This window comes from Candidatus Tisiphia endosymbiont of Dioctria linearis, assembly GCF_964026545.1.
GTDB lineage: Bacteria > Pseudomonadota > Alphaproteobacteria > Rickettsiales > Rickettsiaceae > Tisiphia.
This window is the reverse complement of sequence record NZ_OZ032156.1, coordinates 749,728-807,398: the sequence shown is the minus strand read 5'-3', so window position 1 is coordinate 807,398 and position 57,671 is coordinate 749,728. Positions and strand designations below refer to the sequence as shown.

General features: G+C 33.1%; 53 protein-coding genes, 2 tRNA genes and 1 pseudogene (2 of these 56 only partly in view). 25 read left to right on the top strand and 31 right to left on the bottom strand.

Annotated features, from left to right (window positions below; all coding sequences use genetic code 11):
• A protein-coding gene (rsmA, locus tag AAGD42_RS03925) for a 16S rRNA (adenine(1518)-N(6)/adenine(1519)-N(6))-dimethyltransferase RsmA (protein WP_341753386.1) crosses the window boundary here: on the top strand, window positions 1-555 show its 3' portion. 399 nt of this gene lie to the left of the window's left edge; 555 of the gene's 954 nt are visible here — the last part of the coding sequence; the start codon falls outside the window, past its left edge; its stop codon occupies window positions 553-555.
• A 225-nt stretch (window positions 556-780) separates the two neighbouring features.
• On the opposite strand, the gene AAGD42_RS03920 is transcribed toward rsmA, so the two are convergent.
• The gene (locus AAGD42_RS03920) at window positions 781-1,380 is read right to left on the bottom strand and encodes a bifunctional (p)ppGpp synthetase/guanosine-3',5'-bis(diphosphate) 3'-pyrophosphohydrolase (RefSeq protein WP_341753319.1); all 600 of its coding nucleotides are present in this window, start codon (window positions 1,378-1,380) and stop codon (window positions 781-783) included.
• A 293-nt stretch (window positions 1,381-1,673) separates the two neighbouring features.
• On the opposite strand from AAGD42_RS03920, the gene AAGD42_RS03915 reads away from it, so the two are divergent.
• Window positions 1,674-1,961 carry a tetratricopeptide repeat protein gene (locus AAGD42_RS03915; RefSeq protein WP_341750838.1) on the top strand — a complete coding sequence of 96 codons (288 nt, stop codon included), beginning with the start codon at window positions 1,674-1,676 and terminating at the stop codon, window positions 1,959-1,961.
• Here AAGD42_RS03915 and AAGD42_RS03910 read toward each other — a convergent pair.
• The gene (locus AAGD42_RS03910) at window positions 1,940-2,407 is read right to left on the bottom strand and encodes a helix-turn-helix domain-containing protein (RefSeq protein ID WP_341753318.1); all 468 of its coding nucleotides are present in this window, start codon (window positions 2,405-2,407) and stop codon (window positions 1,940-1,942) included. The two genes, AAGD42_RS03915 and AAGD42_RS03910, sit on opposite strands and share 22 nt — an antisense overlap.
• A 236-nt stretch (window positions 2,408-2,643) precedes the next feature.
• Between AAGD42_RS03910 and dcd the strand changes: the two genes are divergently transcribed.
• Together dcd and secB are read left to right on the top strand one after the other, a co-directional pair.
• Window positions 2,644-3,210: a dCTP deaminase gene (gene dcd, locus AAGD42_RS03905; protein WP_341753317.1), complete on the top strand. Its 567-nt coding sequence runs from the start codon at window positions 2,644-2,646 to the stop codon at window positions 3,208-3,210.
• 28 nt (window positions 3,211-3,238) lie between these two features.
• Entirely contained in the window at window positions 3,239-3,688 is a 450-nt protein-coding gene (gene secB, locus AAGD42_RS03900; protein WP_341753316.1) for a protein-export chaperone SecB, read from the top strand.
• Window positions 3,689-3,816: 128 nt separating this feature from the next.
• Here secB and AAGD42_RS03895 read toward each other — a convergent pair whose 3' ends face one another.
• The 3 genes from AAGD42_RS03895 to AAGD42_RS03885 form a co-directional block, all read right to left on the bottom strand.
• On the bottom strand, window positions 3,817-4,179 hold the full coding sequence (locus tag AAGD42_RS03895; RefSeq protein ID WP_341750834.1) for a TrbC/VirB2 family protein: 363 nt from the start codon (window positions 4,177-4,179) through the stop codon (window positions 3,817-3,819).
• Between the two features lie 494 nt (window positions 4,180-4,673).
• The gene (locus AAGD42_RS03890) at window positions 4,674-5,021 is read right to left on the bottom strand and encodes a TrbC/VirB2 family protein (RefSeq protein WP_341753315.1); all 348 of its coding nucleotides are present in this window, start codon (window positions 5,019-5,021) and stop codon (window positions 4,674-4,676) included.
• Between the two features lie 170 nt (window positions 5,022-5,191).
• On the bottom strand, window positions 5,192-6,046 hold the full coding sequence (locus AAGD42_RS03885; protein WP_341753314.1) for a cytochrome c oxidase subunit 3: 855 nt from the start codon (window positions 6,044-6,046) through the stop codon (window positions 5,192-5,194).
• A gap of 428 nt (window positions 6,047-6,474) precedes the next feature.
• Between AAGD42_RS03885 and AAGD42_RS03880 the strand changes: the two genes are divergently transcribed.
• A complete protein-coding gene (locus AAGD42_RS03880; protein ID WP_341760709.1) occupies window positions 6,475-6,627 on the top strand; it encodes a hypothetical protein in 153 nt (50 codons plus the stop codon).
• 23 nt (window positions 6,628-6,650) lie between these two features.
• Here AAGD42_RS03880 and AAGD42_RS03875 read toward each other — a convergent pair whose 3' ends face one another.
• From AAGD42_RS03875 to secA, 3 genes are all read right to left on the bottom strand, one after another.
• Window positions 6,651-7,889: an ABC transporter ATP-binding protein gene (locus tag AAGD42_RS03875; RefSeq protein WP_341753385.1), complete on the bottom strand. Its 1,239-nt coding sequence runs from the start codon at window positions 7,887-7,889 to the stop codon at window positions 6,651-6,653.
• A 34-nt stretch (window positions 7,890-7,923) separates the two neighbouring features.
• Window positions 7,924-8,394 carry a hypothetical protein gene (locus tag AAGD42_RS03870; RefSeq protein ID WP_341753313.1) on the bottom strand — a complete coding sequence of 157 codons (471 nt, stop codon included), beginning with the start codon at window positions 8,392-8,394 and terminating at the stop codon, window positions 7,924-7,926.
• 218 nt (window positions 8,395-8,612) lie between these two features.
• Window positions 8,613-11,345 (bottom strand): preprotein translocase subunit SecA, encoded by a 2,733-nt coding sequence (gene secA / locus AAGD42_RS03865; RefSeq protein WP_341753312.1) that lies wholly within the window; start codon window positions 11,343-11,345, stop codon window positions 8,613-8,615.
• Window positions 11,346-11,484: 139 nt separating this feature from the next.
• Here secA and AAGD42_RS03860 point away from each other — a divergent pair, with 139 nt between their 5' ends.
• Both AAGD42_RS03860 and AAGD42_RS03855 read left to right on the top strand, forming a co-directional pair.
• Entirely contained in the window at window positions 11,485-12,330 is an 846-nt protein-coding gene (locus AAGD42_RS03860) for a peptidylprolyl isomerase (RefSeq protein WP_341753311.1), read from the top strand.
• A gap of 202 nt (window positions 12,331-12,532) precedes the next feature.
• Window positions 12,533-12,605, top strand: a tRNA-Phe gene (locus AAGD42_RS03855).
• Window positions 12,606-12,875: 270 nt separating this feature from the next.
• Here the strand turns inward: AAGD42_RS03855 and rpoH are convergent.
• Window positions 12,876-13,757, bottom strand: coding sequence for an RNA polymerase sigma factor RpoH (gene rpoH, locus AAGD42_RS03850; RefSeq protein WP_341750873.1), 882 nt, complete (start codon window positions 13,755-13,757; stop codon window positions 12,876-12,878).
• Window positions 13,758-13,911: 154 nt separating this feature from the next.
• Here rpoH and AAGD42_RS03845 point away from each other — a divergent pair, with 154 nt between their 5' ends.
• The 8 genes and pseudogenes from AAGD42_RS03845 to AAGD42_RS07135 all read left to right on the top strand — a co-directional run bounded on the left by AAGD42_RS03845 (window position 13,912) and on the right by AAGD42_RS07135 (window position 21,593).
• Window positions 13,912-14,484 (top strand): cytochrome c oxidase assembly protein, encoded by a 573-nt coding sequence (locus AAGD42_RS03845; protein ID WP_250311374.1) that lies wholly within the window; start codon window positions 13,912-13,914, stop codon window positions 14,482-14,484.
• A gap of 76 nt (window positions 14,485-14,560) precedes the next feature.
• Window positions 14,561-15,352, top strand: a complete 792-nt coding sequence (gene map / locus AAGD42_RS03840) for a type I methionyl aminopeptidase (RefSeq protein WP_341750874.1) — start codon at window positions 14,561-14,563, stop codon at window positions 15,350-15,352.
• A gap of 9 nt (window positions 15,353-15,361) precedes the next feature.
• Window positions 15,362-16,042, top strand: coding sequence for a RadC family protein (gene radC, locus AAGD42_RS03835; protein ID WP_341753310.1), 681 nt, complete (start codon window positions 15,362-15,364; stop codon window positions 16,040-16,042).
• The gene (locus tag AAGD42_RS03830) at window positions 16,039-17,058 is read left to right on the top strand and encodes an MraY family glycosyltransferase (protein WP_341753309.1); all 1,020 of its coding nucleotides are present in this window, start codon (window positions 16,039-16,041) and stop codon (window positions 17,056-17,058) included. Before radC ends, AAGD42_RS03830 begins: the two co-directional genes overlap by 4 nt.
• On the top strand, window positions 17,039-17,365 hold the full coding sequence (locus AAGD42_RS03825) for a DUF721 domain-containing protein (RefSeq protein WP_341751033.1): 327 nt from the start codon (window positions 17,039-17,041) through the stop codon (window positions 17,363-17,365). Before AAGD42_RS03830 ends, AAGD42_RS03825 begins: the two co-directional genes overlap by 20 nt.
• A 698-nt stretch (window positions 17,366-18,063) precedes the next feature.
• A complete protein-coding gene (gene pheS, locus AAGD42_RS03820; protein ID WP_341753308.1) occupies window positions 18,064-19,113 on the top strand; it encodes a phenylalanine--tRNA ligase subunit alpha in 1,050 nt (349 codons plus the stop codon).
• Window positions 19,110-20,417: pseudogene (gene pheT, locus AAGD42_RS07140) on the top strand (phenylalanine--tRNA ligase subunit beta); the annotation flags it as partial. The gene pheS and the pseudogene pheT, both read left to right, overlap by 4 nt.
• Before the next feature lie 63 nt (window positions 20,418-20,480).
• Window positions 20,481-21,593: a hypothetical protein gene (locus tag AAGD42_RS07135; protein WP_410520962.1), complete on the top strand. Its 1,113-nt coding sequence runs from the start codon at window positions 20,481-20,483 to the stop codon at window positions 21,591-21,593.
• Between the two features lie 10 nt (window positions 21,594-21,603).
• Here AAGD42_RS07135 and AAGD42_RS03810 read toward each other — a convergent pair whose 3' ends face one another.
• From AAGD42_RS03810 to mutM, 5 genes are all read right to left on the bottom strand, one after another.
• A complete protein-coding gene (locus AAGD42_RS03810; protein WP_341753384.1) occupies window positions 21,604-22,533 on the bottom strand; it encodes a site-specific tyrosine recombinase XerD in 930 nt (309 codons plus the stop codon).
• Window positions 22,534-22,554: 21 nt separating this feature from the next.
• Window positions 22,555-22,629 (bottom strand) — tRNA-Cys (locus AAGD42_RS03805).
• Window positions 22,630-22,838: 209 nt separating this feature from the next.
• On the bottom strand, window positions 22,839-23,228 hold the full coding sequence (acpS, locus tag AAGD42_RS03800; RefSeq protein ID WP_341750879.1) for a holo-ACP synthase: 390 nt from the start codon (window positions 23,226-23,228) through the stop codon (window positions 22,839-22,841).
• On the bottom strand, window positions 23,225-23,617 hold the full coding sequence (rpoZ, locus tag AAGD42_RS03795) for a DNA-directed RNA polymerase subunit omega (RefSeq protein ID WP_341760708.1): 393 nt from the start codon (window positions 23,615-23,617) through the stop codon (window positions 23,225-23,227). The genes acpS and rpoZ overlap by 4 nt, the downstream gene beginning before the upstream one ends.
• 83 nt (window positions 23,618-23,700) lie before the next feature.
• The gene (gene mutM / locus AAGD42_RS03790; protein ID WP_341753305.1) at window positions 23,701-24,519 is read right to left on the bottom strand and encodes a bifunctional DNA-formamidopyrimidine glycosylase/DNA-(apurinic or apyrimidinic site) lyase; all 819 of its coding nucleotides are present in this window, start codon (window positions 24,517-24,519) and stop codon (window positions 23,701-23,703) included.
• A 190-nt stretch (window positions 24,520-24,709) separates the two neighbouring features.
• Between mutM and ubiE the strand changes: the two genes are divergently transcribed.
• The 7 genes from ubiE (at window position 24,710) to AAGD42_RS03755 (ending at window position 36,615) form a co-directional block, all read left to right on the top strand.
• The gene (ubiE, locus tag AAGD42_RS03785; RefSeq protein WP_341753304.1) at window positions 24,710-25,474 is read left to right on the top strand and encodes a bifunctional demethylmenaquinone methyltransferase/2-methoxy-6-polyprenyl-1,4-benzoquinol methylase UbiE; all 765 of its coding nucleotides are present in this window, start codon (window positions 24,710-24,712) and stop codon (window positions 25,472-25,474) included.
• Window positions 25,471-26,859, top strand: a complete 1,389-nt coding sequence (ubiB, locus tag AAGD42_RS03780) for a 2-polyprenylphenol 6-hydroxylase (RefSeq protein WP_341753303.1) — start codon at window positions 25,471-25,473, stop codon at window positions 26,857-26,859. The genes ubiE and ubiB overlap by 4 nt, the downstream gene beginning before the upstream one ends.
• Entirely contained in the window at window positions 26,856-27,647 is a 792-nt protein-coding gene (gene xth / locus AAGD42_RS03775; protein ID WP_341753302.1) for an exodeoxyribonuclease III, read from the top strand. Before ubiB ends, xth begins: the two co-directional genes overlap by 4 nt.
• 289 nt (window positions 27,648-27,936) lie before the next feature.
• Window positions 27,937-33,624 (top strand): autotransporter domain-containing protein, encoded by a 5,688-nt coding sequence (locus tag AAGD42_RS03770; RefSeq protein WP_341753301.1) that lies wholly within the window; start codon window positions 27,937-27,939, stop codon window positions 33,622-33,624.
• Between the two features lie 173 nt (window positions 33,625-33,797).
• Complete coding sequence (locus tag AAGD42_RS03765; protein ID WP_341753300.1) at window positions 33,798-33,920, top strand: palindromic element RPE2 domain-containing protein; 123 nt, start codon at window positions 33,798-33,800, stop codon at window positions 33,918-33,920.
• Window positions 33,921-34,021: 101 nt separating this feature from the next.
• Window positions 34,022-34,318 (top strand): hypothetical protein, encoded by a 297-nt coding sequence (locus AAGD42_RS03760; protein ID WP_341760707.1) that lies wholly within the window; start codon window positions 34,022-34,024, stop codon window positions 34,316-34,318.
• Window positions 34,231-36,615, top strand: a complete 2,385-nt coding sequence (locus tag AAGD42_RS03755) for an N-6 DNA methylase (protein ID WP_341753299.1) — start codon at window positions 34,231-34,233, stop codon at window positions 36,613-36,615. Before AAGD42_RS03760 ends, AAGD42_RS03755 begins: the two co-directional genes overlap by 88 nt.
• Window positions 36,616-37,137: 522 nt before the next feature.
• Here the strand turns inward: AAGD42_RS03755 and ileS are convergent.
• A complete protein-coding gene (ileS, locus tag AAGD42_RS03750; RefSeq protein ID WP_410520951.1) occupies window positions 37,138-40,458 on the bottom strand; it encodes an isoleucine--tRNA ligase in 3,321 nt (1,106 codons plus the stop codon).
• A 25-nt stretch (window positions 40,459-40,483) separates the two neighbouring features.
• Window positions 40,484-41,113, bottom strand: a complete 630-nt coding sequence (locus tag AAGD42_RS03745; RefSeq protein ID WP_341753382.1) for a COQ9 family protein — start codon at window positions 41,111-41,113, stop codon at window positions 40,484-40,486.
• A gap of 213 nt (window positions 41,114-41,326) precedes the next feature.
• On the opposite strand from AAGD42_RS03745, the gene rpsU reads away from it, so the two are divergent.
• The 3 genes from rpsU (at window position 41,327) to tyrS (ending at window position 45,836) form a co-directional block, all read left to right on the top strand.
• Window positions 41,327-41,527 carry a 30S ribosomal protein S21 gene (gene rpsU, locus AAGD42_RS03740; protein WP_094649364.1) on the top strand — a complete coding sequence of 67 codons (201 nt, stop codon included), beginning with the start codon at window positions 41,327-41,329 and terminating at the stop codon, window positions 41,525-41,527.
• Between the two features lie 118 nt (window positions 41,528-41,645).
• On the top strand, window positions 41,646-44,312 hold the full coding sequence (ppdK, locus tag AAGD42_RS03735; RefSeq protein WP_341753298.1) for a pyruvate, phosphate dikinase: 2,667 nt from the start codon (window positions 41,646-41,648) through the stop codon (window positions 44,310-44,312).
• A gap of 243 nt (window positions 44,313-44,555) precedes the next feature.
• Window positions 44,556-45,836 (top strand): tyrosine--tRNA ligase, encoded by a 1,281-nt coding sequence (gene tyrS / locus AAGD42_RS03730; RefSeq protein ID WP_341753381.1) that lies wholly within the window; start codon window positions 44,556-44,558, stop codon window positions 45,834-45,836.
• Window positions 45,837-46,044: 208 nt separating this feature from the next.
• On the opposite strand, the gene AAGD42_RS03725 is transcribed toward tyrS, so the two are convergent.
• The 15 genes from AAGD42_RS03725 to AAGD42_RS03655 form a co-directional block, all read right to left on the bottom strand.
• Window positions 46,045-46,308, bottom strand: a complete 264-nt coding sequence (locus AAGD42_RS03725) for a hypothetical protein (protein WP_341753297.1) — start codon at window positions 46,306-46,308, stop codon at window positions 46,045-46,047.
• Complete coding sequence (locus AAGD42_RS03720; RefSeq protein WP_410520950.1) at window positions 46,305-46,793, bottom strand: adenylyltransferase/cytidyltransferase family protein; 489 nt, start codon at window positions 46,791-46,793, stop codon at window positions 46,305-46,307. Before AAGD42_RS03720 ends, AAGD42_RS03725 begins: the two co-directional genes overlap by 4 nt.
• A complete protein-coding gene (gene cyaY / locus AAGD42_RS03715) occupies window positions 46,786-47,130 on the bottom strand; it encodes an iron donor protein CyaY (protein ID WP_341750410.1) in 345 nt (114 codons plus the stop codon). Before cyaY ends, AAGD42_RS03720 begins: the two co-directional genes overlap by 8 nt.
• 17 nt (window positions 47,131-47,147) lie before the next feature.
• Window positions 47,148-48,128 carry an endolytic transglycosylase MltG gene (gene mltG, locus AAGD42_RS03710; protein ID WP_341753296.1) on the bottom strand — a complete coding sequence of 327 codons (981 nt, stop codon included), beginning with the start codon at window positions 48,126-48,128 and terminating at the stop codon, window positions 47,148-47,150.
• Between the two features lie 155 nt (window positions 48,129-48,283).
• Complete coding sequence (locus AAGD42_RS03705; protein ID WP_341750412.1) at window positions 48,284-48,622, bottom strand: DUF2672 domain-containing protein; 339 nt, start codon at window positions 48,620-48,622, stop codon at window positions 48,284-48,286.
• Between the two features lie 3 nt (window positions 48,623-48,625).
• Complete coding sequence (ettA, locus tag AAGD42_RS03700; protein WP_341753295.1) at window positions 48,626-50,293, bottom strand: energy-dependent translational throttle protein EttA; 1,668 nt, start codon at window positions 50,291-50,293, stop codon at window positions 48,626-48,628.
• Window positions 50,294-50,411: 118 nt separating this feature from the next.
• A complete protein-coding gene (locus AAGD42_RS03695) occupies window positions 50,412-50,879 on the bottom strand; it encodes a PD-(D/E)XK nuclease superfamily protein (RefSeq protein WP_341753294.1) in 468 nt (155 codons plus the stop codon).
• Complete coding sequence (locus AAGD42_RS03690) at window positions 50,872-51,723, bottom strand: DNA adenine methylase (protein ID WP_341753293.1); 852 nt, start codon at window positions 51,721-51,723, stop codon at window positions 50,872-50,874. The genes AAGD42_RS03695 and AAGD42_RS03690 overlap by 8 nt, the downstream gene beginning before the upstream one ends.
• Window positions 51,724-51,793: 70 nt before the next feature.
• On the bottom strand, window positions 51,794-52,444 hold the full coding sequence (gene fsa, locus AAGD42_RS03685) for a fructose-6-phosphate aldolase (protein WP_341753292.1): 651 nt from the start codon (window positions 52,442-52,444) through the stop codon (window positions 51,794-51,796).
• A complete protein-coding gene (locus AAGD42_RS03680) occupies window positions 52,445-53,317 on the bottom strand; it encodes a ParB/RepB/Spo0J family partition protein (protein ID WP_250311630.1) in 873 nt (290 codons plus the stop codon).
• Entirely contained in the window at window positions 53,314-54,078 is a 765-nt protein-coding gene (locus AAGD42_RS03675) for a ParA family protein (RefSeq protein WP_250311631.1), read from the bottom strand. Before AAGD42_RS03675 ends, AAGD42_RS03680 begins: the two co-directional genes overlap by 4 nt.
• Window positions 54,053-54,652 carry a 16S rRNA (guanine(527)-N(7))-methyltransferase RsmG gene (rsmG, locus tag AAGD42_RS03670; protein ID WP_341753291.1) on the bottom strand — a complete coding sequence of 200 codons (600 nt, stop codon included), beginning with the start codon at window positions 54,650-54,652 and terminating at the stop codon, window positions 54,053-54,055. The genes AAGD42_RS03675 and rsmG overlap by 26 nt, the downstream gene beginning before the upstream one ends.
• Complete coding sequence (gene mnmG / locus AAGD42_RS03665; RefSeq protein ID WP_341753380.1) at window positions 54,652-56,502, bottom strand: tRNA uridine-5-carboxymethylaminomethyl(34) synthesis enzyme MnmG; 1,851 nt, start codon at window positions 56,500-56,502, stop codon at window positions 54,652-54,654. Before mnmG ends, rsmG begins: the two co-directional genes overlap by 1 nt.
• A gap of 7 nt (window positions 56,503-56,509) precedes the next feature.
• Window positions 56,510-56,932, bottom strand: a complete 423-nt coding sequence (ndk, locus tag AAGD42_RS03660; RefSeq protein ID WP_341750419.1) for a nucleoside-diphosphate kinase — start codon at window positions 56,930-56,932, stop codon at window positions 56,510-56,512.
• 89 nt (window positions 56,933-57,021) lie between these two features.
• Window positions 57,022-57,671 carry the 3' portion of an MFS transporter gene (locus tag AAGD42_RS03655; protein WP_410520961.1) on the bottom strand. It continues 634 nt past the right edge of the window, so 650 of the gene's 1,284 nt are visible here — the last part of the coding sequence; the start codon falls outside the window, past its right edge; its stop codon occupies window positions 57,022-57,024.

The following is a 57,671-nucleotide window of genomic DNA, read 5'->3' as shown; positions in this document are numbered from 1 at the left end:
AGGCGAGCGACGAGTGACAACGTCCCCAACTTCTCATCAATTGACTATAACAAAATAACTATTATTTCAAATTTACCTTACCAAATAGGTACAGAGTTAGTCATCAAATGGTTAAAAAAATTACCATTAATAAATAGTATGACTTTAATGCTGCAAAAGGAGGTTGTAGACCGAATATGTGGTAAAGTTGGAACAAAATCCTACGGAAGATTATCAGTAATATGTCAGTTACTTTGTTCTGTTGAAAAATGCTTTGATGTTAATCCGCAAGCTTTCTATCCGGCACCAAAAGTCCACTCGGCTATAGTTAAACTCGTACCTTATAACAATAATGCATTAACAGCTGAACTAATTGAAAAAGTCGAGTTAATAACTAGACTAGCCTTTGGCAAGCGACGTAAAATGATTAAATCATCTTTGAAAACACTAACTTCGTGTATAGAAGATTTGCTAGCAGAATTAAAAATTGATAATTCTTCGCGATCTGAAAATTTATCACCACAAGATTATTTATCTTTAGCAAAATTATATTCAAATGAATTACTATATAGCTAGCTTGTTATGTGTTTTGCCATTTTTATCTACACCGTAAATTTGAAAAATTCTTTTTGCAATATCTATACCAATTGTAGTAATTTCCATCCTGAATTTCCCATTTTTTGTCTTAGGTTTATTCCTATTTCTAGAAGATTAGTATATGCTTCTCTTTCTGTAAGTTGGCTATATCCATTACGTTACTTAAGTTTTATGTCTCAATTCTTTAAATTATTTGAGCATATATCATGCCAAATTATTTTGGAAATTATGACAAAGATTTTCAATTGCTTGCTCATAAGCAATAAGCTCCGGTATAGTCCAATTAAACCGGACAAAAATATCATATGCATTATTTATCTCAGTATTAATATCGGCAATTCTTACATTAGAGAATAACTTCCTTATTAACTTTGTTTCCTGCGTTCTTTTATATTCATTATGGTTTGCTGTATCAAATTCTGCTATATTATGCATCTCTCTGGTTCGTATTTGTATTTCTATGTTACGTTTACAGATATCAACTACAGCTATTACATGCAAAGAACGGTAACCATTATTCTTAGGATTATCAATATAATTTTTAGACTTTTCTACATTAACAGAATAGATACTATAAATAATATCCAATACTTTATAACAATCTTCTTGTTTGTCAACTATAACCCTAAAAGCAACTAGGTCAGTTAATTCTTTCAAAGCAATAGTCTTTCGTAATACCTTCTTTAAAGTAGAATAAGGGTCTTTTAATCTGTAATATACTTCAGCTACTATGTCATTTTCATACAGTTTAGTACTAATAGCACTTATGATATTACGTAAATCTTTAGTATTTGTATCTTGCATAATTGATACTCTAGAAAGTCATGTAGTGAATTTGTTGAAAAAAATTAGAAAGGAAACCCTTAATAATAACATACTAATGTTATCATATAATAATTGGTTTATCAATTATTATTAAAAGATCGTCAATATGAAATTGGTCGTTTACTTAAAACTTATGATGTAAGTAGACGATGAATTTACTGATACGGCTACAATGCTTATAACTCTAAAACGTAAATCGTAACTGTATGGTGCCACCATATTGCTATTACAAAATTTATTATATCTATCATTATAACTAATATTTACATATAATGTTAAGTGCTATTACTAGAAATGGTTCGGTCTATTTTGAGATGGGAAATTACCAAGAAGCAGTTAAAAATTATGACAAAGCAATACAACTAGGTAAAGATGATTCTAAAGTAATTATCCCAGAAGGTAATAAAAGATATCTTGCTAAAATATCACATGAAATTAAGGGAGTATTAACCATCAAAACCATATCCCATGCTAATGAGTTATTGAATATTGTTTTTATTAACATAAAATTAGTTGACTATTTAAGTTATATTTATTCTTATCCCGTATCCGCGTCTTGAGATTCTACTATTGACCTAATAAGCTCAACTATTTTTTGTCTAATCTGCTGATTTTGAATTTTGGTAAATACTTTAATAAGATAGGATAATTCTTTTTCTGTATTGTATTTTAAAGGTACTAAATATTCTACCTTATCCTCTGCAATAATGTCATTCAAAAACCTATTATCATCTTGTGTATCAAATAGGTAATCATCTGATGTATCAGTATCTTCATCTGTATCAAGAAAATACTTGATAGATACATTTAATAATTTTGCAAAAAAATACAATATACTACCAGCTATCGGGGTAGTAGCATCTTCATATCTTTGTATCTGCTTTACACTAAGATTAATAGCTTCACTCAATTCTTGTTGGCTTATACCCAACATTATACGACGCTTTTTTAAACGCATACCTATAATTAAGTTTATTTTTTCCTTTGGTTTATTAGATTCATCCATTATGATAATAATTTAATATTTATCTATCTATTTCAACTAATAATAATATAAAGCTATAGCTTAATCAAGTAATTTTTCATCGATATTAATAAATTTATTATTTGCAGAAACTTAGGCTCTGTGAACAAAAATCATTTAATTTAATAAAAATATTCTAAAAACACTTAGTGCTTTTAACTTTTTACTATATTATCTATATTGCTCGGGAATTTAACCATAATTATGTGTAATTATATATGACCATTATGTCTGATAATTGGATAAGAAAAATGTCTGTAGAACATAATATGATTGCACCTTTTACTGATACGCAGATTAAATTAAATAACTCAGAGAAAATTATTTCTTATGGTTTATCTTCGTATGGTTATGATGCAAGAGTCTCAAAGGAATTCAAAATATTTACTAATATCAATTCGGCAATAGTTGATCCCAAAAATTTCACTGAATGCAGCTTGGTAGATAGAGAGGTTGATGTTTGTATTATTCCACCAAACAGTTTTGCCTTAGCAAGAACAATTGAATATTTTAAGATTCCAAGAGATGTATTAGTTATTTGCGTTGGTAAATCAACCTATGCCAGATGCGGTATAATTGTTAACGTAACACCATTAGAACCTGAATGGGAAGGACATGTAACATTAGAATTTTCTAATACCACTCCATTGCCGGCAAAAATTTATGCTAATGAGGGAGCGTGTCAATTTTTATTTTTAAAAGGCGATCAAATTTGTAATACATCTTATGCTGATCGTCATGGAAAATATATGAAACAGCAAGGTGTTACCTTGCCAAGAACTTAAAAATTTTAATATAAAAGGACTATTTGTTATGAAAGACTCTAATCAACAAGATATGCCACATATCGCTATTAACGCCCAATACATAAAGGATTTATCTTTTGAAAATCCAGACGCTCCGAAATCTTTAGTGTCTTTGGAACGTAATCCACAAATTGATTTATTCCTAGACCTTAATATTTCTAATTTACCTGAAGAAAACTTTTATGAGGTAGAATTAAGTATAGAAGCTAAAGCAATGAGCAAAAAGCATAAGCTATTTATAGTAGACCTAAAATATGCAGGGGTTTTTAACCTGATTAATATAGCGGAAGATCAACACCAGATGATATTAGCGATCCATTGTCCAGCAATGATCTTCCCATTTGCCAGAAAGATTATTTCTGATGTCACTCAGGATGGCGGATTCCAACCATTGATGATTGATCCAATTGATTTTGGTGCTTTATATCACAAGAAAATGCGAGAAAGTGAAAATTAACTATAGCTATGTCAATACTATAAGTTTCCCTGTATTGCTTTAGGTCAGCAAAAGCGGCTCCCCGCTAATAAGATTGTTGGAGAGCCGCTAGAGCTAAAACGATATTGTGGATAACACTTTTTATCTATTTAGGTTTTAGCAATCTCTGAGATACCACATGTTGCATCAGTTGACCCAGCTACCATATTTATAATGTCAGGAGCTTTAAACAATATTATAACCCCAGTCACAATAACCAGTGCAACTTCCCATTTTAATTGTCCTCTGAGAGTTTGAATTCCTAGTACAACTATACCAATAACTGCTATACCACGAGCCGTATTTCCACGAAATATTTTAATCATATTACACAACACTGTACCTACCGGATCATCAGAAGCAGCAAAAGCATCTGATGCTGCAATAATTACAGCAACACTGCAAAGAACAAACAGCAAACGCCAGACGAAGTTCCTATCAAATTGTTCTAAATATGGTCTATAAATATTCATATTTTACCTCGTTAATGAATTGTTTAAACATGCAGCTGATTCTATACTGTAGCCTTTTAAAATTCAAGGATTTAATATAAAGCAGAATATCTAATTAAAGAATTACTGAGGAATAAGGGCTTATGTGCTGTTTTAGCCATATATGGAGAGTAGTTTGTATAATTCTAAACGAGACTTATAGCTAGTTGATGAGAAGTTGGAAACGTCGCCACCATAGCTACAATTTTTTATTTATTTCCTTATGATGACTAAAAAAGCTGACTGCTAAGCATCATGGCTCAGAGCCACTTTAGTGGGAGACGAAGCAATCTAAAAAAACGATTAAAATGGATTACTTCGGAGGCTTACGCCTCCTCGCAATGACGTTTGGGGTGCATATACGTCATTGCGAGACCATGTAATGGTCGAAGCAATCGATTTTTAATTACTTTCTGGATTACTTCGTTGGCTCATGCCTCCGCAATGACGCTTTTATGCTGTACCACTTACTACCATTATACACATGTTTCTGAAGCAGCGGCTGTACCAGCTACCATATTTATAATTTCAGGAGCTTTAAACAATATTATAACCCCAGTCACAATAACCAATGCAACTTCCCATTTTAATTGTCCTCTAAGAGTTTGAATTCCTAGTACAACTATACCAATAACTGCTATACCACGAGCCGTATTTCCACGAAATATTTTAATCATATTACACAATACATTACCTACCGGATCATCAGAAGCAGCAAAAACATCTGGTGCTGCAATAATCAGAGCAACGCTGCAAAGAACAAACAGCAAACGCCAGACAAAGTTACTATCAAATTGTTCCCAATATGGTCTATAAACATTCATATTTTACCTCATTAACGAATCATTAGACATGCCGTTGATTCTATATGCTAGCTTTTTACAATTCAAGGATTAATATACGGATGGTGCTAATCTAGTTAAAGAATGGCTGAGAAATTAAGTCTTGCGTGTTGTTTTAGTAGCAATTTCTACAAATTAGTTAATTTAAAAATTCATTTTCCAAGAACATATATAAAAGTGAATAAAAATAACCATACTACATCGACAAAATGCCAGTACCAAGCGGCAAATTCAAAACCTAAATGACCATTGCCTTTAACAAAATCACCTCTTCGTGCTCTATAATAACAAACAGTTAAGAATATAGTGCCAATTATTACATGCGCACCATGAAAACCGGTTGCTAAATAAAAATTAGAAGAATAGATACCGTCTTTAAATTTAAAAGTTGCATGATGATATTCGTAAGCTTGCATTAAACTAAAAAACACCCCCAATATTATGGTCAAACCAAGAGCAGTCACACAATCTTTCTGATTATTTTCCTCAACAGCATAATGTGCCCATGTTACTGTTGTACCAGATAATAAAAGAATCAATGTATTAATAAAAGGGATGTCAAACGGGTCAAATGTTTGGATAGATGCAGGAGACCATATACCAGGCTTTACTACCCATACACCATCTAGCAATCCTACAGGAAAAAGACTTGCGTTAAAAAAGGATCCAAAAAATGCCGCAAAAAACATTATCTCTGACAAGATAAATAATGCCATACCTATCCTTAAGCCAATCCTTACTGGCTCAGTATGATGTTTTCCAATTAGCCCTTCTTTGATTACATCACTCCACCAGGAATATACACAAAAAATCACCGAAAGAATACCAGCCCCAAAAACATATGCACCAAATCGATATTGATGCATAAACATTATGCTACCACTAGCTAAAAGCAATAAGGCAAATGCAGTCAGAATTGGCCAAGGGCTGGGATCGACAAGATGGAATGGATGCTGTTTTCCTCCTAAAGAAACAACATTGTTATTTTTAATAGACCCATGTAACATAATAAACTCATAAGCAATTTATTGCTTGATTATTCTATGCTATCTTCTGTAAATATCAAGATATAGTCTTCAAAATAATCTTATTTTTATTTTACTTGTTATAACTAACCCGATTAGCATTTATCTATAGTAAATTAACATCTATTATTCTGGCGTCATTGCGAGCAAACATACGTGAACGTGGCAATCCATGAAGCTTGTTTATGGATTGCCGCGTCGCCCAAAGCACCTCCTCGCAATAATGGTTTCTAAACTCTACATAACTATACAACAACCAGCATTATCAAACTGAGCTAAATAAGCTGTATCTTTCCACCTTCTACCATCATCAAAATCATCTGCCATATATTATGTTTTCACCATATTTAAGTTTTAGTCGAAGTATCTATAATTATGATTAAATATAACTTAAATAGTCAACTAATTTTATGTTAATAAAAACAATATTCAATAACTCATTAGCACGGGATAGGGTTTTGATGTTTAATACCCCCTTAATTTCATGTGATATTTTAGCAAGATATCTTTTATTACCTTCTTGGATGATTACTTTAGAATCATCTTTACCTAGGCACTGTTAACAATACCATATTATAGCCCTAACCTAAATTTCTTGTAACTTCCATAATTTTTTGTATAGACTATGTTTATTACGAATTAATGTAGTATGCGTGCCTTCTTCAATAATTACCCCTTTATCTAGCACAATTATCCTATCCATATGTTTTAAAGTGGATAAGCGGTGGGCAATTGCAAGCACAGTCTTTCTTTTATCTTGAATTAGAAAGTTAAGGCTATCTTGGATAAAACGCTCGGTTTGACTATCAAGTGCAGAAGTTGCCTCATCTAAGATCAAAATAGGTGCATCTTTTAGAATAGCTCTTGCTATTGCTATCCTTTGCCGCTGTCCACCAGATAATTTGATACCTCGCTCTCCAACATAAGTATTATACTCTTCTGGCAATGTTGTAATAAATTCATGGATATGTGCCTTTTTGCTTGCCTCAATTACTTCCGCCTCAGTTGCTTCTTGGTTCCCATATCTGATATTTTCCATCAGCGTTCGATGAAATAACAAAGTGTCTTGAGGGATTACCGCGATATTTTGTCGTAATGAATCCTGAGTAACATTGTCAATATTTTGTCCGTCTATTAAAATTTGACCATTTGCAACTTTAAAATAACGTAACAAGAGATTAATAAGTGTTGATTTGCCGCTACCAGAATGACCAACTATTCCTACCTTTTCACCAGGACTAATAGAAAAAGTCATATCTTTAAAGATCAGCTCTTTGTTATAACCAAAATTTATATTTTTAAATTCAATAATAGCTTTATCAACTATTAGCGGACTTGCACTAAATTTATCCAAATCCTGCTGGTTGATAGTAACTAGTGACAAAGCACTTTTCAGATCACCCATTGATCTGGTAAAATTCTGCAATGAAACTGTTGCATCCCAGATATCGTCTGCAACAATCAAGGCAATACCAAAGACAAAAGCAAAATCTCCAACAGAAATTAAGCCATGTATTCTTAAATGCAGCATATAGAATGGAATAAAAACAAACAAAACAAAATAGAAACACATAGCTACTATTTGAGTCTTAAAGTTATATTTGTATGCTTTTACCTGTTTGGGAATAAAATCATTTAATATATTATTATCTAGTGCCTTTAATTCTCTTGTCCTAGAAGCAAAAGAAAAAAGTGAAATAATATTAGTAATTTTATCGGCAACTTGTCCAATTATAAAATGCTTGCTTTCGGATTCTAAGCAATATAGTTGGTTTAATTTAGTTGAGAGTTTATACATAATTGGTATGTATAAACTACACCATATTAGTACAAATATGCCAAGATTTGTGTTAACAAGGCTAAGGGCACAAAAAATTTACAACACATTTAAAAAACTTTTGCAGCAATCCGTAATGCATTTCCGCCCAGAATTTATCATATCCATCCAAAATGCCTTTGATTTTGCTGCTGATAGCTCCTGTAAAATTTTCTTGGAAGAACGGATAAGAATGATGCTGAACATAGTCATATGATTGAAGCAATATAGAACGCCGAACATAAGGTGCCGCTTTCCATTCAGCTATGTTACTGATACGCCAAACCAAATCTAACATCACTTGTGCAGACATGAATATTACAATCGGCAGTAGAACTAACTGGTAAGTTAAATTTTCTTGCCCAGCTATTGTATCAAGAAATAATTTAATCGCATAATAATTAGCAGACGGGTAAAAACTACTTACAGTAGAAGCAAGTAGCATAGCCATATAAAACCATTTGTATGGTTTTATATGGTGCCAAAAAAATGTAATAATAGATTTATTTTGCATGAGTTATTTATTGTTTAAGAATTATAATAACTAATTTTAACCTGAACTTGATATAGCAAATTATTCCAAATTCGGTTATATCTATATATAACAGATTTTTTTGCTCCACTAATAGTTGTTTTCATTATTTTTGCAATATTGCTTATTTTTTTCCCTAACTTAGTACATTACTATTACCCATTCTTTAAAATGCTTATTCTTATCCCAATGCCAACAAATCACTCATTACTTCCATGACAATATTTATATTTCTTACCGGAACCACAAGGACATATCTCATTTCTAGCCACCTTTCCCCAACTTGATGGATCTGATGGTATTCTATCCTGTGGATTGACTTGAGTTTTAATAGGTTTAAGCTGAGTTTCAATACTAATCCCTGCATTATATTTACTAAAAGCAGGGTCTTCCCTAGTTTCTCGCATGGTCTTTTGCAGTGTTTTGTTTGCCAAAGACATTGATTCTTTTTTAATGTGGCTAGTATCCATATGAAGATGACAAACTTTCTGGATAAATAGCTCCTTCAAATTATCAAGCATTTGTTCAAATAAATTGAACGCTTCTCTTTTATACTCGTTAAGTGGATCTTTCTGAGCATAAGCCCTTAGTGATATACCTTGTCGTAAATGATCTAAATTATGTAAATGATCTTTCCATACTTGGTCTAAAGTTGTTAGTAGAATATATTTAATTGCGTCATTCATCAAGTCAACGCTATATGCTGTATTCTTTGCCTGGTATAGGTCATTTACCATTTGCACAACATTAGATGTCACCTCTATCTCGGTGACGTTAGCCTTGGTTATAGATTCTTGATTTAGTTTTACAGCAAAAATACGTTGCAACTCTCCTGTTAGAGCATTTACATCCCAGTCTTCCCTATAAGAACCGGGGGGAATGAAAGTTAATACCACTTTTTCCACTAGTTCTTTTGTCATGCTAGCTAAAAAATCATGGGCAGAGTTTGATGCAATTATATCAGTACGTTGTTCGTAAACTATCTTACGTTGATCGTTCATAACATCATCAAAACGTAATAAATTTTTACGTATCTCGTAATTATGTCCTTCAACCTTCTGCTGAGCCTTCTCAAGTGAACGGCTAATCATAGGGTGATGGATTGCTTCACCATCTTTTAAACCTAACGTTCTTAGGACTCCAGAAATACGATCTGAAGCAAAAATACGCATAAGGTCGTCTTCTAGAGACAAGAAGAATTTTGTATTACCTGGATCACCTTGTCTACCGGCTCTTCCTCGCAACTGGTTATCTATTCTACGACTCTCATGCCTTTCGGTACCTATAACAAATAATCCCCCAGCCTCTATTACCCGCTGCTTCTCTTCAGATATTTGCTCCTTTATTTTGATCATTTCTAATTGATACTGTTCCTCAGGTAGGTTTTGTAGAGAAAGTTGCTCTATTAGCATTTCCGGATTACCACCAAGCATAATATCGGTACCACGACCTGCCATATTGGTGGCAATAGTCACAGCCTTAAATCGCCCAGCTTGAGCTATAATAAATGCTTCCTGTTGATGAAATTTCGCATTTAAAACATTATGGGTTATTTTATTTATGGTAAGTAACTTAGAAATTTCTTCAGACTTCTCTATACTAACTGTTCCAACCAAAATAGGTTGACCACGATCATAACACTCTTGTATTAATTTTATAATAGCTTGATATTTATCGTGTTTATTGCCGTAAATTTCGTCATCATAATCAACCCTAGTGATTGGATTATGAGTAGGAACAGCTAGTACATCAAGATTATATATGTCCTTTAACTCTGTAGCTTCGGTCATTGCCGTACCAGTCATGCCTGATAATTTTGGATAATTCCTAAAATAGTTTTGAAAAGTAATAGAAGCCAAAGTTTGATTTTCGTTTTGAATTGGCACATGTTCTTTTGCCTCTAGTGATTGGTGTAACCCTTCAGAATAACGTCTACCTTCCATCACCCGCCCAGTAAATTCATCAATAATCATCACTTTGCCATCACGCACCAAATAATCAACATCACGATTGAAGAGAATATGTGCTCTCAATGATTGATTGACATAATGAACCAAACTTAAATTCTCAAAATCATAAAGGCTTGAACCTTGTTCAATAAGATTATTGGTCACAAGCATTGATTCTACATGAGTTATACCATCCTCAGTAAGATTAACGGTTCGTAATTTCTCATCTTTTTCGTAATCTTCATCTTTAAACTGACAAACCAATTTATCAATCTTAGTATATAAATCCGAGCGATCATCTACTGGACCCGATATAATTAGTGGAGTTCTTGCTTCATCAATTAAAATTGAGTCAACTTCATCAATAATAGCGAATTTAAAGGGACGAAGTACCTTAGAGTCTTCGCTATATTTCATGTTATCTCTGAGAAAATCAAATCCAAGCTCGTTATTAGTTGTATGAGTAATATCTGCTCTATAGGCATCATGTCTGTCTTTGTCACTGATATTAGCAATGATACACCCAACAGATAATCCTAAGAAATTATATATCTTCCCCATCCACTCAGCATCACGTTTTGCTAAATAATCATTTACCGTAACAACATGTACCCCTTCACCAGTAAGAGCATTCAAATATGCCGGTAATGTGGCAACTAAAGTTTTTCCTTCCCCTGTACGCATTTCAGTAATCATCCCACGATGCAATATCAATCCACCAATTAGCTGAACATCAAAATGCCTCATTCCATAGACTCTTCTTGCAGCTTCTCGTACGACAGCAAAAGCTTCATAGGTTAGGTCATCTAATGACTCCCCATCTTTTAATCTTTGCCTAAATTGCTCTGTTTTATTTCTCAATTCATCATCAGAAAGCTTTTGTATCGATGGTTCAAGCAAATTAATCTTTTCAATTTCTAAAAATAGTTTTTTGATATTTCTATCGTTTGCTGTGCCGAATAATTTTTTAAGTAAAGAAAACATTTATATCCTAAATTCTGTAAATAACCTTATAAAATAGGGTATTTTATAATATTTATCAAACAAATTGTAAATAGCTATTGACGTCAGGTGGTTATCATTATAAAATCTAGCCATAATAATAAATATAAATGGATAACAAATGAAAAGAATATCTATAGCTTTTTTATCTGCTAGCTTACTTGCGAGCAGTGCTTTCGCTAACGAAGATAAAGTTGTTGCTACCTATAAAGGTGGCGAAGTAAAAGAATCGCAGATTATGCAGCAATTCCAGTCTTCTTTAGATAACCAACCAAGTGCTAAAGGTAAGAAATTTTCTGATCTTAATGCAAATATACAGGAAATGTTAGTTCGTGGTTATATCGATACAAAATTGCTTGAGCAAGAAGCTAAAAATTCTAATATTGAATCTTCAAAAGAATTTCAAACTAAATTGAATATAGCGAAAAACCAAATGGTTCAGCAAGAATTGATGGAGCGTTATGTAAAATCTCATGTTGATGAGAAGATGATTAATGCTGAATATGATAAGCTAGTTGCTAGCTTAAAAGGAAAAGAAGAAGTAAAAGTAAGCCATATTTTGCTTGCAACTGAAAAAGAAGCAGTAAATATAAAAAATAGGCTTAATAAAGGAGAAAAATTTGCTAAGCTTGCTAAAGATTTGTCAAAAGATGAAGGTTCTAAAGAAAATGGCGGAGAAATAGGCTATATTACTTCTGGGCAATTAGTACCTGAATTTGAAAATAAAGCATTATCAATGAAAGTAAATGAAATCTCTTCTCCGGTTAAAACTCAGTTTGGGTGGCATATTATTACTGTACTTGATAAAAGACCTGCACAGATACCTTCTAAGGAGGAAGCTACTGTTAATATAACCAATAAACTTAGTAGAGATGCTATATTAAAGTATGTTGCTGATCTTGAGAGTAAAGCTGATATCAAAATAATATTACCACAGTCACAAGTAACAGATGAGGCTAAAAAATAGCCTAGTATTATATTCAAAGATGCGCTAAGGGTAGAGATCATGCCTTAACAAGTTTTGGTCTCTTTGCATCTTTTGCAAACACTAGACCTTTATAGTCAATTCAGGAGAATTTGGGGTTAGGAACGATGGAGCCTGTAAGTAATAGGCAAGCATTGAGCGACCCAACTTCTAATCAATTGACTATAGACCTTTAGTAAAAAGCGGCCAGATAGCTCAGTTGGTAGAGCAAAGGATTGAAGATCCTTGTGTCGCTGGTTCGATCCCGGCTCTGGCCACCGTCTCTACAATAAAATTTGTAAAAAACAATTCTCCAAATCATTTGAGTATACTCCCATAGCAATTATCTTTTATCTATATGTAACCTTAGTTCGACATTAGGATGATGAGAAAGTATTTGAAAGAAAGAAGGGAGGGATGTGATACCCAATCGTCATTACGAGGAGCCGCTTTGCGGCGACGCAGCAATCCAAAAATGACCATAAATGGATTGCTGCGTCGACCTACGGTCTCCTCGCCAATGACGATTGAAATATCTAAATAGATTTTTAAACAGGTTTTGGCACTTGTTGTAGTATAAAGTTTTTCACTTTCTCAAATGCGGCATTTTCAATCTGTCTAATCCTTTCCTTAGAAATTTTATATTCCATACTAAGAGTATCGAGGGTTTTTGGAGAATCTGTTAATTTACGCTCAGTAAGAATATGTAATTCGCGATCATTTAAGATCTTCATCGCTTGGGTTAACAAGTTATGCTTATTAGCAGAATCCTCTTGGCTAATTAATCTTAGCTCTTGACTTGGACGAGTTTCTGGTAAAAATTCAATTAATTCGCTACTACTATTATCATCACCATTTACCAAATTGTTCAGCGATAAGTCTGGACCAGATAATCTAGCATTCATTTCACTAACTTCATTGGTAGTCACTCCAAGTTCTTGAGCGATTTGAACAAAATCTTGATCTGTGACAGCCCTTGAATATAGGTTAGCAATTTTATGCTTAATTTTACCAAGACTAAAGAATAATTTTTTTTGTGCTGCCGTAGTACCCATTTTAACTAAAGACCAAGATTTTAAGACATATTCATGGATTGAAGCTTTAATCCACCACAAAGCATAAGTAGACAAACGAAAACCCAAATCAGGATTATATTTTTTTACTGCTTGCATAAGCCCTAAATTCCCTTCTGATACAAGCTCATTTAGAGGTAGTCCATAATTTCTATATCTAATGGCAATTTTTGCTACTAATTTCAAGTGGCTAGTTACTAACTTATGCGCAGCTTCTAGATCATTTTGTTCAAGATAGGCTTTGGCAAGTAAAAATTCCTCCTCTTGTGAGAGTGATGGAACTTTATTAATTTTTTGCAAATATTGATAAAATCCTGATTCTGCAGAAATTACTGGCACACTGATTTTGTTAGTCATATAATACCTTAAAATAGGTTGTTTTATTAAAACGAGTATATAATATCATAAGTTTAAGATATTTTAAATAAACTTTTCGTAAAAAGTTAAAATTTGATTTTTTACAATAGAGCTAATCCAAATAGGTATAATGGACGGAGCCCATTAAAGAGAAATGTTCACAGATCCTAATAGACGTTCCAATAGGAAATTTGCCTTAGCCTTAGTTAGCTTAGCATTTAGTATGGTTTTTTTAAGCTTTGCATCGATACCAATTTATAATTTATTTTGTAAAGTCACTGGTTATGGCGGCACCACCGTAAGACAGGAATTTAATATATATTCCCCTAAAAAGGGAACTAGAGTGATAACTATAGAATTTGACTCTAATGTTGATAGTAATTTACCTTGGCGATTTATTCCTAAACAAAGAAGGGCTACAGTTATTCCAGGACAAAATACACTAATTTTTTACGAGTCTGAAAATCTAAGCAACGATGATATAATAGGAACTTCCGTTTATAATGTTACACCCAATAAAGCCGGTAAATATTTTGTTAAAATACATTGTTTTTGTTTTGAAGAACAGTTATTAAAAGCAAGAGAGAAAATGTTAATGCCCGTAACATTTTTTATAGACTCTGATTTTGAGGAAGATAAAGAAATGAATGATGTTGAGACAATAACCCTATCTTATAGCTTCTATAAAGTCAGGGTTGTTGAAAAAGATCCAATGAAATTCAAATAATAATTTAAAAAAGTGAAAATTTAGTATATATTTCTACTTTCAACAGATAATTTTAATAAAAAAAGTTAATTATTTTATGACTATAACCATTCATACAGCCGAAGACTTTAAGAAAATGCATATTGCAGGTAAACTTGCTGCAGAAACCTTAGATTTCATTACTAATTATGTAAAACCAGGGGTAAGTACCATTTATTTAAATGATCTTTGCCATGACTTTATTGTATCCAATAATGCAATCCCTGCACCTTTAAACTATAATGGCTTCCCAAAATCAATTTGCACTTCTGTTAACCATGTAGTATGCCATGGTATCCCAAATGATAAACTCCTTAAGAATGGTGATATCATAAACATTGACGTTACCGTAATTGTTGATGGATGGTACGGTGACACTAGTAGAATGTTTTACGTTGGTGATGTCGGAATTAAAGCAAAACGCTTAGTGCAAGTTACTTATGATGCTATGATGATAGGAATTGAACTAGTGAAACCAGGAGTACATTTAGGAACTATCGGAAATGCTATACAAACTTATGTTGAGAAGCATAATTATTCAGTTGTTAGAAATTATACTGGTCACGGGATAGGGCGTATATTCCATACAAAACCGGATGTTCTACATTACGGTAAAGCTGGCACTGGCTTGGTATTAGAAGAAGGTATGTTTTTTACTATTGAACCAATGGTAAATGCTGGACATCACTCTACCCATCTAAGTAAATTAGACGATTGGACAGTTACCACAAGTGATAAATCATTATCAGCACAATTTGAGCATAGTTTGGGTGTAACCAAAGATGGTTTTGACATTTTTACTTTGTCACCAAAACACTTGACATATCCACCTTATAAAATAGATTTATAATAGAACAATATGAAAGATGATACTCCTCATTATATTGGACATAGACAACGTCTAAGGCAACGTATTGTTATGTCTGCAGAGAATCTTGCGAATTATGAATTACTTGAAATGATATTATTTTCTGTAATACCTAGAAAAGATGTAAAACCATTAGCGAAGGAATTACTAACGCGATTTGGTAGTCTGGCTGATTTAATAAATACAGATAAAGAAAAACTACTTAATATTAAAGGGACTAATGATAATTTATACATAAATTTTGTTACTATGCGTGAATTAACTAACAGGATGCTAAAACAAAAAGTAATGAATCATAATGTCATTAGCTCTTGGAGCATTCTAATAGATTATCTGAAAGCAACTATGGGCAATATGAAGACAGAACAGTTTCGTATCTTATTTCTAAATAAAAAGAATATCCTGATTGCTGATGAAGTTTTAAGCCAAGGCACCATAGATCAGGCAACAATATATCCAAGAGAAATAATTAAAAGAGCTTTATTTAATGAAGCTGGTGCAATTATACTGGTACATAATCATCCAAGTGGTGTTAGTAAACCTTCAAATACTGATATAAAACTAACACACAAAATAGTAGAAACTTGTGCTAATGTGAATATATCTGTTCATGACCACGTGATTATTGCAGCTAATGAATATTTCAGTTTTAAATCTAATATGTTGTTATGAGTGATTTTATTAATTATAGTTTTTTATTTTTGTTATCTTTTATAGCAACAAGCTTTTTTACTTGGCTATTGATTTTCAATCTTCCCTCTTTTGGAATGGTGGATATACCGGATCCACGTAGAGCACACAATAAAATTACACCAAGAGGAGGTGGGCTTGCTATAGTAATAGTGGTAATAATTGGTCTTATCACCTATGAATATTTTGTAACAGAAATGTTGATAAACTCAATTAAAATTGTACCATTATTACTGATCATTTCTACAATTTCATTTTTAGATGATCTTGTCTCTATTCCTGTATTTATAAGACTAATTATTCACATAATTTGTTCCACAATAAGCATTATATTATTTTTATCTCCAGCATTATTGTTTCATTACGAATTACCATTATATATTGATTTTGTGTTATCCATAATATACTTGATTACCTTTTTAAATATTTATAATTTTCTTGATGGAATAGATGGTATTAGTGGTGCTGAATCTATTCATTTATCCATCACCATATTGATACTTTGTTATTTAAAGTATGATACAATAATAAATATAAATTTTATTATTGTACTTAATATCATTATATTGGGATGTTCTATAGGTTTTTTGATATTTAACTGGCATCCTGCTAAAATTTTTATAGGAGACGTAGGTAGCATAAGTTTAGGATTTTTATTAGGTTTATGTTTAATACTTATTTCAGCTTCTAGTATTCATTTATTTATTGCTTCATCTATTGCTAGCTTATATTACATGACCGATGGAGGACTAACCATATTAATTAGACTACTTAATAAGGAAAAGATTTGGCAACCTCATTTAAAGCATTTTTTTCAAAAAGCAGTTAGAAATGGTAAAAGTCATAGGGAAGTAGTGTATAGAATTATAATATGCAATATATTACTTATGATATTATCAATCAGTTCTCTATATTTTCCTTTAGTATCAATTATTTTTGCTGTATTAGTAGTAATGGTTACAATCATTAATTTTGCCCATGAAACCACTCAGCCATGACATCAACATAATTATTAGACGAATTTTTGGCAAGCAGCACCCATTGCTTGCAGAAATTATGATTAATTGGAACAAGATTGTTGGAGCAAAATTTAGTAGCAAAACTACCCCTCTAAAAATATCTAAAATTAAAGAGAAAGGACAGCTAATAAATATTTTACATGTACAAGCAGAAAATTCGAGCATTGCTTTAGAAATATCATACTATCAACAGATAATCATTGAGCGTATTTCGGTTTATCTAGGTTTTAAGGCTATACATAGCATAAAAACTACAATATATGGCACTTTTAACAAAATAATTTGATATAAAGATAAAGCTATGGTAAGAATAATTGAGCAATAAAGAAGGTTCAATGTACTAAAAAGTTTCTATGTTTCTGCAAAACTTAACCCTTCTTTTTCTTTTATCTTAAATACTTTCTTTCGAGAATCTATTGAATATGTCATAATGACATCATTATATCATATTTATTGGGATTTGGCTATAAGATTAGCTATACCATGAATTGCACAACAAAATTGAATTTTCCTATATCAAGACCGATAAAATTATTATATAATAGCATACATACCTCGAGATATTTAATGTTTACGATTGTAAGCGGGCGTGCAAAAGCATCCCTATCAACTATTCAAACGTCTCGGGGATTTGGGCTAGAGTACCAGGATCCATTCGGTCTTAAAACTAATTGCTACACGGTCGCTCACACCCACACAACAATAGTCATTATTATGGCTATTGCTGAATACCCCTTAAAGTCAATATAAACCACTATTTACATTAGCTTCAATATCTATATACCATACTTTTAACTTACAATTGCTTCGTCGCTACTAAAGTATCTCCTCACTAATAAACATCTGTGAATTTTGCTTAATGCTAGTCGGGTTAGTTTAATCCGTTAAACAACAACAATAATAATTTATTTAGTCTAGACATCTGATGAAACTTAGTCTAATCTCCTTTAATTTACTTGATATTATTACTTAAATTAACTTATTATGGATAATCTAAACCAAATATTAGAATCTGCTCAAAGCAGTATAGAGGCAACTCAAACTTTATCAGGATTGCAACAAATTAGGGTAGAGTTTCTTGGCAAAAAAAGCTTACTCACTCAAGAAATGAAAAAACTGGGCGATCTTGAACCAAATGATCGCAAAAAGTTAGGTGAGATAGTTAATCTGCTTAAAGAGCAGATTAGTAATTTGCTACAAGCAAAACAAACTATTTTGGAGGAATTTGAATTAAATAAGCAATTTGCTGAAGAAAAGACAGATTTAACCATTCCAGCTAGACAGCACAAGAAGGGCAGCATTCACCCCATTACCCAAGCTACCGAAGAATTAATTCAAATATTTGCAAAATTTGGGCTAACCATTAAGGATGGTCCAAATATCGAAAATGACTGGTATAATTTTACTGCCCTCAATTTTTATGAAGACCACCCTGCCAGGCAGATGCATGACACTTTCTACCTAAAAGCAAAAGAAGGAGCCGATCCTCTGTTACTACGTACCCACACTTCAACAATACAAATTAGAACCATGCAAAATGATAAACCGCCTTTTAGGTTTATTGCTCCTGGTAGAACTTATAGATCAGATTCCGATATGACGCATACACCAATGTTCCACCAGATTGAAGGTCTAGTACTCGATGAAAATATTAATATGGGGCATTTAAAATACCTTATCACGGAATTTATCAAAGACTTTTTTGAACAAACAAATATTGAAATACGTTTTAGACCAAGTTTCTTCCCATTTACTGAACCATCTGCCGAAGTGGATATTAAGATGCCAGATAGTAATAAATGGCTTGAGGTACTTGGTTGCGGTATGGTTCATCCAAACGTTCTGAAAAATGTTAATATAGATAGTGATCATTATCAAGGATTTGCTTTTGGGCTAGGTGTTGAACGTTTTGCTATGTTAAAATACGGGATCAAAGATCTTAGACAATTTTTTGAAGGAGATATAAGATGGTTAAAACACTATAATTTCTCTGCTTTTGATATACCAACTCTAGCTGGGGGGTTAACAAGATGAAATTTACTCTATCATGGTTAAAAAAATTCTTAGATACAGATGTTTCTGTTGCAGGTATTGCCGAGTGCTTGACTATGCTCGGTCTAGAAGTAGAAGAAATCGTAGATAGAAGGGCGGAGCTGAAAGATTTTGAAGTAGCTCACATACTAACTACTAAACCCCATCCTTCGGCGGATAAACTTAAGATATGTCAAGTCCAAACTAATGAAGGAATTTTACAGATAGTTTGCGGAGCAAGTAATGCTAGGGAGAATATTAAAGTAGTATTGGCAAAAATTGGCTGTGAAATTCCAAATGGTAAATTTAAAATTAAAGAATCGGTAATTCGTGGAGAAAAAAGTTGTGGTATGCTATGTTCGGAAGAGGAATTATTACTTGGTACTAATTCAGAAGGTATCATAGAACTGACGCAAGAGGCTAAAGTAGGCGAGTCACTTATACAATATTATGGGTATAATGATCCTGTCTTTGATATTAATGTTACCCCCAATCGTGGCGATGCTCTTGGCGTCTATGGTATAGCTAGAGATCTTGCTGCTAGTGGTATTGGTACACTTAAAGAACTAGAGATAGCGGAAATTGCCGGAGAATTTAAATCTAGCTTGAGTTTACAAGTAGAAAATAAAGAGGCGTGTCCTTTATTCGGATTTCGAGAAATAAGAAATTTACAAAATAAGCTAAGCCCTGATTGGTTAAAACAGTTATTGCAAAATATTGGCGTAAAACCAGTTTCGGCTATAGTGGACGTTACTAACTACATATCATATAGCTTCGGGCAACCAATGCATGCCTATGATAGAAGTAAATTATCAGATAATATCCAAGTTGCAACTGTTAAAGAAAAAATTAAATTTGCAGCTTTAAATGGCAAAGAATATGATTTAGATGCAGGAGATTTGGTAGTTCAAGATGACGGACAAGTACTTGCTCTTGCTGGTATTATAGGAGGAGATAGTAGTAGTTGTGGGCTTGAAACGCAAAATATTCTGCTAGAAGCGGCATGTTTTTCTGCTAAATATATTACTAAAACTGGTAGGCGTCTGCAGATTGATACTGATTCGCGTTATCGTTTTGAACGTAATATTGATCAAAATTTTACCTTAAAAGCCTTAAATATTGCAAGTAAAATGATTTTAGCTATTTGTGGAGGTGAAATTTCTGATATAGTGTATAATGGGGAACTCAACCTTGAGCAAAAATCCCTGAACTTCCCTATCAATTGCCTAGCTAAAATAACCGGTCTAAACCTAAGCAAAACCGAGATTTGTGATATTCTAAAGAAGCTTGGTTTTATTGTAGATATAGTCAATTCAGGAGAATTTGGGGCTAGGAACGATGGAGCGACGCCTATAAGTAATAGGCGAGCATTGAGCGACAACGTCCCCAACTTTTCATCAATTGACTATGTAGGTGATAGTCTCAAACTTACCATACCCTCCTGGCGACATGACATCACAATTAAAGAAGATATTGTTGAAGAGATTGTTCGTATTTACGGTTATGACAAGTTACATCCGGTTAAATTACCAGAGATACAATTAGCAAGGATTGTACCTAAAGAACAACGAAGAGTTTCTGATATTAAAAGAATTTTAGCCAGTTGCGGGTATGATGAGGTAGTAACAAACTCATTCATGGATAGTGAAATAGCAAAATTATTTGCTCCAATAAAAGAGGAGCTATTTTTGCTAAATCCTATTAATGTTGATAATAATTATATGCGACCTAGCATCATTGCCAAATTACTTAAATTAGTGCAAAAGAATCTAACAAGATCCATTAAAGATATTGCTTTGATGGAATTGGGGCCAATCTTTAACTCTTGCACATCCGATGGTGAATTGATTTTTGCTTCGGCGGTAAGATGTGGGCTATATAACGAAAAAGATTGCCATTCTACAGCCCGCCCCGTAGATGTTTTTGACATTAAATCTGACTTAGAAAATGTTTTAAATTATGCAGGTTTGCCTATTGATAAGTGCCAATTTGCTCCTGTTGATTTACCTTATTACCATCCGACAAACTCAAACATTATAAAACTTGGTAAGAATGTCATAGCATATTTTGGACAAATTCATCCCTCTATATTAAAATATTTTGATATTGACTGCCAGATATTTGCCTTTGAGATAAATATTGCCAATATACCATTTACTAAAGCAAAATTTGCTAAAAGAGACGACTTTATTGTTTCCGACTTCCAACCAACCTTTAGAGACTATGCTTTTGTAGTTGATCTAGAGCAACCGGTTGGCAAGATAATTGCTTATATCAAAAATTCTAATAAAAAAATGATAAAATCAGTTGATCTATTTGATGTTTATTCAGGAGACAAACTACCTTCCGGTAAAAAATCGGTGGCAATTAAAGTGCAATTTCAAGCAGATGATCGGACGTTAAATGAAGCAGACTTAAATTTATTAAATCAGGAAGTTATTGCAACTGCTTACGAGAAATTCCAAGGTAAATTAAGAGAATAAATGTGAACGCTCAGCGTTTGATTATAGCTGACTTAAGCGGATGACGATCTAAGGCAAGTTTTAGATGCTTTGTTTGGATATGGGTGTATATTTGGGTAGTACTAATATCAGCATGCCCAAGTAGTTCTTGAATTACTCTAAGATCTGCACCACCTTCTAGCAAATGGCTAGCAAAACTGTGACGTAAAGTGTGTGGGGAGATATTATCTGGATTTAACCCAGCCTTAATAGCTGCTTGTTTTAAAAGAATTGCAAAATTCTGTCTAGTCATATGACCACTAGCGGCAGAAGAACAAAATAAGTAAATTTGACTTTTTAAATGTTTTCTGCTGACAAAGTTACTGCGAATAGTTAAATAATCTAGCAAACTAAGGGCAGCCTGTTCATTGATAATCACCATTCTTTCTTTATTGCCCTTACCAGTTATAGAAAATATTCTTTTAATATTTTGGGATATTTGATTTACTAAAATATCAGTTAGTCTAATACTGACAAGCTCAGAAACACGTAACCCACTTGCATATAATAAATGAATCATTGCTTTTAGACGTACGGAATCAGGGCTTTTATCTTGATCACAATATAAAAGTAAAGTTTTGATTTGATCGATCGATAATGTAGCAGGAAGTTTAGTTTGATATTTTGGTAGATCTACCATCAAAGTAGGATTATAATTTGTATGTTTTTCGCTAATTAAAAATTCATAATAGTTTTTTATAGTTGATATTTTTCGGTTAATTGATCTTGCTTGCAAGCCATTTTCTGCTAAATATTCGACCCAATCTCTAATATTTTCAGCTTTAATATTTAGCTCTAATAATTTATTTTGTAATAAAAATTTCTGAAAATCTAATAGATCGCATTTATAACTAACTATGGAATTATTAGCTACTCCACGTTCTGCTATCATCGCTTCTAGGAATTGTTCAATAAATTCCAGCATATTAATATATTCTTTTGATGGAGGCCAGGGCCGGAATCGAACCGGCGCATTGAGGATTTGCAGTCCACGGCATTACCACTTTGCTACCTAGCCCAAAGACGTTGAATCCTAACCAATATTAGAGGAAAAGGCAACTTATTTGTGAACCTTCATGGAAAAAAGTTTAAAGTGCAAGACGTCTATTAGCGAGGAACCGCTTTTTACAGCGACGCGGAAATCCAAAAAGTACTCAGAAATAGATTGCCACGCTCACGTACGTTCGCAATGACGCCTTGTACTTTAACTTTTTTCCGTGAACGCTCTCACGAGGTAATGACTGCAAACGCTACAGAAGTTGGGTAATCGTCTGAAATAGATAAGTGAATTTTAATTTGTCCAAAATTCTGTTCAAATTTGTTTGGATTCTCAGGATGGCAAATCCAAACAAACGGTTTTCCTAAATCATCATTTAATACAGAGATGTCTTTAAATCGTAAATTTCTGCCAATTCCAACACCAAGGGCTTTACTAACTGCTTCTTTCGCAGCAAATCTTTTTGCCAAAAAACAACCATATCGGTCTTTACTTAGAGAGGTTAGCTTTTGCACTTCTTCTTTAGAAAGAATTCTGTCTATAAAGCGTTGACCATATAGGTTTAATATCCTCTCTATTCTTGGAATTTGTACTATATCTGTACCAATGCCAATAATCATTTTTGTTCGTTATCACTGATATTATCATCAAATACTTGATCATCTAAATCAGAATAGTCCTCGGTAACACTTATATCTGAGCCACTTGGTAAATAATCAAAGTCTTCTGCAGCATCATCAAGAGAAGAATCAGTGTTTTCTTCATCGATAGGATCGATTCTATTTTTTGTTCGAAGGCGTTTTAGCAAGTGGGCTTTTAGGGTAGCAACTGTTACATGACCAGCCGCTATTTCACGTAATGCCAGCACAGTTGCCTTATCACCCTTAACGTTACTAATGGTCATTTTGCTACCAGAATTTATATCATTTGCTCTTTGAGCCGACAGAGCTACCAGCTCAAACCTATCGTGAATTTTTCCAATACAATCTTCAATCGTTATTCTAGCCATAACATTCTCTTTTTATTTTACAGAATTCAACTAAGTATACTTAGTAACTAAGTATATTTCAAGGATAGAATTTTTACTTCCTATTATTCTTGGCAAGTAGCACAATAGAAACTAGCCCTACCGGATTGTTTTATTTTCCTTATTATTCCTTGGCAGTTTAAACATTTTTTATTTTCTCGTGCATAGACCTGTAATTCTTGTTGGAAATAACCAGGTTTACTATCGCCACTAACAAAATCCTTGAGAGTAGTTCCGCCTGCTGATATGGCTTTTGTTAAGACATGTTTGACGGCTAACAACAAATTACTTATTTCATTGTTTGACAAACTACTACCCAATCTGCCTGGATGTATTTTAGCCATAAAAAGGCTCTCAGAGGCATATATATTACCAACACCAACAATAATCCGATTATCCATTAGCAAGTTTTTTATCGGAACAGAGCGATTCAGCAATTTTATTTTTAGATATTCATAAGACATATCCTCTGACAGAGGTTCTACGCCTAAATTTACTAAAAATTTTTCTTCAATGAGGTTTGTTTGCCCAGTATAAATCATACCGAAACGTCGTGAATCGTTAAAAACTAATTTCTCACAAGTCCCCAAAGAAAAAATCACATGATCATGCTTTTGTAGCTGATAATCGCTAGGTTGTAGTGTTAGTCTACCCGTCATACCAAGATGGACAATAATCGAATAATAATTATCTAGATCAATTAGCAAATATTTTGCCCGACGTTTTAGAGCAATAATTCTTGCTGATTTTACATCTGATTCTAACTGATCGCTCAGTCTATAGCGTATATTATCCCGTCTTTTATCAAGCTTATTTATGGTAGCCCCTATTATTCGCTGTTCTAGGCAGCGTTTTAATGTTTCAACCTCAGGAAGTTCTGGCATTTTTACATTTTACTACTATTGTTAATTTATTATATACCATGTATACCACATAAACAACTTAGCACTAATAGTCATCTCAGAAAAATATTCTTCATAAAATACTTAGTGTACATTATAATTAGTAATATACTAAAATAATTCTTCAGAATAGAAGAGTATAATGATTTATAATATAAACTCGTAGAAATATATGGATAATAATAACGACTTTCCTGGTCAAGTAAATTTTGGTTTTTCCAAAGTGTCCTTTGAGCAAAAAAGAGATATGGTTAGAGATATTTTTTCTAGCGTTGCTAATGAATATGATGTAATGAATGACTTAATGAGCTTAGGGATACATCGTTTATGGAAAGATCAATTTGTTAGGCAAATTCCTAATTTAACATCAAATATATTGGACGTTGCAAGTGGCACCGGCGATATAGCTTTTAGGATAATAAAGCAAGCTAAGGAGCAAAATATATTACCCCAAGTCACTTTGTGTGATATAAATTTAGACATGCTGACGATAGCTCGTAATAAAGCTGTTGATAGTAACATATTACATGGATTAGAGTATGTCGTAGCTGATGCGGAAAAATTACCTTTTCCTGATAATAGTTTCGATTGCTATACTATAGCATTTGGTATTAGAAATGTGTCAAAAATTGACAATGCCCTAAAAGAAGCTTATCGCGTACTAAAGCCCAAGGGCAAATTTCTATGTTTAGAATTCTCTAAAATGCAATATGAGGGTCTGAAGCAATTATACCAGTTTTATTCGTTTAATATTATTCCTAAGATTGGTAAAATTGTAGCAAACAACGAAGCAGCTTATCAATATTTGGTAGAAAGTATTAGTTTATTCCCAGATCAGGAGAATTTTGCGATTATGTTAAAGGATGCTGGATTTAGCGATGTTAGTTATAAGAATCTTAATTTAGGTGTTGCTACTATTCATAGTGGTTATAGATGATTAGCTTATTATTGAATTTTTGGCATATATTAAGAGTGGTAAGTAAGCAACAAATTCTGACTTATCCAGGTACCATAAAATTACCATCTAGGTTAAGAATTCTTGGTTGGATGATAACCATAATAGTTTATCCGATTGGTTTATTTAAACTACCAAAAGACGATTTTGGTATGAGGTTAACTGATTGTTTTAAAAAATTAGGACCTGTTTATATAAAATTTGGGCAAACTCTTTCCACCAGACCAGATCTCATCGGAGTTAAAATTACTAACTATTTGCAATCTCTACAAGATAAGTTGCCGCCTTTTAGTAGCGATATCGCACGACAAATTATTGAGGAGTCTTTTGGACAAAGTGCCGATGAGTTATTTTCCGCCTTTGAGGATATACCAGTTGCGGCGGCGTCGATTTCTCAAGTACACAAAGCTAGGCTAAAATCAGGCGAGTTGGTTGCGGTAAAAATATTACGCCCTGAAATTCATCACACATATAATAAGGACATTAAACTTTTATATATTCTGGCTAGGCTAGTAGCAAGAATATCTACAAAATTAAAAAGATTACGATTAGTGGCAGTAATGGATGTATTTAATGCTACTATGAAGTTTGAGCTTGACCTACGTTTAGAGGCAGCTGCCGCCTCAGAATTGTTTGACAATTTCCAAAATGATGTTGATATATATATTCCTAAAATTTATTGGCAACTGACGCATGAATATATAATAACCACAGAATGGGTAGATGGAACATCAATTTATGCTCGAGATAAGCTGATAGAACAGGGCTTAGATCTAGCTAAAATAGCTCGGAAATTTGCTGTAATGTTTTTTAATCAAGTATATAGAGATGGTTTCTTTCATGCAGATTTGCACCCTGGCAATATTCTAGTTAGGTCAGATGGTAGCATAGTGTTAATAGATTTTGGTATTATGGGTAGATTATCTGATAAAGATAGAATGGCAATTGCTGAGAGCCTATTTGGTTTTCTAAGTAAAAACTATAAGCTAGTAGCACTTGTCCATCTTCGGGCTGGTTATATAGATAAAAATACCGATCTTGATCTTTTTGCCCAAGCCTGTAGAGCAGTGAGCGAACCGATTATAGGATATGCTGTCAAAAATATTTCTATAGGTAAATTACTTGCCCAATTATTTAAAATTACTGAAGATTTTGGTATGGAGGTGCAACCACAATTGCTATTATTACAGAAAACTATAGTAGTAGTTGAAGGGGTGGGACAACAGCTCGATCCAGAAATTAATATGTGGCAGCTTATAGAACCATGGATCAAGAAATGGGCAGCTAAAAATCTTAGCCCAGAGGCAAAGATGATTAGGCTTTTAAAGCATTTAGTAATAGAAATATCGGAAAGATTATGTAAATGAAAATAGTAACTTGGAATATTAATTCTATACGTTTGCGACTTAATTTGCTTAAGAAGCTAATTGATCAACATCAGCCTGATATTATATCTCTCCAAGAGACCAAAACAGTTAATGAGTTATTTCCTCATCAAGCTATTAATGATATGGGTTATAATCATATATATTATTCAGGGCAAAAATCTTATAATGGAGTAGCAATTTTATCGAAAATTCCTATTACTAATAGATTCTCCCTTGAATTATATAATAGTGATAAAAGGCATGTAGCAGTTGAAGTTCTGGGTATAGAAATCCATAATTTTTATGTACCAGCTGGTGGAGATATAGCTGATGTAAAGATCAATGAGAAATTTAAACATAAATTGGCATATTTAGAATTAGTACAACAATGGTTGACTAATAATCGTAGTAAAAATAGTAAGATGATCATAACAGGAGACTTAAATATCGCACCATATGAGCATGACGTATGGTCGAGTCGTCAATTGCGGAATGTTGTTAGCCATACAGATATAGAGCGTTCAACCTTGTTGGAGTTACAATCTTCCCTGGGTTTTATCGATAGTAGCCGTCATTTCGTACCGTATGATCAAAAATTTTATACTTGGTGGAGTTATAGAAACATAGACTGGCAAAAATCTAACCGGGGACGTAGATTAGATCATATTTGGACTAGTTGTAACTTACAAGATAAGATGTTATCGGTCAGCTCCTTATCAGAAGCTAGGGGATGGCTTCAACCTTCTGATCATGTGCCTTATTTTTTAACATTAGACGCCTATGTTTAAAAATTGTCGCACCTTCTCGCAATTACACCTGCGTTTAAATTTATTGAGGCAATGTCATTGACATGACCTAGTGTATATGATAGCATATTGTACAATTAAAGAAATGTTGTACTAGATTTGGTGTATCGTATAAGAGTGCTACTTAAGACGATTTTTAAACGCATACGTCATTGCGAGGAGTGTGGAAACCACACGACGAAGCAATCCATTTCTAAACATTTTATGGATTGCCACGACCACTAACGTGGTCTCGCAATGACGATTTTTAATAGGAATATGATAAAAATATATGGCTAAAAAACAAAATTTATTAAAAAATTTGCTGACCAGCGTGTCAGTTGCCTCCATTGTCTCAAGCATAGGGGGAAGCAGCGGGGCTTTTGCTGCTGCTGATGTTAATATTGGTAATACCCATACTACTCTTAGTATTCTTCACACTGCTGGTTTTCATGGTGGTGATAACCTAGAATTTAATGAAGCTCTTGATGGTGGTGGTATTGTTACCCTTACAGTTGATGCAGCAAGTGGTGCTGCTGGCAATATAGGTAATATAACTGCAACAAATCCTGGTAATATCGTGATAGACCGCAATATTACTATAGGAGGTGATATACTAAGAGGTGGTGGTCTTGGAGATACTATGACTGCTAGCATTAATAACAATACTACATTAACATTATCTGCTGGAGTAGATCACACAGGGTTAGGGGCTGTAACGCTTAATGGTGCAACCGCTACACTTACCCTAGCAGATAATACCACCGTCCATAATGCCATAGATGGTGCTGGTGTTGGTCAGGGGATATTAAACCTAGGAATTGGTAGTACGGTAAATGGAGAAATTGGTGGTACTAAATCTTTAGCGACAGTAAATATAGCTGGTGGAGAGGTTAATATAAACCATAATGTTTCTGCTGCTAATACTACTCTTATCGCAGGGTCTGTACTTAAGTTGGCAGCTGATAAAACCATTAATGGTACTATAAAGAACATTAGTGGTGTTGATGGTAAGGGAACATTAACTTTCTTGGGAGCTGGTGGGGTAACTGGCAATATTGGTGCTGCTGGTGCTTCTTTATTAGAGGTAAATATAGGTGCTGGAGAAGTTAGTTTAGGTGGTAATGTTTTTGCTACTGATACTAAGCTTACCGCAGGATCTGTACTTAAGTTGGCAGCTGATAAAACCATTAATGGTGCTATAAAGAACATTAGTGGTGTTGATGGTAAGGGAACATTAACTTTCTTGGGAGCTGGTACAGTAACTGAAAATATTGGTGATGTTGGTGCTTCTTTATTAGAGGTAAATATAGGTGCTGGAGAAGTTAATTTAGGTGGTAATGTTTTTGCTATTGATACTACGCTTACCGCAGGATCTGTACTTAAGTTGGCAGCTGATAAAACCATTAATGGTGCTATAAAGAACATTAGTGGTGTTGATGGTAAGGGAACATTAACTTTCTTGGGAGCTGGTGGGGTAACTGGCAATATTGGTGAGGATACGTTGGCTTTAGCCCAGATTAATATAGGTGCTAATGCCGGTGGAGAGGTTATATTAGGGGGAAACGTTTATACTAAAAAACTTGAATTTGCTAACGCCAGCAATGTAAAAATTGCTGGTGATTTTGGAGGTGGAGCTAATGGAGCTGCAGGTGAAGTTGATTTCGGTGCAGGAGGAACGCTAACATTTAATGGTGCATTGGGTGACCTTAAGACATTTAATGCAACAATAGCTAATGGTGCTAATGGTACTTTAAATGTTCAGGGTAGACTCAAAGCTACCCATGCAAATATTGGTAATATTAAAACCATAAATATTGGTACTGCTGATCCTGCTGCTGGTTTCCTGACAATAGACGCTTCCGCTGGTAATGTTGCTCTTCTTAATGATGCTGCTGCAGCTGCAGGACCAGGGGTAGCAATTAATTTCTTAGATATAGCTTCGGAGTTGCGACTACTTACAGATGGTGTGGATAGCACCATAACCTTTTATGATCATTTACCAGGAGTTGCTGGTGGTGGCGGGATCGTGTCGTTGGAGGGTGCAAATGGTCACACTTTAACTTTAGATTCTAATGGTGCAAAAACTCTTGGAACAGCTGGTAATACACTGACTAGATTGGATGTACGTGGTCAGGTGACTATCGCAGGTCGTGATGCTGATAGATTTGATATACACCATGTTCCTATGTTAAACGTTATTAAGGGAGCGGTATTTACCGATGAGGGTGCTACCTCAGCCCAGATTGCTACAGTTAATATTGGGGCAACGGGTGGTGGCGGTGTTGGTGCAGCAACTTACGTACTAGATGCAATACATGGTGATTTTAATATTTTAGCTAATGTTGGTGATCAAATTAATTTCTCGGATCCAGATGCTAGATTAATCTTACAGAATAGTGATAATACTGCTGTTCTCAAGACTATAACTTTAGCAAATACTCTAGACCCAGGTCTAGTAGCAAATGGTAAAGGTATAGTTGAATTAAACTCTGTCCATAATGGTAAAATGTTAACGATTACCAAAGCAGCAGCTCAGTCATTAGGTACCGACGTTAATAAGTTAAAAGAAGTGAAGTTTTCTGGTGATGGGGATCTTACTATCGACCCCACCATATATGCTCATACTATAACATCAGATATAGATGGTACGGTAGCAACAAACGGTATTGATGGTGATGTTAATTTTACTAAGGCTACTATACTTACTATCCGCGGTGCTAATAATATTACGGGTAATGTAATTTTCAATGCTGCTGGTCAGTTAACTGGTAACGTTGGTGGTGGTGTGACTTTTGCTACTGCTGGTCAGTTAACAGGTAACGTTGGTGGTGATGTGACTTTTGATGCTGCTGGTCGGTTAACTGGTACCGTCACTGGTAATGCAGTTTTCAATGCTGCTGGTCAGTTAACTGGTAACGTTGGTGGTAATGTGATTTTTGCTGCTAATGGTACTGTGGATGGTAACGTTACAAAAGTTGTAACTGTTAATGGGGGCAATAGTACCGTTGGTGGTTCGATTGGTAGCGTAGCTTTTACTGGTAATGGTCAATTAGCTGCCAATAAGGGTGTCACAGGTGAGGTAGATTTTAATAATCATGAAGGTACCGTTACGGTGGCACATCAGAAGACAATCGGTGGTGATATCAAAAAGGGTAAAAATGCAACTTTAGTGTTTGCAGGGGATGGAGAAGTAAGTGGAATTAAAGAGTTAAAACTATTACAAGCTGGTAATGGTAATGTAAAATTAGCCACTGGTGATTATGGAATTACTGAAATCCAAGGGAATGGAACGCAGACTTTAACTTTTGCTGATAAGTTTAATTCAACAGGATCTATTAACAAAAATGGCGGAACGGCAGTTAATTTAATATTCGATGGGAGTAGCAGAATTGATGGTGTTGTCGGGAGTGACAAGAGTCCCGTTGGTAATATCCAAATTAAAGCTGGTACTGTCGCATTTGGTGATTCAATCAATGCTAAAGGAGATATCAAGATACTAAAAGGTGCAACTACTGCGATTTCTAAAAATTTCACTGCCAAGAGCCTTACAGGAGAAGGTACGGTTAGATTTAATAACCCACAAGAGCTGATCCTTAATATTCCAATAGAGACCGGTACTATAGAAATCGCCGGAGGTAATATACAAGCTACTAAGAAGATTTCAACGGGTAATGTTTTATTCTCTAATTCTAAAGAGGCAATTTTAACCTTAAAAGAGGAAAGCATTATAAGTAATATTGAAACAACTGGCAATGGCATACATAGTCTAGCATTAAATGCCAATCTTACCATTGCAGCCGGTAATGTTGGATCAAAGAGTAACAGATTAAAAGAGATTAAATTACTAGGTAATCATACAATCAGCATTATTGGTAATAATTTTTATTCCAATATATCTACCGCAAATAAGGATAGTGGTATAGTAATGTTTAACTCGGATGATAGTGTTGCTCATGGCAATCTCGGAACAAATGAGTTTAGATTGTCTGATGTAACTTTTGATAGTAATTCTACGGCGGAAGGTGATGTTTACTCCAAAAAAATAACCATTAAAGATAAGAAAACAGCAACTTTTGCTGGTACTGAGAAAAAAACTATAGACGTACCAGGAGTACCAAGGTTATTGGAAAAGTTTACCTATAGCACGCAAATTGGTTCGGAAGAAATAAATGCTGAAGGCTCATCCAAGATACAGTTTAAAAGTGGAGCCTTGGTTAATGCTCCAATTAATGGTGGAGAGGTAATATTAGCAGATAATGTCTGGTTTAAAGAAAAAGTAACGTCAGCAGCTCCTGTAACCTTTGCTGCAGATAAGTATGTAATATTGGAACAAGACGTTAAATTTGCTAGCATTGCAGCCAATCAAGCCAAGATAATTATGTTAGGTGAAAAACAAACTATTACTGGTGATTTAACCGCTAAAGATTTAACCATGGATCTTGGAACTAGCCAAGTTAAATATGGTAATACTGCCAAATTGACAGGAGAGCTAAAATTACGCAGTTTCTATGACACATCAAAGTTAGATGGTGGTAATATAGAAATTCTGAGTAATGGTAAATTGGATCTATCTCAACTAGACAAATTGGTTGTAACAATAGCGGGACAGACGGATATTAGTGAAATGCCTGATGAGACTAAATATGTTCTGATTTCGTCAGTTGATTGTAATGGTGTTAGTTTGGATCCAAGTAAAGTTGACTTGAAACTCGATGAACAAAGCCGCTTTGTCAGCTGGACTATTGATCCTAGCAATCTAACCCTGCATGCAAAGGACATTCATAAGAAAGTTATAGAAAAAGACGTAATAGAATTAGATGAAGAATCAGCAAAAACACAAGACCCTGATGCTGCTAGCCGTTTATCTGAAAGAGCGACTCTTCTTAAGCTGTTGAATAATATAACTGATAAAGATAGTGATGCTTTTAAGTACTTGGGCGAGATTGGTCTAATGGATAAAGATAATCGTGCTTTGGCAATGGATAAACTATTACCTGGTAATACAAATCCAATTTCAATGGAATTAGCACTTATGGTAAGTGAAGCAATTTCTCAAGTTGCTTCCCAAATTGCTTCAAGGTCTGTGAATATGCTGCCTGTAGCATCGGGTGATGATGATAAGGTAACGTATGGAGTATGGGGTAGTCCATTTTATGCCGTTGGTCACCAAGAAATGCGAAAAGGAATTAGTGGTTATAGATCAAAATCGGTTGGTGGTATATTTGGCTTTGATGGTTTAATAAATGATGACTTGCTAGTTGGTGTAGCTTATAGCAAAATTGATACAAAAATGTCTCATAAAGATCTGAAATTTGGCGATAAAACTAACGGTACTACTAATCTCTTCTCTTTATATGGTTCATATAAATTCCCAAGCAATTTCTTTGCTGAAGCGGTAGCATCATATGGCATAACCGATGTTAAAAACGCAGAAGGACGTGTAGTTCTTGATGATAATAAGAAAGTTACTACAGGCACAACTGTTGCTAAATATAAATCTACTTCTTATAGTGGGCAACTACTTACCGGGTATAATTACCAACCTTCTGAAAAGTTAACTATTACGCCAACCATTGGGCTAAGATACTCACAATTTATGGATGACGGTCATGTGCAAAGTGGTACAGTATGCCAAAACTTAACTGTTAAGAAGACGTCGTACAATAAATTTGAAGGTATTTTGGGTCTAAGGACTGCAACAAACATCCAACTTGACCAATTACTACTAATACCAGAATTGCATGGTTACGTTAATTATGATTTCAAAGGAAAATCACCAAAAATTGATGCAAGGTTAGGTGGGATGAATGAACCATTACCAACAAAATCAGTTAAACCTGCTAAGGTTTCCTTTACTGTTGGTACTGGTCTAACTGTGAAATCCAATATGATGGAATATGGTGTTACCTATAATGCCCACATTGCTGATAAATATATTGGTCATCAAGGTAGTTTGAAGGTTAAAGTGAACTTCTAGAGAGTAAAAATTGGATTGCCAAGCGTCGGCGTATATGTGTCTCAAACGTCATTGTGAGAAGGCATAGCCGATGAAGCAATCCATTTCTAATCAACTTTTATGGATTGCCGCGTCGCCGCAAAGCGGCTCCTCGCAATGACGATTTGTACGTTAACTTTTTTCCGTGAACGCTCATGATTATAGTCAATTCAGGAGAATTTGGGGCTAGGAGCGATGGAGCGACGCCTATAAGTAATAGGCGAGCATTGAGCGACGACGTCACCAACTTCTCATCAATTGACTATAGTACGTTTTAAGGTTAGGCTATAATTTAAATTAAAGTATCTATTGTTGACAGGTTTTGTTTTGGATATAATTAAAGGAACAATAATGTGGCTTTTAAATTGTTATTGAACAATTGGATGATTTAATTATGAGCGAAGAACTTCTGCAAAGAGATTTAATCAAGAATCCTCAAAAAATAGGGAGTTGGAATTTTTATAATATTGGTTCAACAACTATTAGTGCTTTAAAAAAATCTGATATAATAAGAAGTATAGATTATGGGAATGTATCAAACAAGAGAGTTGATGCCATTATCACCAAAAAAAAGAAGTTATTGCTATTGTGGAATTTAAATCACCTGAACATTTTAATACCAAGGATAAAAAAAATAATGCCATTCTGCAAGAAATTGAGGTTGCCAAAAAACTAAAAACAAAATTAATTATTGCAACTGATACCAAAGAGACGGTATGGTTTAATGTTGCTACTGGTAATACCGTAAAAACCGAAGAAGGTAATGATTTTAAATATCCTTTTGATTCTAAAGATATAAACTTACCAAAAGTTATCAATGAAATAATACAATCAATAAATGAGAAAAATGATAGAATTTTACCAAAAGAACTAGTCAATCCAACAGATTTAGCAAAACAAATATGGCAAGATGTTTGGAGTGTTAGCGGTGCAACCCCTGATAATTGCTTATACACATTTGTTGAATTATTTATATTCAAATATTTAAGTGATTTAAAAATATTGCAAGGTACTTATAATTTTTACACTTTACTTGGGATGTATGAAGAAGGCAATGAAACTAATACAGTTTTACAACATTATGCAAATATTATCAGACCACAAATAAAAGAGCTGTTTCCTGAAAATGCCCTAGACAAGACCACCATAATAAATGGTAGCATATTTATCAGCAAAGAACAAAAAGCTGTTGATGGTTACGGAATAGTCTTTAAAAAAGTTCTCCAAAAATTTAAAAATTATGGAAAACTTGAACATATTGACCATGATTTTAAAAGTAAGTTATTCGAGAGTTTTTTAAAAGAAAGTATCAGTAAAAAGAATTGGGGGCAGTTCTTTACCCCAATTAAAGTTGTCCGTGCTATCAATGAAATGGCAGAAGGTGAGCTAAAAGAAGGAATGACTATTTGTGATCCAGCCTGCGGAGTGGGAAAATTTCCATTAGAATTTATAAAGAACGATCTTGATAAGCTCTTTAAAGTTGAAAACAATAAAATAATACAAAAAGTTAAAATAGTTGGTTTTGATAAGGGTTTTGATAAAGATGAGCAAAAAACCATCATTTTAGCAAAAGCCAATATGCTTATTTATTTTTGTGAACTGATAAAAGATAATATTGGATTAACTAGGGAATTTGCCAAAATATTTAATGAGAGTTTTATTTTAAAAACAAACTCAATACTTGGTACACTTTCAGAAGCAGAAGAAGAAAAATATGACTTAATTTTAACAAACCCACCTTATGTAACAAGTGGTAGTAGTAATTTAAAAGAAGAGATAGCTAAAAATACTACGTTAAAAAATTATTATAAGATAAATGCCATGGGTATTGAGGGGCTTTTCATGGAGTGGATTATAAAAGCTCTTAAGAAAGGTGCTAAGGCTTTTATAGTTGTGCCTGACGGCATTTTTAATAAACGGAACGATAAAAATTTAAGGCAATATATTTTAGATAGTTGCTATATTGATGCAATTATTTCTTTGCCATTAAAGACATTTTTTACAACGACCAAAAAGACTTATATTTTAGCGATTACAAAAAAATTCGATATTTCTGATATTCAGACTAATCCAGTATTCACCTATTTAGTTAGTGAAATTGGTGAAAGCAGAGATGTAAATAGATTTGATATTGAGCAAGATGACTTAAAAGAAGCTGTTAATTTGTATAACGCTTTTAAGGGTAATAAGAAGTATTTTGCAAATCTTAATCATGATAAGAGATGTAAGATAGTTTCGATAAATGAATTTGACAGTGATAAAAATTGGTCTGTAGAAAGATGGTGGAGTAAAGAAGAAAAAATTGAATTAGCTATTGGAGAAACAGACCAAATGGTTTCAATTAGTGAGTTTAGCGATATAATTAAGGATTTAGGAATGATCTGTAATGAGTTTAGCAAATCATTACAAGATAGCGTTCTTTATAAAATTGAGAATGAAATTGGAAGTTGCAAAAGTATCAAAATAGAGGGTATTTTTAATATAAAAAAGGGAGTAGCAAAATACACTAAGACTTATATTAAAGAACATGAAGGTTCGTATCCTGTCTACTCAGCAAACACCAAACAAGATGGTGTTTTAGGTTATATAAATCATTTTGATCATGAGGTTGAATCTATCCAGATTACTACCAATGGATATGCTGGCACAGTTTTTTATAGGTCAAAACATAAATTTAGCATAAATGGAGATGCAAGATTGTATATCCCAAAATGTGATAATCTTGATTGTTTATATCTATCGTTTGAATTACAAAAAGCATTAGATAAAAATAACTTTAATTGGGAATATAAGCCAACCATAGAAAGAACAAGAAATATTGAAGTCAAAATTCCAATTACTACAGCAGGTGAATTTGATTTACCAAAACAACAAGAAATAGCAGAAAAATATCGTAAAATCGAAGAAATAAAGACTAATATAAAAAGAGAACTTGAAAAAATAGAAAATATAAAAGTTGATATTGGTTTATAATCTTAACCTCTACAATCCGTTAAGGCTAGGAAACTGTCGGGGATAAGCCTCCACAACTGTTGAAAGTTAGAAGAGGAAAAGGTTTTAGAGGTCATCATTGCAGTTTAAAAATTGCAAAAAAATAACCGATGTCATTGTGAGGAGACGTGAGTCGATGAAGAGATTTTTGGTTACTTTTGTGGATTGCCTAGTCTACCTACTGTCTTACTCGCAATGATATTGACCATATACTACTTTTAAAGTGTCTTACCTAGGCTCTGTGAACAAAATTTTAATTGTTTAGATTTTGAGTATTTTTAAGCGAAAATTAATAAGATTTTTGCCGGAATAGTTAGTTCTATTTCAAAAAAATCTTATAATTTGCAGCTAAAAAGAGTCGAAATCTAGTAATTTAAATTTTGTTCACAGAGCCTAGAACCTACATCCTCTTCTAACTTTCAACAGTTGTGGGGTAAAATTATTAGCACATTTGTCAGACAAAACTACTGTAAAAATGTCAGTTGACTATAACAGAAAAGCAATCTAAAACTGCTTAGACACTCTTATGCTTATCGTATTTGAATCTAATTCAATATCGGTCATATAGTCTGGCGTAAAATTGCTTGCAAATTCACTTAAGGTTTGTTCGAGAATGAATTTACTATGTTGCTGGACTATTAGCATAAAATCTGGCTTACCAATAATTTCTAGAAAAATTCTGTCATTTATAGCAAAATTGGCATCTTTTCTCGTTTGCTGAATAAAGCGTATTAAATCTCTTGCTATACCTTCTTCGTATAATTCCCGTGTTATTTCCAAATCTAGCAATATTAGCCCCTGATTATTAGCTAAAGATTTTGTACCTTTAGCATTTTTAGGTTGCAAGGCTAGAGAGAATTCATCATTATTCAGCTTCTCTCCGGCTATTATTAGATGCTCAGGAGTAAGTTGCCACTGATTCTTTTTAGAAGCTACTATGATATCTTTGACTTTATGAGGTAGACGCTTACCTAAATTAGGGAAGTTAATCGATAATTTATGATCGGCATAATTTTCTACATCATCTTTATAAATTACCTTTTTAACATTGATTTCATCTTTAATCAATTCTTCAAATTTTATTAATAGCTCATTATTGCTGCTAATGATTGTTAAGCTGCTCAATGGTTGTCTAGTCCGAATATTCTCGCTACTTCTAATGAATAAAGCATTACTACAAATATCTAATATTTGATCCATGGTGCTAACCAAATCATCATCCACTTCTATCTTATCTAGTGTAGGAAAATCTGTCAAATGAACACTAGACTTCCCACAAAACTCTACTTCTGCTGGTAATTTGTACGTCAATGCGGCACTCGAATCCTCACATACATTAGAGTACGCTGCGGTTCTGCGTTCCTCATTTCCTTCAAATTCCTCAGCATAAGCGACTTTTGCAGGAAGTCTATTATCACCTTTCGGTTCTATCCCGGTGAGTCCCAAATAAATCTCCTCAGAAATTAATGGCAATAAACTAGATTGAGCGGACGACATTATTTTAATACAACTATATAAGGTATTATAAGCATTTTTCTTATCTTGATCTTTCTCACTTTTCCAAAAACGATTTCTACTTCTTCTAATATACCAATTATTTAATACTTCAAAAAAATCGGCAATGTTACTATAGGCTATTTGACTGTCAAAATTATCTAACCCATGCTGAATTTTTTGTACTGATATTTTTAGTTTTGATAAAATATAACGATCTAGCACATTTTGAGAATTAAAGTCTAGTTCAGCTTTGATTTGGTCAGCATTAGCATACATAGTAAAGAAATGGTAGGCATTCCAAATAGGCTTAATAAATAAACGTAAGCTCTCAAAAACCATTTTTCCGTCTTTATCGATCAATAATTCCTGACCTTTAACTATATTTGCAGAGAGCATAGTAACTCTTAGAGCGTCAGAACCATATTTATCAAATAATTCTAATGGATCAGCATAATTATTAAGACGCTTTGATAATTTTTGTCCGGTACTATCTAATATAACTCCATGGCAAATACAATTTAAAAAAGGTGGTTGGTCAAATAAAGCAGTTGACAACACCATTAAAGTATAGAACCAACCACGTGTTTGTGCTGAATATTCCACTATAAAATCAGCAGGAAAATGCTTTTCAAACCAATCTTTATTTTCAAATGGATAATGTACTTGTCCATAAGGCATAGAGCCGCTTTCAAACCAACAATCAAATACATCTTCTATTCGACGCATCATTGATTTGCCGGTTGGATCGTCTGGATTTTTTCTAGTTAGCTGATCAATAAAAGGTCGATGCAAATCAACGATTGTTACCCCAAAATCTTTCTCTAGCTCTTCTATTGAGCCATACACATCAATTCTAGGATAAACCGGATCATCCGACTTCCAGACTGGGAGAGGCGTCCCCCAAAATCTATTACGGCTAATTGACCAATCTCTAGCATTTTCTAACCATTTTCCAAATAGATTATCCCTAATATGCAAGGGTATCCAGTTAATTTGCTGATTTAATTCAACCATTCTGTCTTTAAATTCGGTAACTTTCACATACCAAGAAGGAACTGCTTTGTATATAAGAGGGGTGTCAGTACGCCAACAATGCGGATAATTATGAATATATTGCTCAGTTTTAAACCAATTCCCCTGATTTTTTAGCTTAATAATAATTTGATCATTAGCATCAAATATTTGCAAACCGACAAAATCATAAATTTCTTTGGTAAATTTCCCAGCATTATCTACAGGACAAACGAGTTCTATTCCTTGCGATTGACAAAGAATTTGATCCTCCTCACCAAAACCGGGGGCCATATGTACGATGCCGGTACCGTCTCCTTCGACGACAAAATCTCCAGAAAGTACTTTGAAACTACCTGGATGATTGGAAAAATAATCGAATAATGGTTGGTAAGTAAGATTCATGTTTAATAAGCACTTACCTTCAATTATATCATAATTTGTGTCAGCACTAAGCCCTAATTCTTTGTGATATTTTTCTAAAGCAAATTTTGCCAAAATATAACAAACCTGACCATTTGGCACTAAAGCATATTCAATATTTGCTCCAATGGCTAATGCCAAATTAGCCGGCAAAGTCCATGGAGTCGTAGTCCATGCCAGCATTCTATACTCATTATACTGCCCAGAACTTGGCAATTTCTCATTAAGTACAAAACTTACCGTAACCGCCTTATCAGTTCTCTCTCTATATGAGTTGTCTAGCCTAGTTTCAAAATTGGATAAAGGCGTTTCACATGCCCAAGAATAAGGCATTACCCTCATTGATTCATAAAGAAGCCCCTTATTGTATAATTCTTTAAAAGCCCACAAAACAGATTCCATAAAGGCTTTATCCATAGTTTTATAGGAATTGTCAAAATCCACCCATCTTGCTTGCCTATTAACATATTTCTGCCACTGATCAGCATATTTCATCACCGATGATTGACAATGCTCATTAAATTTATCAATACCAAAATTGATAATGGCAGTTCTACCAGAAATACCCAACTCCTTTTCTGCTTGCATCTCGGCAGGTAGTCCATGACAATCCCAACCAAAGCGTCGCTCAACTCTTTTGCCTCTACTGGTTTGATAACGTGCATAAACATCCTTGATGAACCCAGTTAGCAAATGTCCATAATGTGGGAGTCCATTGGCAAAAGGGGGACCATCATAAAATATAAATTCGTTATTTTTATCATTTTTTACTGATGGTCTAGCATCTATAGTTTTTTGAAAAATATTATGCTTTTGCCAATAAGCTAAAATCTTTCTCTCAATTGTTGGAAAATCAACATTAGATTGAATATCTGGGTAGTGTTTTTTAGTCATTATAGTCTCGATTAAAGAAAGTATATTATAAAAATAGTCGAATAATTGTTATATCGACAGGGTTTGGTAGCTTTAACATATTCTTACATTTAGAGGATATAGTTATGATATTGGATAAAGATTTAGTAATATATTTATCAGTATCTATATTATCTTCTGACTCATCTTGAATGTAATAGAGTATTGAAGTTATATAAACACTGAGTAACAGACCTCTCTTAGTATAATAATTATAATCTATAGACTTATCACCGGCATAACACCAAATTAAGTCACAAGTACGAAAGGCTGTTTTTGTTGCAAATATGCTGTTTGATGGTACGGCAAAATAACTACGATTCCTCAAATGTACAAGTTTAGCTATACCATCTTTTATTCTGATTTTTAAGGCTAAATCAATTTTATCCCTTATTTTAATCGGGGTCTCCTGCTGAGATAATAACTCCAGCATTTTCTGGTCTTGCCAGCTTTCAAAAAAATCAACTATTTCCCTTATCCCCTCAGGAAAAATTATATGGCAATATCCTTTAACAAAACCACATTCTGTTTCCGTATCTGCTAATAATTTATCATTCCACTCGTTAAAAATTAGCAGTTTTGCTAAAGTCTGTACAAATTGTACTTTTAAACTATGATATTTCTCTTCAATAGTCATAAATGCATCTTTTAATATTGACATATATCTTGACATATTCATTTAGTATATAGATAATGTTCCTATCATTCAACATTAGACTTCTTATATAAACTAATCTAGTTGGTGATTTTGTTGTCGAAACTCGGCTTCGTTTCTTCTAAAAATCCCTCAACTATCTTTAGTTTATATAAGAAGTCTAGTCTAATTTGCACTAAAAGGGGGTAATTAAAAGTGATACTAGTAAATGTTCATGCTGGGAATGGTGAGCAAGCAATCAAAAATTTGAAAAGAAAAATGCAAAGAGAGCTTGTTTTTCGTTCAATGAAAATGTCTCGTTTCTATGAACCTCCTTCAGTAAAACGTGTCCGTAAGGATCAAGAAACAGAAAGAAGGAAGAGAAAAGTTGCTCGTAAACAAATGATGGAAGGTTAATCGAGCTTAATGTTCTTGGGTTGCTTCGTCAACCTTGCGGTCTCCTCGCAATGACGGTGTGTTGCAAAAGCGGCTCCTCGCAACGACATTGTTATTCGTGTAAATTGTTTTGGTATTTATGAACAAATGGATCTATTATTTTGGTACTAAAGGTGGAGATGGTAATGCCCAAATGAAAGATGTGCTTGGCAGTAAAGGAGCTGGTCTTGCCGAGATGTCTAACTTAAATTTACCTATTCCTGATGGTTTTACTATTACTACAGAACTCTGTAATTATTTTTATAAAAATAATTACAGTTTGCCTGAGAATTTTAATAATGATTTAGTGATAGCTATTAAAAATTTAGAAAATTCTACTGGCAAGGTTTTTGGTGATCATAATAATCCATTATTATTATCCGTTCGCTCAGGTTCAAGAGCTTCGATGCCTGGTATGATGGATACTATACTTAATCTTGGGTATAATGATCAAGTTTGCGATGCACTATCAAATATTACTGGAAATGAGATTTTTGCTCTTGATAGCTATCGACGATTCTTAGAAATGTATGGATCAATGGTGTTATCAATTTCAAATGGTTTATTTAAAAATGCATTTGAGATGCATAAGGTTAAATGTAATATCTATCAAGAGAAAGAAATTACAGGAGATTTTTTAAGAATAATAGTTGAAGAGTTTAAAAAAATAATTTTTAATCATGAGGAAGAATCTCATGGTAAAGAATCACTTTTTGACCCATATCAACAATTAGAACAATCAATAAAAGCCGTATTAAAATCTTGGGCAGGGGATAGGGCGGTAACTTATAGAAGGTTACACAATATACCCAATAACTGGGGTACAGCAATTAATGTCCAGTCAATGGTTTTTGGCAATCAAGGAAGTAATTCTGCTACAGGCGTAGTATTCTCACGTTGTCCTGCAACCGGTGAAAATAAGCTTTTTGGTGAATATTTAGTAAATGCTCAAGGTGAGGATGTGGTATCAGGGACAAGAACCCCAAGCCCTATTATGAACGAGCATGATGTAGATTGTTCAATGCAAATAGTTATGCCACAAATATTTGAACAATTACAAGAGATTTGTAAGAAGTTAGAGTTACATTACTTGGACGTGCAAGATATTGAATTCACCGTACAAAACGGAGTTTTGTATATTTTGCAAACACGTACCGCCAAAAGAACAGCTTTAGCCAGCATTAAAATTGCTACGGATATGGTGCAAGAAGGGCTGATTTCTAAACAACAAGCAATAATGCGTATAGAACCGGAATCGCTAACTCAGCTTTTACATACGGCTATTGATTATAGCAATACTCTAAACCATATCTCTAAAGGGCTACCAGCTTCTCCAGGGGCTGCTACTGGTATAGTAGTTTTTTCTCCTTATGATGCTGAAAAAATGTCGCATCACCATAAAGTGATTTTGGTACGCCATGATACTAGCCCTGAAGATATAAACGGTATGTATGTTTCAGCCGGTATTCTGACAGCCAGAGGTGGGATGACCTCTCATGCTGCGGTAGTTGCTAGAGGGCTGGGAAAACCATGTGTTTGCGGGGCAAATGATGTGGTAATAGATGAAAAAAAACAGATGTTTAAAATAGGTAATACTATCATCAACTATGGTGACTTAATAACTATAGATGGCGGAACGGGGAAAATTTTCTTAGGGGAGGTGCCATTGATTCAGCCTACTTTTACTAAGGAATTTCAAACAATTCTAGATTGGGCAGATGAATTTGCTACTTTAAAAGTTAGAGCCAATGCCGAAACTATTTTAGATGCAGGTGTTTCCCTAAAATTTGGGGCAAGCGGAATTGGCTTATGCAGAACAGAACATATGTTTTTTGACCATGATAAAATACCATTAGTACAAGAAATGATCATTGCTCCTGATCTAGAGAGAAGGAAACATGCGATCAGTAAATTATTGCCCTTACAAATTCAAGACTTTAAGGCGTTATTTAAGATTATACAGGGTAAACCGATAAATATCAGATTGCTTGACCCACCTCTACATGAATTTTTACCAACAACAGAGGATGATAAAAGAAACTTAGCAAAGGTGATGAATCTACCGTTAGCTATTGTGGAACAACGCTTGCATGCACTATATGAAGTAAACCCTATGCTTGGACATAGAGGATGTCGCCTCGGTATTTCTTATCCTGAGATTTATCAAATGCAAATAAGGGCAATTTTTACTGCTATCAGAGAGTTACAAGTTGAAGAAAATATCAATACTATTCTGGAGTTAATGATTCCTTTAATTAGTGATGTTAATGAACTAAAAATCTTAAAGACACACATACAAGATGTTATTACTAACATGGAAGATATTAACAAATGCAAGTTTGATTTTACTCTTGGTACGATGATTGAGCTACCAAGAGCGGCTTTAAAAGCTGGAGAGATTGCTGAAGAGGTAGATTATTTTAGTTTTGGTACTAATGATTTGACCCAAACAACTTACGGCATTTCTCGAGATGATGTAGCCTCATTTTTTCCGGATTATTTGGAAAAAAAAATCTTTGCATTTGATCCTTTTAGTAAATTAGATGAGGAAGGGGTAGGGGAGTTGATAAAAATTGCTATAAAACGTGGTTTAAAGAGCAATCCTACATTAAAACTTGGCGTATGCGGAGAGCATGCTGGTAATCCTCATTCTATAGAGTTCTTCCATAGAGTTGGTTTGCATTATGTATCATGTTCACCATACCGCATCCCTATAGCAAGGATTGCCGCAGCTCAGGCAACAATAAAAGCTGATGGTTATAATTGAGCTGATTAGTATTACTTAGTCATTAGACTTCTTTCGAAACTCTACTTCTGCTGGTAATTTGTGCGTGATACCGGTACTCTACTTGTAAATTTAGCGTAATGCTAATCGGCGGCTTATTATAATTCTTCAAATAATTTGCATATATCTATTAGTGTAGTTAATTTTTATGATATATTGTTGTTAGGGGAACAATATGATTGAAATACCTAGGCTCTATTGTTTAATTTTATTATTTTGTAAATAATTATGTTTATTAAGGATTTTGAGAATAAAGGTTTTTTATATCAATGTACTGATTTAGAAAAACTAACAACACTAATGAACAACAGTAAAATATCTGCTTATATTGGTTTTGATTGTACAGCTCAATCTTTACACGTGGGTAGTCTGATGCAAATTATGATATTGCGTCTATTGCAGCAATATGGTCATAAACCAATAGTAATACTGGGAGGAGCGACTAGTAAGATTGGTGATCCTACTGGTAAAGATGAGGCAAGAAAATCTTTGACAAAAGAAGAAATTGCTAAAAATATTGAAGGCATAAAAAAATCATTATCAAAATTTATTAAATTTGGTACTGGGGCAAATGATGCAATACTAATTGATAATTCAGATTGGCTAGAATCATTAAATTACTTAGATTTTCTTCGCAACTATGGTAGTTTTTTTTCTGTAAATCGTATGTTATCTATGGATTCGGTAAAATTACGCTTAGAAAGAGAACAGCATATGAGCTTTTTAGAGTTCAACTATATGTTGCTACAAGCCTACGATTTTTATCATTTAAATAAAGTATATGGTTGTTCTTTACAAATAGGTGGTAGCGACCAATGGGGTAATATAATAATGGGCGTTGATTTTACCAGGAAACTAACTGGTAATGAAGTTTTTGGTATGACTACACCATTATTAACAACTGCTTCTGGCAATAAAATGGGCAAGTCTGTTGGTGGGGCGGTGTGGTTAAATGAAGATATGTTAAGTCCATATGATTATTATCAATATTGGCGGAATTGTGAAGATCAGGATGTAGTTAAATTTGCTAAATTATATAGTGAGCTAGAGGAAGGTAAAATGCAAGAATTTATCTTACTTGCTGGATCTGATATTAATGGTGCCAAGAAGCAATTAGCCTTTAATTTAACAAAACTTTGTCATGGTGAACAAGCAGCTATAACAGCCTTAGAAACAGCTACAAAGGTTTTTGAACAAGGAGAAATCGATATAAATTTACCAGCTATCTATATTGAACATAGCAGGTTAACTATAGGTATTCCGGCATATGAATTGCTTCATGAGTTAGGTCTTGTTGAGTCAAAATCTGAGGGGCGTAGGCTCATTAGAGGGGCTGGGGCTAAAATCAATAATCAACTAATCGAAGATGAAAATATGATGATTAATTTGACTTTTATGCAGGATAATCAAGTTATTAAAATCTCTGCTGGTAAGAAGAAACATGTGTTAATAAGGTTGAGGGAGTATGGTGGTTCCCTTTGTCTAGACAAAATTTTAGCAATTTAGAGATATAATTCCCATAAAATTAGTATTGTTACTATTATGATAGATATATTGAAAGGATAATGCCACCTTGGTAACCATAAAATGGTTTCTGGAGCCTTTTAAAGTTAGTGATAAGACTATCTCTGACCTCTTTATAAGTTTGATATCCTGAAACAACAACACGATTTTTTGGAAAACCATATTTTTCAATATAAATATCTTTTGTGCTTTATGAATCAACAAATACTAAATCCATAATATTTGGTAAACATTTATTATTTATGTGATCTTGATGGAAAATATGAGAACCATAAGAAATATATACTGTTTTTTTCGCAATTTTTTTAAGAGTTGAATCTATAAAGTAAGTATCTAAAATTGAATTATTATAAACATTATAGGGGTTTTGAACAAAAATATAATCTGGTTTATGTGATTCAATAGTTTTACATTTTGTATAAGGCTCCATCTGTCCGCAAGGATATATAGTCACTTGACTATATTACTGGTGCTAAACACTGCTCCTATTTCTTGGTCTCTTACTAAGTCAGTAACTTCAATCACCTTTGCTCCTATAAGTTTAGCTTGAATCTGTTTATTGCTAAGTTGAGGATCATTCTTTGTTATGGCGATTATCGACGGACAAGTATTTTGTACTAATTTATTATAGTCATCAAAACCTTTAAGTTGAGGTAACATAAGTACTTTATCAACAAAACTTAAGCTACTTAAAATTTCTGCACGTTGCAACTGATTATGGATGAATTCACGTTTTTTATAATTAGTAATAGTTTCATCTGGTTCCAAAGCTACAATTAAATAGTTTCCTTGAGCTTTAGCATTACGTAAAAACTGTACATGACCATAATGCAATAAATCAAAACATCCTCCAACTAAAACTAGTTGATTATTTTTTGAACATTTATGCAATAATGTACCATTATAATAAATTATTTTTGTGTGATTATCTTCAACCATATTCAAATTCTCCAAATGGTTTTAAGTTTTTGAAGCATATTCTGAAATTAATTTTTAGTTCCTGTTCTAAAATGGCAACTAGCTCGTCAGATGATTTTGATTGCCATCTACCAGCAGCGTAATAAAAATGGTAAGGACCACTAATTGGTGAAGATAACCAAATTTCCTTAGCCGCTGAGTGTTTATTAATAACAAATATGCCTTGGTTAGTAGTTAGAGTTAGAATATCATTCTGAAAGTCAATATCAATAAGGCAATCCTTATCTTCTGTCTCAATTATCTCTGCAATTAAAGATATAGTTTGTTCAGCTAATTTAGCAAATTCAGTATTATCCATATTAGTATAATCCTTGCTTAAGGCTCCTTCAAAGTTTTACGATAAGCCTTAACGTGCTTACTATGATCATTAAAATTATTAGAAAAATTATGCCCTCTCGCACCGTTACCAACAAAATATAATGAATCAATTTTAGCAGGATTTACTACAGATTCTAGAGATTTTATTCCAGGACAAGAAATAGCTCCAACTGGTAAATTAGCAATATAATATGTATTATAAGGAGATTGCATTGCAAAATCTTTTTTAGTTAATGGTCTTGTTAGTTTATCTTTCCCAAGTGTTATAGCATAAATTGTTGTTACATCTGATTGTAGTTTCATATGTTTTTTTAGGCGATTTAGAAATACAGCGGCAATCAAAGGGTTGTCGGAGTTTAAGCTAGCTTCCTTTTCCACAATGGATGCTAAGATTAATACATCAAGGCGAGTTTTTAATGGAGAATCAGGTGATAATTTTTCCATAATTTTGTCGAGCTGTAAAGACATTAATTTTCGCATTTTATCAATGATTTGCTCTTTTTGATCGCCATATGAAAAAAAATAGGTAGATGGCATTAAAAATCCTTCAGGAATTGTTCCTATAATCTCTCCCATTAATCGTTCTTCGCTATTAATTTTTTTTATTATTTCATGGACAAGCATACCTTCAGGTATAATCATTTTATGAATAATTGATTTACCACTGGATAATATCCTTAGAGTTTGCATAGGAGAAATATTTTGAGTAAAAATATATTCCCCACTCTTTATAGAATGTTTTAATGAATATATTTTGGCAAGAAAGGCAAATAAAGCAGGATATTTAATGATGTTATGATCACTTAATGTCATAGAAATTTGATCAGTTGACAATCTAGGTTTGATTATTACCGTCTTGTTTTCTACAAGTGAACCAGGTGTAAATAAGTAAAATATACAAAAATTGATTCCACTAATTATTAGAATCAATGTGATAGTTACGAGAATAAATTTTATTTTTAGTATTTTCTTAAACAAGATACACCTAATCAGAATTAAACAGATTCATATAATTATATAGTCAATTCAGGAAAATTTGGGGCTAGGAGGCTGTCTGCGATAACGTCCCCAATTTCTCATCAATTGACTATAGCACAAAATAAGCTGGCACTAATAGCATATGAAAAAATTTATTATTTTTTATGATTTTCCACTATATTCCCATATTCTATACTTTTTATTTTTATAAGCTTATCATATTTTACTTTAAGTTCATTTAGGGAATAATTACCATCATAATATCCTTGGATATTAATAATTCTTTCTAAATAAAAGTTCAACTGCTCAGCATCATTTTCTACAATATCATTATCAATTTTTAAATCTTTTGTAATATATGTTAATGCCTGATTTTTGACTGCTGAGCAGTATAATTTAAATTCTTGGATTTTTTTTATAATCATAGGAATATCTTCTGGCTTTGTTACTATCATTGCTACTAACATAACCACTAATATTTCTCCTATAGACATATTTTATACTAATTTTTTATGACGATATTTAGGATTAATAACATTTTCACCTTTTAAATTAATCATATAATCATGATAATCTTGGTAATTTCCTTCAAACCATGTAGCATTTCCATCTTTATCAAAAGCAATAATATGGGTTGCTATTCTATCTAAAAACCAACGATCATGGCTTATCACTAATACACATCCAGCAAAATCTAAAATAGCATCTTCTAAGGCTCGTAATGTGTCAACATCCAGATCATTCGATGGTTCATCAAGTAAGATAACATTAGCTCCTTCTTTTAATAATTTGGCTATGTGTACCCTATTACGTTCACCTCCAGAAAGTTGCCCTACTTTCTTTTGTTGATCGCCCCCCCTAAAATTAAAGGCTGCACAATAAGCACGACTTTTCATTGATCTAGAACCAAGTTGTAAATCTTCAAGACCTGAGGAAATTTCACTCCACACAGTGTTGTTATCATCTAAAGTATCTCTTGATTGGTCAACATAACCAAGCTTAACAGTTTGTCCTAATTTAATAGAACCGTGATCTGGGTTGGTTTTACCAGTGATAATATTAAATAAGGTAGATTTGCCGGCTCCATTTGGACCTATAATACCAACAATCGCCCCTGGAACCACCTTAAAACTAAAATCAGATAACAGTACCTTATCATCATATCTCTTTTCTATATGTTCTGCCTCTATGACTAAATCGCCTAGACGTGGACCATTCGGTATAATAATTTGTGCTACGCTTGATCTCTGTTCTTTTTGTTTGAGCAACAGATCTTGATAGGCAGTAATTCTAGCCTTGCTTTTTGATTGCCTTGCCTTTGGTGATTGGCGTATCCATTCAAGTTCTCGTTTTAATTGTTTACTCCTATCATCTTCTTCTTTATCTTCAATTTCTAGTTTTGCTTGTTTTTGTTCAAGCCAAGCACTGTAGTTAGAATGCCATGGAACACATCTACCTCGATCCACTTCTAATATCCAATCCGTTACATTATCAAGAAAATATCGATCATGGGTAATAACTACTACTGTACCTTTATAATTTTTTAAGTAATTTTCTAGCCAAGAGACCGATTCAGCATCTAAATGGTTTGTCGGTTCATCAAGTAATAACATACCAGGTTTTTCTAACAAAAGTTTACATAACGCAACTCGCCTTTTTTCACCACCTGAGATTTTTGTAACATCGGCATCTTTATCTGGACATCTTAGTGCAAACATAGCAATCTCTATTTCTCGCTCTAAGCTCCAAGCATCACAACTATCTATTTTCTCCTGTAGATCAGCCTGTCTCGCTAAAAGTTCATTCATTTCATCATCGGACATTTCTTCAGCAAATTTATTGCTTATTTCATTAAATTCGTCAATTAAGACTTTCTTATCATTTAAACTTTCCATAACATTATCGAAAACATTTAGAGTAGGATCAAGATATGGCTCTTGAGCTAAATAACCAACTTTAACCCCATTAGCCACAAAAGCCTCACCATCATATTCTTTATCAATAGCTGCCATGATTTTTAGAAGAGTAGATTTACCTGCTCCATTTGGACCAATAATACCAATTTTTGCCCCTGGTAAGAAGGACAAATAAGTTTCCTTTAAAATTTGTTTACCGTTAACGGTCTTACTCAGACCATTCATAACATAAACATATTGATACGACATAATCATTAATTCCTTTATTTTTTGTAGTTTATTTGTAGTTTTTAAATAGTTAGTGAAACAGATTAATCTCACATGAATTTTTTAATCATTAAATTTGTAAACTATATACATATATAACCTAAATATTTTGTTTGTTTGTCCAAGTTGTAAATTCAGACATACTAAAAACACCTTTTAAGTTTCCATGAACTTGATCTTTTAACCATTGTAAAGCACCTTTTTTGTAACCATCTCCATCTATAATGATAATAGCATCATAAACACTTTTAATATTTAATATTTTTGTTGTATAAGGGTATTTTTCATCTGCAGAACCGCTTGATTGTTGCCACTTAGATTCAATAACAAAACAATTAGAATGTTTTGCAGGATGATATAGAATAAAATCACATTGCCAAACAGTATTATAAATAGTTTTTCCTAAATTAAATTGTCTAGTATAAATTGGTTGAGCTAATGTTTGTGAAGCAATAAATCTAGTCTTGGGAACAAAAACGTAACCTTCCCTAACAAGACGATTATTTATAAATACCTCAAGTTCATTCCCTGTTTTATTTGCAATTGATCCACCTTGTGTTTTATTCATAATTTCTAATCAAAACCTCTTCTGCATTTTTCCTTTCATTAGCTTTACAATTAATAGTGCGTGGTGCTTCAATAATCTCTATATAAAAATCTTTATACATCTGCTTTATAAACTGAATATTAGAATTTGAAAGCATAAAATATACACCCTTATCGTTTAACTCTTTACATTTTTGATAAAGTTTTATCTGATCTGTTTCTGTAAAATCAAGTTTGGTATATTTAGTAAAAGATGCATTAGTTATAGGATGATAAGGAGGATCAATATAAACAAAATCACCCTTATTTGGAGAGACTTTGCTGAAATCTTGATATTTTATGTCAACATTTTGTAGTAATTTACTACAAGCTATTATAGTTGTCTCATCAACTATTGCTGGATTTTTGTATCTCCCCATAGGCACATTAAATTCACCTTTTTTATTGACTCTATAAAGCCCATTATAACAGGTTTTATTAAGATATATAAAACGTCCAGCAACTTCTATATCATTATCATTAATAAATTGTTTTCGGATTTTGTAATAATACTCTTCACAATGATTTACTTTATGTTTTGCCAGTAGCTTTATTAATTCTTGAGGTTTATTTTTAATCACAGCATATGTAATAACTAAATCTAGGTTTATGTCTGATATAGTTGCACTAGCTGGAGCAAGAGCAAACAAAAGTGCTCCTCCCCCTACAAATGGTTCATAATAGCTTTTATAAGTTTGTGGCGTTCTTGAGGATAATTCTTTTATTAAACTTCTTTTTCCACCTACCCATTTTACAAATGGTTTTGCCTTATCGTCGTTTTCAGTTATCATGTCATCATTTTTTAGTACAGCTTTTTTTTCTACCATAACCAAGCTGTAAGCTAGTTCACTTGGCAATTTTACATAAATGTTTAGGTCATACAAGTATATAACTTTCTTAAATTTCTAACCCAGATTTACTCCAATCCTTATTAAAAATCTCTAAACCTGAATCTGTTAATGGATGATTTAATAATTGCTTAATAATTTTACCAGACATTGTAGCAACATCAGCCTTATACATAGCAGCTTGATAAACATGGTTAGGGCTTCTTATAGATGCAGCAAGGATTTTTGTTTGATACTGATAATTATCGTATACTTGTCTTATATCACTTATTAAACTAATACCATTTTGACCTATATCATCAAGTCTACCGATAAAAGGTGATATATAAAATGCTCCAGCTTTTGCAGCGATAAGTGCCTGATTAACAGAAAAGCATAAGGTCATATTCACTTTTTTTCCTTTATCTGCAAAATATTGACACGCCTTAATACCGTTCCACGTTATAGGTAACTTAATCGCAATATTACTGGATATTTCTAAAATTTTATTACCTTGATTAATCATAGTATCAACATCATTAGCAACCACTTCAACGCTAACATCAGAAGTTATTATCTTACATATTTCTGCAATAGTTGATACAAAATCGTATTTTGTCTTAGACATCAAGGAAGGATTAGTAGTTATGCCATCAATTATACCTAATTGGTTAATCTCATCAATTTCTTTAATGTCAGCACTATCTAGAAAAATTTGCATTTAATTTAACCTCGACAAAATTGAATCAAGTTCTTCTAAATTACTATAGTGAAATATTAATTTCCCACCAATTGGGTAATCTTCAATAGTTACTTTTATATTAAATCTTTCTGACAATGATTTAGCTAATAATTGTAGATCATTCTCTTTACTACTCTCTTTTAGAAGACCTCTCCCTATACGTTTATCATGTTCTGGGGTTTTTGTATATTCATTTTTAGACCAATTTCTTACTATATCTTCAGTTTGACGAACACTTAAATCATTCTCAATAATATGATTAGCTATTACCTCAGCCTGCTGATGATTAATTAGACATCTTGCATGTCCCATAGTTAAAAGCCCCTCATTTATTTTATCTTTGATAGATTGCGGTAACTGATTTAGTCTTAATAAATTAGCTATATGACTACGGCTCTTGCTAACTTTTTCTGCTAATTGCTCTTGTGTATAACCAAACTCTTTTATTAATCTCTCAAATCCTTCCGATTCTTCTATAACAGATAATTCCTCTCTTTGAATATTTTCAATTAGAGCTATTTCTATAATTTCTTTATCTCCTATATCTTTTATAATAGCAGGAATATCAGTAAGCTTAGCCACCTTACAAGCACGCCAACGTCTCTCACCAGCTATAATTTTATATTTTCCATCACTGACTGAACTAACAATGATTGGTTGTAACAAACCATTATTACTTATGGAATCGGCTAATTCTTTTATTTTATCATATTCAAACTTTTTTCTTGGTTGATTATTCCTAGCTTCAATTTTATCAATATCTATAATTTTTACTAACTCATCCTTCTCTACAGTAAAAACTTCTTCTCCAAGCAAAGCTGATAATCCTTTGCCTAAATTTTTATTTTTCATATATTTCTACCTAAAATCTCTTTTGTAAGTTCTATATAAGCAATAGAGCCAGTACATTTATGATCGTAGATAATTGCTGGTTGACCGTGAGATGGTGCTTCAGATAGTTTTACATTCCGTGGAATAACTGTCTTAAATACCAATCTTCCTAAGCATTTTCTAACATCATTCTCTACTTGCTCAGTTAATCGATTGCGTTTATCATACATAGTAAATAAAATGCCAGCAATTTTTATTTTAGGGTTTAAATTCTTTTCTACAATTTCAACTGTTTTTAGCAAATGACTTAATCCTTCTAATGAATAAAAATCACATTGCATAGGGATTAATACATAGTCACAAGCCACTAATGCATTAACTGTCAATAAGTTAAGAGAAGGAGGGCAATCTATAATAATGTAGTCATATTTATTGACTAATTTATTTAACAAATTTGATAATAAATATTCACGCTTTTGTATACTTAATAAATCTATCTCAGCACCTGATAAATTAGTGTTGGCTGTAATTAGTTGTAAATTTGGAATATTCGTTTGTATTATGGCTTCTTCAATCGTTTTTGAACCAATTAGTACCTGATAAATAGTAACTTTTCTATCCTGTTGGCTTATACCAAAACCAGTGCTACTATTTCCCTGAGGATCTAAATCTATTACCAAAATCTTTTTACCCATCACAGATAAAGCTGTCGACAAATTTACAGTAGTTGTGCTTTTTGCAACTCCACCTTTTTGGTTAACTACCGCAACTATTTTTGTCATATACGTTACTAATTTCTAAAATCTTACTATTATTAGAAGTCTCACTATCATATATAGAATGACAAAAAGACCATCTCTTTTTAGCAATCTCAATTTCTTGTTGATACTTCTCACCTTTAAATAATAAATACTTATTTCTTACATTAATATGTTTAGTATAAGCCAATATTTTATCTAACTGAGCACAAGCTCTAGAAGTTAATATATCACAATCTAATTTAACACTTTCTATTCGTTGATTAACCACATTAATTTTATTACTAGAAATTTTGGAAGCTTGCAATAAAAAAACAGATTTCCTTACATCAGACTCTACTAAAGTAACATTCTTTATCCCGGCAATAGACAAAACTATTCCTGGAAATCCACCACCTGAACCAACATCTATTAAATGAATATTTTGGTCATTTATGTACTTCATTAGTTGTAAGGAATCTAAGATATGTCTTACCCAAAAATCATTCTTGGTATTACAAGAAACGAGATTAATAGCTTTATTCCATTTCAACGTTAATGATTGATGTTTCTCAAGAGCTTCTAATACTTCACGTGAAACACTACTATAATTATACATTAATGTCTATATTTTGTTTTTATATAAATTATAATTGCTATTAAAGCAGCTGGAGTAACCCCAGATATTCTTCTAGCCGCACCAATAGTAGCTGGTTTGTGATACTGGAGTTTTTCCCTTACTTCTGTAGACAAGCTGGGTATTTTGAAGTAATCAATATCATCATCTAATAATTCTAGCTCTTCTTCTTTAAATAATTGAATATCTGCATTTTGTCTAGTCAAATAAGAAGAATATCTTGATTCAATACAAAGATAATGAAGAGTTTTTTTATTTAATGAAATAAGCTCTGGAAAGATTTCTATCGTTTTATCAACACCAAAATTTGGTAATCCTAGCAAATCAAAGGCTGTTTTATATGAACCATCTTGTGCAATAGAGACGCCCAGGTTGGCTAATTTAGTAGTTGTTAAAGAGATAGTTTTTACAATGTTTTCTACCTTATGAATATCGTCACATTTTTTACTAAAAACTTCTTTGCGTAAATTAGATATAATACCAATATCTATAGCCATTTGAGTTAGTCTTAAATCTGCATTATCTGCCCTAACCGAAAGTCTATATTCAGATCTAGAAGTAAACATTCTATAAGGCTCTACTGTACCAAGAGTGATTAAATCATCAATCATAACACCAATATAGGCATCTGCTCTAGTCAAAATAAAATTTGATTGATTTTTTAGTGATAAGGCTGCATTAATGCCAGCCATAATTCCTTGCCCCGCGGCTTCTTCATAGCCAGTGGTGCCATTAATTTGACCAGCAAAATACAATCCCTTAATTTTTTTAGTTTCTAACGTTATTTTTAACTCTCTAGGATCAACATAATCATATTCTATTGCATATCCTGGTTTTAACATAGTGGCATTTTTAAGACCAGGAATTGTTTTTAGCAGTGCTAATTGTATATCTTCAGGTAATGATGTAGATATGCCATTTGGGTATATAGTATGGTCATCCAAACCTTCAGGTTCTAAAAATATTTGATGACTTGCTTTAGAGAATCTAGTAACCTTATCTTCAATGGATGGACAATATCTTGGTCCTATACTCTTGATTTGTCCAGAATACATAGCTGACTTATCTAAGTTATTCCTAATAATTTCATGAGTTTGTTCAGTTGTTCTAGTAACGAAACAATTTATTTGCTTTATCTTAACAGAAGTTGTGAGTTCGGAAAAAGGGCGTGGCACGGCATCTCCAGCCTGCACCTCTATTTCGTTATAATCAATTGTTCTTCCATCTATTCTTGGAGGAGTACCAGTTTTTAATCTACCAAGAGCAAAACCGAAAGATTTTAGTGCGTTAGATAAACCGTATGACGGCTTTTCACCTATTCTACCCGATGGAATTTTTTTATCTCCTATGTGAATGAGTCCGGATAAAAATGTACCGGTAGTTAATATAACTTTTTGACATTCAATTCTAGTACCATCATCTAAGGTTAATGCTTTTACTTCAGAGTCGTGTATCTCAATATTTTCTACAGATGCACATAAAATTGTCAAATTTGGATGATTTATCAAGGCATTATACATAGCTTTTTTATAAAGCTTTCTATCAGCTTGAGCTCTTGGCCCCCAAACTGCTGGACCTTTGCTTTCATTAAGCATCTTATAATGGATACCAGCTTGATCTATAATTTTACCCATGAGTCCATCAAGAGCATCTATCTCTTTTACTAAAGTACCTTTTGCTACCCCGCCTATTGCAGGATTGCAAGACATTTCACCAAGATTATCTAGTTTTAAAGTAATTAAAAGAGTATCTATGCCAAGACGTGCAGCAGCCGAAGCTGCCTCACAACCAGCATGACCACCACCAATAACTACAACGCTATACTTCATAATTATTGTGTTATTCTACAATTTCTTTTTCAGCAAAGAAAAATCTCACTTCTCTTTCAGCACTTTCTAAAGTATCAGAACCATGTATACTGTTTTCCTCAATATTTTTTGCAAAATCTTTTCTAATAGTACCTAATTCAGCATCATTTGGATTAGTAGCTCCCATTATTTTACGATTTTGTAAAATAGCATTTTCTCCTTTAAGAACCTGCAAAACAACCGGACCGGAAATAATAGACTCTATTAAACTATTAAAAAATGCTCTTGATTTATGTTCTGCATAAAAAATTTCTGCTTGATTTCTAGTTAAAATAGTCATTTTTTGAGCTACTATTTTTAGCCCATTATTTTCTAAGTAAGAATTAATTTTACCAATTAGATTTCTTTTCGTAGCATCTGGCTTAATCATTGAAAACGTATATTCTTGAGTCACAGTAAACCTTTATTAATTTATTATTAACATTTATATAAATTTATATATTTTTGGCAAGTAAATTCTGACAGTACAGCTAAAGTAACATGTTATGCAGTTCTTCTAGAGCTATAATTCCAAGTTAAAGAAAAGAGTATTGCTCCTGAGAAAGCGGATAGGCTAAAAAATAAAAAAACACCATCCCACCCTAAATTATCAGAAATCCAGCCAATACATACACCAGCTAATGCAGAACCAAGATGACCAAATAAACCTGAAAGACCATTAGCTGTACCAACAGTCTGCTTATTAGTAAAGTCTGCTGTAGCAATACCTATTAAGACTTGTGGTCCAGCTACAAAAAAACCAACCAAAGCAAGAGTAATTATACTAAATATTTCATTCTTATTTGGTATTTGCCAAAATAAGATAATAGTAAAAGCCAAAGCAAACATAAATACTGAACCAACTGGTCCACGTCGTCCCTGAAATATTTTATCTGACATCCACCCAGCAACAATACCACCAATTAAACCTAAAAGGTCATAAGAAGCAATTTGCCAACCAACTTGAGTAATACTAACATTCTTTAGTTCATATAAAAATACAGAAGCCCAAAACATTATACCAGAACGTACAATATAGACAAACATGTTGGCAAAACACACATACCACATTAACCTATTACAAAATACAATTTTTATTAGTTGTTGAGTCGTTAATAAATTATCACTATCAAGAGATATATCACATTCTTTAT

Excerpts from the sequence above, each read along its gene's own strand:
- AAGD42_RS03920 (WP_341753319.1), bottom strand. The coding sequence starts at position 1,380 with ATGCAAGATACAAATACTAAAGATTTACGTAATATCATAAGTGCTATT.
- AAGD42_RS03915 (WP_341750838.1), top strand. The coding sequence starts at position 1,674 with ATGTTAAGTGCTATTACTAGAAATGGTTCGGTCTATTTTGAGATGGGA.
- AAGD42_RS03910 (WP_341753318.1), bottom strand. The coding sequence starts at position 2,407 with ATGGATGAATCTAATAAACCAAAGGAAAAAATAAACTTAATTATAGGT.
- dcd (WP_341753317.1), top strand. The coding sequence starts at position 2,644 with ATGACCATTATGTCTGATAATTGGATAAGAAAAATGTCTGTAGAACAT.
- secB (WP_341753316.1), top strand. The coding sequence starts at position 3,239 with ATGAAAGACTCTAATCAACAAGATATGCCACATATCGCTATTAACGCC.
- AAGD42_RS03895 (WP_341750834.1), bottom strand. The coding sequence starts at position 4,179 with ATGAATATTTATAGACCATATTTAGAACAATTTGATAGGAACTTCGTC.
- AAGD42_RS03890 (WP_341753315.1), bottom strand. The coding sequence starts at position 5,021 with ATGAATGTTTATAGACCATATTGGGAACAATTTGATAGTAACTTTGTC.
- AAGD42_RS03885 (WP_341753314.1), bottom strand. The coding sequence starts at position 6,046 with ATGTTACATGGGTCTATTAAAAATAACAATGTTGTTTCTTTAGGAGGA.
- AAGD42_RS03880 (WP_341760709.1), top strand. The coding sequence starts at position 6,475 with ATGTTAATAAAAACAATATTCAATAACTCATTAGCACGGGATAGGGTT.
- AAGD42_RS03870 (WP_341753313.1), bottom strand. The coding sequence starts at position 8,394 with ATGCAAAATAAATCTATTATTACATTTTTTTGGCACCATATAAAACCA.
- secA (WP_341753312.1), bottom strand. The coding sequence starts at position 11,345 with ATGTTTTCTTTACTTAAAAAATTATTCGGCACAGCAAACGATAGAAAT.
- AAGD42_RS03860 (WP_341753311.1), top strand. The coding sequence starts at position 11,485 with ATGAAAAGAATATCTATAGCTTTTTTATCTGCTAGCTTACTTGCGAGC.
- rpoH (WP_341750873.1), bottom strand. The coding sequence starts at position 13,757 with ATGACTAACAAAATCAGTGTGCCAGTAATTTCTGCAGAATCAGGATTT.
- AAGD42_RS03845 (WP_250311374.1), top strand. The coding sequence starts at position 13,912 with ATGTTCACAGATCCTAATAGACGTTCCAATAGGAAATTTGCCTTAGCC.
- map (WP_341750874.1), top strand. The coding sequence starts at position 14,561 with ATGACTATAACCATTCATACAGCCGAAGACTTTAAGAAAATGCATATT.
- radC (WP_341753310.1), top strand. The coding sequence starts at position 15,362 with ATGAAAGATGATACTCCTCATTATATTGGACATAGACAACGTCTAAGG.
- AAGD42_RS03830 (WP_341753309.1), top strand. The coding sequence starts at position 16,039 with ATGAGTGATTTTATTAATTATAGTTTTTTATTTTTGTTATCTTTTATA.
- AAGD42_RS03825 (WP_341751033.1), top strand. The coding sequence starts at position 17,039 with ATGAAACCACTCAGCCATGACATCAACATAATTATTAGACGAATTTTT.
- pheS (WP_341753308.1), top strand. The coding sequence starts at position 18,064 with ATGGATAATCTAAACCAAATATTAGAATCTGCTCAAAGCAGTATAGAG.
- acpS (WP_341750879.1), bottom strand. The coding sequence starts at position 23,228 with ATGATTATTGGCATTGGTACAGATATAGTACAAATTCCAAGAATAGAG.
- rpoZ (WP_341760708.1), bottom strand. The coding sequence starts at position 23,617 with ATGGCTAGAATAACGATTGAAGATTGTATTGGAAAAATTCACGATAGG.
- mutM (WP_341753305.1), bottom strand. The coding sequence starts at position 24,519 with ATGCCAGAACTTCCTGAGGTTGAAACATTAAAACGCTGCCTAGAACAG.
- ubiE (WP_341753304.1), top strand. The coding sequence starts at position 24,710 with ATGGATAATAATAACGACTTTCCTGGTCAAGTAAATTTTGGTTTTTCC.
- ubiB (WP_341753303.1), top strand. The coding sequence starts at position 25,471 with ATGATTAGCTTATTATTGAATTTTTGGCATATATTAAGAGTGGTAAGT.
- xth (WP_341753302.1), top strand. The coding sequence starts at position 26,856 with ATGAAAATAGTAACTTGGAATATTAATTCTATACGTTTGCGACTTAAT.
- AAGD42_RS03770 (WP_341753301.1), top strand. The coding sequence starts at position 27,937 with ATGGCTAAAAAACAAAATTTATTAAAAAATTTGCTGACCAGCGTGTCA.
- AAGD42_RS03765 (WP_341753300.1), top strand. The coding sequence starts at position 33,798 with ATGATTATAGTCAATTCAGGAGAATTTGGGGCTAGGAGCGATGGAGCG.
- ileS (WP_410520951.1), bottom strand. The coding sequence starts at position 40,458 with ATGACTAAAAAACACTACCCAGATATTCAATCTAATGTTGATTTTCCA.
- AAGD42_RS03745 (WP_341753382.1), bottom strand. The coding sequence starts at position 41,113 with ATGACTATTGAAGAGAAATATCATAGTTTAAAAGTACAATTTGTACAG.
- ppdK (WP_341753298.1), top strand. The coding sequence starts at position 41,646 with ATGAACAAATGGATCTATTATTTTGGTACTAAAGGTGGAGATGGTAAT.
- AAGD42_RS03720 (WP_410520950.1), bottom strand. The coding sequence starts at position 46,793 with ATGGTTGAAGATAATCACACAAAAATAATTTATTATAATGGTACATTA.
- cyaY (WP_341750410.1), bottom strand. The coding sequence starts at position 47,130 with ATGGATAATACTGAATTTGCTAAATTAGCTGAACAAACTATATCTTTA.
- AAGD42_RS03705 (WP_341750412.1), bottom strand. The coding sequence starts at position 48,622 with ATGTCTATAGGAGAAATATTAGTGGTTATGTTAGTAGCAATGATAGTA.
- ettA (WP_341753295.1), bottom strand. The coding sequence starts at position 50,293 with ATGTCGTATCAATATGTTTATGTTATGAATGGTCTGAGTAAGACCGTT.
- AAGD42_RS03695 (WP_341753294.1), bottom strand. The coding sequence starts at position 50,879 with ATGAATAAAACACAAGGTGGATCAATTGCAAATAAAACAGGGAATGAA.
- AAGD42_RS03690 (WP_341753293.1), bottom strand. The coding sequence starts at position 51,723 with ATGGTAGAAAAAAAAGCTGTACTAAAAAATGATGACATGATAACTGAA.
- fsa (WP_341753292.1), bottom strand. The coding sequence starts at position 52,444 with ATGCAAATTTTTCTAGATAGTGCTGACATTAAAGAAATTGATGAGATT.
- AAGD42_RS03680 (WP_250311630.1), bottom strand. The coding sequence starts at position 53,317 with ATGAAAAATAAAAATTTAGGCAAAGGATTATCAGCTTTGCTTGGAGAA.
- AAGD42_RS03675 (WP_250311631.1), bottom strand. The coding sequence starts at position 54,078 with ATGACAAAAATAGTTGCGGTAGTTAACCAAAAAGGTGGAGTTGCAAAA.
- rsmG (WP_341753291.1), bottom strand. The coding sequence starts at position 54,652 with ATGTATAATTATAGTAGTGTTTCACGTGAAGTATTAGAAGCTCTTGAG.